This window comes from Klebsiella sp. SWET4, assembly GCF_024296565.1.
Classification (GTDB): domain Bacteria; phylum Pseudomonadota; class Gammaproteobacteria; order Enterobacterales; family Enterobacteriaceae; genus Klebsiella; species Klebsiella variicola.
Genome location: NZ_JANCOB010000001.1, coordinates 1,268,166 through 1,312,624 on the forward strand (window position 1 = coordinate 1,268,166; position 44,459 = coordinate 1,312,624).

At 59.0% G+C, this 44,459-nt stretch carries 41 protein-coding genes and 3 pseudogenes; 12 read left to right on the plus strand and 32 right to left on the minus strand.

Going from position 1 to position 44,459, the window contains the following annotated elements:
- Positions 1-159 precede the first annotated feature (159 nt).
- The 7 genes and pseudogenes from NKJ21_RS06530 to NKJ21_RS06560 form a co-directional block, all read right to left on the minus strand.
- Positions 160-948 carry an ABC transporter ATP-binding protein gene (locus NKJ21_RS06530; RefSeq protein ID WP_012541422.1) on the minus strand — a complete coding sequence of 263 codons (789 nt, stop codon included), beginning with the start codon at positions 946-948 and terminating at the stop codon, positions 160-162.
- Complete coding sequence (locus NKJ21_RS06535) at positions 942-1,937, minus strand: ABC transporter permease (RefSeq protein ID WP_012967948.1); 996 nt, start codon at positions 1,935-1,937, stop codon at positions 942-944. The genes NKJ21_RS06530 and NKJ21_RS06535 overlap by 7 nt, the downstream gene beginning before the upstream one ends.
- Positions 1,918-2,955, minus strand: a complete 1,038-nt coding sequence (locus tag NKJ21_RS06540; protein ID WP_131002187.1) for an ABC transporter substrate-binding protein — start codon at positions 2,953-2,955, stop codon at positions 1,918-1,920. The genes NKJ21_RS06535 and NKJ21_RS06540 overlap by 20 nt, the downstream gene beginning before the upstream one ends.
- Entirely contained in the window at positions 2,952-3,914 is a 963-nt protein-coding gene (locus NKJ21_RS06545) for an ABC transporter substrate-binding protein (protein ID WP_008804495.1), read from the minus strand. Before NKJ21_RS06545 ends, NKJ21_RS06540 begins: the two co-directional genes overlap by 4 nt.
- A gap of 5 nt (positions 3,915-3,919) precedes the next feature.
- A complete protein-coding gene (locus NKJ21_RS06550) occupies positions 3,920-5,071 on the minus strand; it encodes an acyl-CoA dehydrogenase family protein (protein WP_023322821.1) in 1,152 nt (383 codons plus the stop codon).
- A pseudogene (locus NKJ21_RS06555) lies at positions 5,058-6,153 on the minus strand (LLM class flavin-dependent oxidoreductase). The gene NKJ21_RS06550 and the pseudogene NKJ21_RS06555 overlap by 14 nt, the downstream one beginning before the upstream one ends.
- 144 nt (positions 6,154-6,297) lie before the next feature.
- On the minus strand, positions 6,298-7,191 hold the full coding sequence (locus NKJ21_RS06560) for a LysR family transcriptional regulator (RefSeq protein WP_221019453.1): 894 nt from the start codon (positions 7,189-7,191) through the stop codon (positions 6,298-6,300).
- A gap of 106 nt (positions 7,192-7,297) precedes the next feature.
- Here NKJ21_RS06560 and NKJ21_RS06565 point away from each other — a divergent pair, with 106 nt between their 5' ends.
- Both NKJ21_RS06565 and NKJ21_RS06570 read left to right on the plus strand, forming a co-directional pair.
- Entirely contained in the window at positions 7,298-7,900 is a 603-nt protein-coding gene (locus NKJ21_RS06565) for a cysteine dioxygenase (protein WP_044612670.1), read from the plus strand.
- Between the two features lie 5 nt (positions 7,901-7,905).
- A complete protein-coding gene (locus NKJ21_RS06570) occupies positions 7,906-9,486 on the plus strand; it encodes a rhodanese homology domain-containing protein (RefSeq protein ID WP_044612669.1) in 1,581 nt (526 codons plus the stop codon).
- A gap of 12 nt (positions 9,487-9,498) precedes the next feature.
- On the opposite strand, the gene NKJ21_RS06575 is transcribed toward NKJ21_RS06570, so the two are convergent.
- From NKJ21_RS06575 to NKJ21_RS06610, 8 genes are all read right to left on the minus strand, one after another.
- A complete protein-coding gene (locus NKJ21_RS06575; protein WP_254732810.1) occupies positions 9,499-10,224 on the minus strand; it encodes a polyphenol oxidase family protein in 726 nt (241 codons plus the stop codon).
- 102 nt (positions 10,225-10,326) lie between these two features.
- On the minus strand, positions 10,327-11,523 hold the full coding sequence (gene mhpT / locus NKJ21_RS06580) for a 3-(3-hydroxy-phenyl)propionate transporter MhpT (RefSeq protein WP_023340336.1): 1,197 nt from the start codon (positions 11,521-11,523) through the stop codon (positions 10,327-10,329).
- 75 nt (positions 11,524-11,598) lie between these two features.
- Complete coding sequence (mhpE, locus tag NKJ21_RS06585; RefSeq protein ID WP_012541412.1) at positions 11,599-12,615, minus strand: 4-hydroxy-2-oxovalerate aldolase; 1,017 nt, start codon at positions 12,613-12,615, stop codon at positions 11,599-11,601.
- Positions 12,612-13,562, minus strand: coding sequence for an acetaldehyde dehydrogenase (gene mhpF / locus NKJ21_RS06590; RefSeq protein WP_016161284.1), 951 nt, complete (start codon positions 13,560-13,562; stop codon positions 12,612-12,614). Before mhpF ends, mhpE begins: the two co-directional genes overlap by 4 nt.
- The gene (gene mhpD, locus NKJ21_RS06595; RefSeq protein ID WP_254732812.1) at positions 13,555-14,361 is read right to left on the minus strand and encodes a 2-keto-4-pentenoate hydratase; all 807 of its coding nucleotides are present in this window, start codon (positions 14,359-14,361) and stop codon (positions 13,555-13,557) included. The genes mhpF and mhpD overlap by 8 nt, the downstream gene beginning before the upstream one ends.
- 10 nt (positions 14,362-14,371) lie before the next feature.
- Positions 14,372-15,238 (minus strand): 2-hydroxy-6-oxonona-2,4-dienedioate hydrolase, encoded by an 867-nt coding sequence (mhpC, locus tag NKJ21_RS06600; RefSeq protein WP_061154261.1) that lies wholly within the window; start codon positions 15,236-15,238, stop codon positions 14,372-14,374.
- A gap of 17 nt (positions 15,239-15,255) precedes the next feature.
- Positions 15,256-16,200 carry a 2,3-dihydroxyphenylpropionate/2,3-dihydroxicinnamic acid 1,2-dioxygenase gene (mhpB, locus tag NKJ21_RS06605; RefSeq protein ID WP_016161286.1) on the minus strand — a complete coding sequence of 315 codons (945 nt, stop codon included), beginning with the start codon at positions 16,198-16,200 and terminating at the stop codon, positions 15,256-15,258.
- A 1-nt stretch (position 16,201) separates the two neighbouring features.
- On the minus strand, positions 16,202-17,866 hold the full coding sequence (locus NKJ21_RS06610) for a bifunctional 3-(3-hydroxy-phenyl)propionate/3-hydroxycinnamic acid hydroxylase (RefSeq protein WP_071582941.1): 1,665 nt from the start codon (positions 17,864-17,866) through the stop codon (positions 16,202-16,204).
- Between the two features lie 177 nt (positions 17,867-18,043).
- Here NKJ21_RS06610 and NKJ21_RS06615 point away from each other — a divergent pair, with 177 nt between their 5' ends.
- The 4 genes from NKJ21_RS06615 (at position 18,044) to NKJ21_RS06630 (ending at position 21,750) form a co-directional block, all read left to right on the plus strand.
- Positions 18,044-18,856 carry a DNA-binding transcriptional regulator gene (locus tag NKJ21_RS06615; protein WP_048965051.1) on the plus strand — a complete coding sequence of 271 codons (813 nt, stop codon included), beginning with the start codon at positions 18,044-18,046 and terminating at the stop codon, positions 18,854-18,856.
- Between the two features lie 92 nt (positions 18,857-18,948).
- Positions 18,949-20,007 carry an ABC transporter substrate-binding protein gene (locus NKJ21_RS06620; protein ID WP_131023626.1) on the plus strand — a complete coding sequence of 353 codons (1,059 nt, stop codon included), beginning with the start codon at positions 18,949-18,951 and terminating at the stop codon, positions 20,005-20,007.
- A complete protein-coding gene (locus tag NKJ21_RS06625) occupies positions 19,997-21,004 on the plus strand; it encodes an iron ABC transporter permease (RefSeq protein ID WP_110235688.1) in 1,008 nt (335 codons plus the stop codon). Before NKJ21_RS06620 ends, NKJ21_RS06625 begins: the two co-directional genes overlap by 11 nt.
- Complete coding sequence (locus tag NKJ21_RS06630; RefSeq protein WP_016161291.1) at positions 21,001-21,750, plus strand: ABC transporter ATP-binding protein; 750 nt, start codon at positions 21,001-21,003, stop codon at positions 21,748-21,750. Before NKJ21_RS06625 ends, NKJ21_RS06630 begins: the two co-directional genes overlap by 4 nt.
- Here the strand turns inward: NKJ21_RS06630 and NKJ21_RS06635 are convergent.
- The 4 genes from NKJ21_RS06635 to NKJ21_RS06650 all read right to left on the minus strand — a co-directional run bounded on the left by NKJ21_RS06635 (position 21,734) and on the right by NKJ21_RS06650 (position 26,633).
- Positions 21,734-22,477: a substrate-binding domain-containing protein gene (locus NKJ21_RS06635; RefSeq protein ID WP_131023625.1), complete on the minus strand. Its 744-nt coding sequence runs from the start codon at positions 22,475-22,477 to the stop codon at positions 21,734-21,736. The two genes, NKJ21_RS06630 and NKJ21_RS06635, sit on opposite strands and share 17 nt — an antisense overlap.
- Before the next feature lie 56 nt (positions 22,478-22,533).
- On the minus strand, positions 22,534-23,370 hold the full coding sequence (locus NKJ21_RS06640) for a shikimate dehydrogenase (RefSeq protein ID WP_008804475.1): 837 nt from the start codon (positions 23,368-23,370) through the stop codon (positions 22,534-22,536).
- A 15-nt stretch (positions 23,371-23,385) separates the two neighbouring features.
- The gene (locus NKJ21_RS06645) at positions 23,386-24,708 is read right to left on the minus strand and encodes an MFS transporter (protein WP_012541401.1); all 1,323 of its coding nucleotides are present in this window, start codon (positions 24,706-24,708) and stop codon (positions 23,386-23,388) included.
- A gap of 71 nt (positions 24,709-24,779) precedes the next feature.
- Complete coding sequence (locus tag NKJ21_RS06650) at positions 24,780-26,633, minus strand: bifunctional sugar phosphate isomerase/epimerase/4-hydroxyphenylpyruvate dioxygenase family protein (RefSeq protein ID WP_012541400.1); 1,854 nt, start codon at positions 26,631-26,633, stop codon at positions 24,780-24,782.
- Positions 26,634-26,759: 126 nt separating this feature from the next.
- Between NKJ21_RS06650 and NKJ21_RS06655 the strand changes: the two genes are divergently transcribed.
- A complete protein-coding gene (locus NKJ21_RS06655; protein ID WP_008804472.1) occupies positions 26,760-27,398 on the plus strand; it encodes a TetR/AcrR family transcriptional regulator in 639 nt (212 codons plus the stop codon).
- 17 nt (positions 27,399-27,415) lie between these two features.
- Here NKJ21_RS06655 and fumD read toward each other — a convergent pair whose 3' ends face one another.
- Together fumD and NKJ21_RS06665 are read right to left on the minus strand one after the other, a co-directional pair.
- The gene (gene fumD / locus NKJ21_RS06660) at positions 27,416-27,628 is read right to left on the minus strand and encodes a fumarate hydratase FumD (RefSeq protein WP_012541399.1); all 213 of its coding nucleotides are present in this window, start codon (positions 27,626-27,628) and stop codon (positions 27,416-27,418) included.
- 236 nt (positions 27,629-27,864) lie between these two features.
- On the minus strand, positions 27,865-27,996 hold the full coding sequence (locus tag NKJ21_RS06665) for a hypothetical protein (protein ID WP_004217210.1): 132 nt from the start codon (positions 27,994-27,996) through the stop codon (positions 27,865-27,867).
- A gap of 137 nt (positions 27,997-28,133) precedes the next feature.
- Here NKJ21_RS06665 and pykF point away from each other — a divergent pair, with 137 nt between their 5' ends.
- The gene (gene pykF, locus NKJ21_RS06670) at positions 28,134-29,546 is read left to right on the plus strand and encodes a pyruvate kinase PykF (protein WP_012541397.1); all 1,413 of its coding nucleotides are present in this window, start codon (positions 28,134-28,136) and stop codon (positions 29,544-29,546) included.
- A 312-nt stretch (positions 29,547-29,858) separates the two neighbouring features.
- Positions 29,859-30,095: a major outer membrane lipoprotein gene (locus NKJ21_RS06675; protein ID WP_007374746.1), complete on the plus strand. Its 237-nt coding sequence runs from the start codon at positions 29,859-29,861 to the stop codon at positions 30,093-30,095.
- A gap of 61 nt (positions 30,096-30,156) precedes the next feature.
- Here the strand turns inward: NKJ21_RS06675 and NKJ21_RS06680 are convergent, their stop codons facing one another.
- The 7 genes from NKJ21_RS06680 to sufA form a co-directional block, all read right to left on the minus strand.
- Complete coding sequence (locus NKJ21_RS06680) at positions 30,157-31,143, minus strand: L,D-transpeptidase family protein (RefSeq protein WP_012541396.1); 987 nt, start codon at positions 31,141-31,143, stop codon at positions 30,157-30,159.
- 100 nt (positions 31,144-31,243) lie between these two features.
- On the minus strand, positions 31,244-31,660 hold the full coding sequence (gene sufE, locus NKJ21_RS06685) for a cysteine desulfuration protein SufE (RefSeq protein WP_008804468.1): 417 nt from the start codon (positions 31,658-31,660) through the stop codon (positions 31,244-31,246).
- Positions 31,661-31,671: 11 nt separating this feature from the next.
- Positions 31,672-32,892, minus strand: coding sequence for a cysteine desulfurase SufS (gene sufS, locus NKJ21_RS06690; RefSeq protein WP_016161294.1), 1,221 nt, complete (start codon positions 32,890-32,892; stop codon positions 31,672-31,674).
- A complete protein-coding gene (gene sufD / locus NKJ21_RS06695) occupies positions 32,889-34,163 on the minus strand; it encodes a Fe-S cluster assembly protein SufD (protein WP_012541393.1) in 1,275 nt (424 codons plus the stop codon). The genes sufS and sufD overlap by 4 nt, the downstream gene beginning before the upstream one ends.
- Positions 34,138-34,884, minus strand: a complete 747-nt coding sequence (gene sufC, locus NKJ21_RS06700) for a Fe-S cluster assembly ATPase SufC (RefSeq protein ID WP_004184415.1) — start codon at positions 34,882-34,884, stop codon at positions 34,138-34,140. Before sufC ends, sufD begins: the two co-directional genes overlap by 26 nt.
- 16 nt (positions 34,885-34,900) lie before the next feature.
- Complete coding sequence (gene sufB, locus NKJ21_RS06705) at positions 34,901-36,388, minus strand: Fe-S cluster assembly protein SufB (protein WP_008804465.1); 1,488 nt, start codon at positions 36,386-36,388, stop codon at positions 34,901-34,903.
- A gap of 2 nt (positions 36,389-36,390) precedes the next feature.
- On the minus strand, positions 36,391-36,768 hold the full coding sequence (sufA, locus tag NKJ21_RS06710; RefSeq protein WP_008804464.1) for a Fe-S cluster assembly scaffold SufA: 378 nt from the start codon (positions 36,766-36,768) through the stop codon (positions 36,391-36,393).
- Positions 36,769-37,284: 516 nt separating this feature from the next.
- On the opposite strand from sufA, the pseudogene NKJ21_RS06715 reads away from it, so the two are divergent.
- The 3 genes and pseudogenes from NKJ21_RS06715 to NKJ21_RS06725 form a co-directional block, all read left to right on the plus strand.
- Positions 37,285-37,503 (plus strand): annotated as a pseudogene (locus tag NKJ21_RS06715) (hypothetical protein); the annotation flags it as partial.
- Positions 37,504-37,814: 311 nt separating this feature from the next.
- Positions 37,815-38,987: a diguanylate phosphodiesterase gene (locus tag NKJ21_RS06720; protein WP_022066376.1), complete on the plus strand. Its 1,173-nt coding sequence runs from the start codon at positions 37,815-37,817 to the stop codon at positions 38,985-38,987.
- A gap of 91 nt (positions 38,988-39,078) precedes the next feature.
- Positions 39,079-39,257: pseudogene (locus NKJ21_RS06725) on the plus strand (SOS response-associated peptidase); the annotation flags it as partial.
- A gap of 358 nt (positions 39,258-39,615) precedes the next feature.
- On the opposite strand, the gene NKJ21_RS06730 reads toward NKJ21_RS06725, so the two are convergent.
- The 4 genes from NKJ21_RS06730 to NKJ21_RS06745 all read right to left on the minus strand — a co-directional run bounded on the left by NKJ21_RS06730 (position 39,616) and on the right by NKJ21_RS06745 (position 44,361).
- The gene (locus NKJ21_RS06730) at positions 39,616-41,190 is read right to left on the minus strand and encodes a hypothetical protein (RefSeq protein WP_023307375.1); all 1,575 of its coding nucleotides are present in this window, start codon (positions 41,188-41,190) and stop codon (positions 39,616-39,618) included.
- A 351-nt stretch (positions 41,191-41,541) separates the two neighbouring features.
- On the minus strand, positions 41,542-42,807 hold the full coding sequence (locus NKJ21_RS06735; RefSeq protein WP_022066378.1) for a Y-family DNA polymerase: 1,266 nt from the start codon (positions 42,805-42,807) through the stop codon (positions 41,542-41,544).
- A 1-nt stretch (position 42,808) separates the two neighbouring features.
- A complete protein-coding gene (locus NKJ21_RS06740) occupies positions 42,809-43,228 on the minus strand; it encodes a translesion error-prone DNA polymerase V autoproteolytic subunit (RefSeq protein WP_254732793.1) in 420 nt (139 codons plus the stop codon).
- A 563-nt stretch (positions 43,229-43,791) separates the two neighbouring features.
- Positions 43,792-44,361: a recombinase family protein gene (locus tag NKJ21_RS06745; RefSeq protein ID WP_080841071.1), complete on the minus strand. Its 570-nt coding sequence runs from the start codon at positions 44,359-44,361 to the stop codon at positions 43,792-43,794.
- Positions 44,362-44,459: the final 98 nt, after the last annotated feature.

A 44,459-nucleotide genomic window follows, 5' to 3' on the forward strand; every position in this document is an offset into this window, starting at 1 on the left:
CCCCTTCCTGTCGAGTTCGTAGGCCCGGTAAGGCGCAGCCGCCACCGGGCAAAAACGTGGCGCCTGGCGCCGGATGTTCATTGCCGGGCGGCGCTGCGCTTGCACCGGCCTACCTTTCCGTGACCTTTGTCGCAGCCGCCACCGGGCAATGCGTTCAGCTTACCAGTCCTCCTCCTGGCCGAGGATGCGCAATATATCCTGACGATGCTGCAGCAGCTGCGGGTTATCGCGATGACGGGGAAAATCCAGCGGCAGCGCGAACTCGGCGATAATCCGCCCTGGACGCGGCGACATCACCAGTACCCGCTCGCACAGCAGCAGCGCCTCTTCGATATCGTGGGTCACCAGCAGGCTGGTATACCCCTGCTGCTGCCAGAGGGCGATCAGCTCCCGCTGCATGCTGATGCGAGTCAGGGAATCCAGCTTACCCAACGGCTCGTCGAGCAGCAGCAGGCGCGGTTCGTTCAATAAGGCGCGCGCCAGCGCCGCACGCTGCGCCATCCCCCCGGACAGCTGCCGCGGCCACGCCTCGCTGAAGGCCTGCAGCCCGATGCGGTCAATCAGCGCGTCGGCCTTCGCCTCCAGCCCCTTTTTGCCCTGTGCCTGCGGGCCCAGCAGCACGTTCTGCCGTACCGTCAGCCATGGGTAGAGCGTCGGATCCTGAAACACAAGGATCCGCTCCGGCCCCGGGGCGCCGGGCGCCGCGCCGTCGATCTGCATCTGTCCGCTCTGCGGCGCTTCCAGCCCCGCCAGCAGCCGCAGCAGGGTTGATTTACCGCAGCCGGAAGGACCCAGCAGCGCCACGCTTTCCCCCGGGCGCAGCTGCAGACTGATATTCTCCAGCACCGGTACCGTCTGTTTGCCAAGCGTAAACGCATGATGAAGATGGCTGATGGATACCGCCGCGCCGCGCGCTATCGCCGGCGAATCTGGCGTCGCTGTTACCATTGCATTCCTCCTCGCTGCCAGCTAAGCAGCCGGTCACGCAGCATAAATAATCCGCTTATCAGGCCGGAGCATAACAACGCCATTACCAGCAGCGCGGCGTACATATTCGGATAGGCCGCCCAGCCCTGGGCCCACTGGAGGTAAAAGCCGATCCCTGACTTCACCCCGACCATTTCGGCGACAATCAGCACCGAAAACGACGCGCCGAGCCCCATAAACAGGCCGACAAAGACGTTCGGCAGCGCGGCGGGGATCGCCACCCGCAGGATCAGGAAACGCTGGCTGGCGCCGAGGGTCCGCGCCACGTCGTACCACGCCTTATCAATGCCCATCACTCCGGACCAGGTCAGCACCGTGACCGGGAACCAGGTGCTCAGCGCGATCAAAAACACGCTGGCGCCGAAGCTCGAGGGAAAAATAAACAGGCACAGCGGCAGCAGCGCGGTGGACGGCACCGGGCCCAGCAGACGTAACACCGGATGCACCCAGTAGCCAATCCGTTGCGACCAGCCGATGGCCAGACCGGTGATGAACCCGCTGCTGGTGCCCAGCAGCACGCCGAGCCCCAGCAGCCCCAGCGAGTGCAGCAGGCTGTCGAGCAGGCGCGGCCAGTCGTCGTGCAGTACTTCGATCAGCGCCTGCGGCGGCGCGAAAAACGGCACCGGTAGCACGGCGCTCTTGGCGGTCAGCCCTTCCCAGACAGCAAACAGCACCGGCAACAGCGCCAGCCACTTGCCGGCATGCCGCACACGCGCGCCGCGCGCTCGCCAGTAGCGATAGCTCAGCGCCAGCAGCAGTAATCCACCGCCGAGGGTGAATTGCGCCAGCGCCCACCCTTCGCTAAACGGCCAGCGCCGCCCGGCATCGGGCCAGGCCAGGGTAAACAGACCGCCCAGCAGCCACAGCGCGGCGGCCAGCAGCCCTTCTCCCCACAGCGGCGCGCGGCCGGTGGGGCGCGCCAGAGCCTGCTCAGGCGAATACGTTGGCATAGATACTCTCCGCGAACTGATGGGGATCGGTACCCGGCTTGATCACCTGCACCCGCTGCAGGTCGACCGCGTACTGCGTCAGCTCTTTCACGAATGCTTCGCCCACCGCATGATGGCCGTGGCCCTGCCCGTGCAGGATGCCGCTCACCTCCGCTTCACTGGTGTTCAGGGCATGGGCGAGGAAGGATTGCGCCACGCTTTCCGGATGCGCTGCGGCATAGCTGTGCGCCTCAAGGATCGCCTGAGTGAGCGCGGCGGCCGCCGGTTTATGGTCCCGCGCCAGGCTTCCGCTCACCCCCAGCACGCAGCAGCTGAGGTTGGCATAATCCCCGGTCATATTGCTGGCGATCAGCTGATACTTGCCGGTCTCCAGCAGACGATAGCTGAATGGCTCGCTGCCGCTGATGGCGGCGATTTCGCGCTTGTCCAGCGCCACGCTGAGCAGATCCGCCGGGTAGACTTTCCACTGCACGTCGCTGATCGGGTCGATACCGTGGCGCTTAAGCAGAATGGCGAAGAAGTTTTTATCCGGCCCGGCCATGTCGGTGACGCCGATGGTTTGTCCCTTCAGGCTCTCGAGGCCGCCGAACGGCGAGTCTTTGGCCGTCAGCAGGTTCAGACAGCCGCCGTGGGTCCCGGCGGTGAGCTTGACGTCAAAGCCCTGCTCCAGCGCCTTCAGCCAGCGCAGCGCCATCCCCACCCCGGCGTCGGCCTTACCGGTGGCGATCGCCTCCAGCAGCACATCAGTGGAGTTGCCGAAGTTAACAAACTCAACGTCGAGGTTATATTTACTGAAAATCTTCTGCTGCTCGGCGACGGCGACCGGCGCGAGGCATACCGCGCTTTTATTGATCGCCAGCTTGATCTTGTAGGGCTTTGGCAGGCGCAGCGCCGGATGGGCATCGCCGCTGGCCATGTCCGCCATATCGTGAGCCCACAGCGGCAGAGAGACCCCGGCCAGCGCCAGGCCGCCGCTGAGCTGTAAAAAACGGCGGCGGGAAAAAGTGTTTCTGGTCATGGTGTCACCTCGGCGGCGGGCACGCTAAAGCTGGGGTCAAAGGTCGGCTTCACGTCCAGCCGGGTGCGGATCAGGCCGTTGGCGAGATAAAAGTCCGCCGTTGCCTGCTGCTGGGTCACCGTTTCCTCTGCCAGCGGCTGCCACTGCGACTGGCGGTTGGCAAACTGCGCGCGGGCGATCTCCGCCGGGAAGCGGATGATCTCCCCCAGCGTTTTGCCGTAGCTGTCGAGATTGGCGTAGGCCCAGCGCTCGGCGCCGGCCAGGCGCTGGAGATAATCCTGCAGCGCGGCGCGTTTTTGCGGATCGTTAAGCGCGGAATCCGTTGCCGCGAGGAAGGTATTCCCCGGCAGCAGCCCTTTGCCGCTCACCAGAATCTGCCCCTCGTTGGTCTTCACCATCTGGGTGGTGTAGGGCTCCCAGGTCGCCCAGGCGTCTACCGAACCGTTAAGCAGCGCCACTTTGGCGTCCACCGGGCCGAGGAACACCCACTGCACCTCCTTCGGTGAAATCCCCGCCTGCTCCAGCGCTTTCAGCGCCACGAAATGACCAATCGACCCTTTACCGGTGGCGATGCGTTTGCCTTTTAAATCGGCGCCGCTTTTTAACGTGCTGCCGGGGGAAACCAGCACCGCGGTCCCCGCCGGGTTGCTTTTATCCACGGCAATGGCCTTGACCGGCGCACCGTTGGCCAGAGCAAACAGCAACGGCGCATCGCCGATGATCCCCGCGTCCACGGCGCCCGCGTTGAGGGCTTCCGCCAGCGGCGCGGCGGCCGGGAACTCGGCCCACTTAATGTCGTAAGGGAGATTTTGCAGGGCGTTGGCCGCCTCCAGCTGCGAACGCATGCCGCCTTTTTGATCGGCGATACGCAGGGTGATCCGCTCCTGCGCTGTCGCGTAGCCGCCCAGCGCCAGCAGCATCAGCGCTGCCGCCACCCGGCCTGAAAATGATAGACGCATCGTGATTATCCTTGTGATTGAAAGACGAAGTTGCCGGCTGCCAGCCAGGCGCTGTCGCTCTGTGGGGTATGTACCCGTCCGCAGAGCACGTTGCGGTAGTGGCGTTCCAGCGGGTTCTGTCGGCTCAGGCCATGATTGCCGGTCAGCTCGAGCGCAATATTCACCGCCTGAATGGCGTTGTCGGTGATGGTGACTTTCGCCAGATTGGCCTCGATAGCGGAAAAGCGCAGCGCGGCGGCCTGCTCCAGCAGGCTGCGGTTGACCAGCAGCAGCCCGGCGATCTGCCCGACTTTCTCCTGCACCCGTGGCAGACGAGAGAGCGGATGACCGAGACCGGCGGGTACCCGTCCCGCCAGCCACCTCACCAGCCAGTCGTGAGCGGCGTGGGCAATGCTGTCATAGATCGCCGCCAGCAGCGCCGTCTGCCGGTTGGCGAACAGGCGAAACGGTTCGGCCTCCGCGGCGGGTGGCGCATCGGCCGGCCAGACATCCACCGCGTGCTCTGCCGCCACCCGCACGTGGTTAAAAATAACTTCATGGCTGCCGGTGGCCCGCATCCCGGCGTGATCCCAGCTTTTCACCACGCTGATACCCGGGCTGTCGCCAGCCACCAGCCAGGTGCCCACCAGCGGCGGGTTATCATCGCTTCTGGCCCACACCGCCAGCCAGCGCAGCCCTTCAATGCCGGTGGTATAAATTTTATGGCCGCTGATGTCCCAGCCCTCCGCGCGACGGGTCGCCACGGTGTCCGGCAGGCCGCCCCGCGCCGGGGATCCCAGCTCCGGCTCGACGCGCAGGCTGTTGATCAGGCCACCGTGTTCGACAGCATCGTGAAAAACCTGCTGGCGCAGCGGCGCGTGCCAGGCGTCATTTTCCGCCAGCCGCAAATGGTGCAGATACTGCATGCAGACAATCAGCGCTGTCGCCGGCTCTCCCCAGGCGATGGCGGCGATGACCTGCTGCAGCTGGGCCAGAGTGGCGCCCGCGCCGCCGCAGGATGACGGCACGGCGAGACTTAACCAGCCCCCCGCGCGCAGATGGTCGATATTACGCTGGGGAAAGTCGCCGCTGGCATCAAGGCTGGCCGCCTGCTCCGCCATCTGCTGGCGGAGCGCCGTCAGCTGCCGGGCCCAGTCGTCGCGCTCAGGATGGATCACGATGCGCGCTCCGCCACCGCACGCCGGGCAGCTTTTTCCCGGGCGATCGGCAGCAGCGCCCGGCCATAGTCGGCCGCGTCGTTCAGCGGATCGAAGCCGCGGATCAGGAAGTTACGCACGCCGAGGTCGTAGTAATCGAGCAGCGCATCCGCCACCTGCTCCGGGGTGCCCACCAGGGCGGTGGAGTTATGTCCGCCGCCCACCAGTTGGGCGATGCCGGTCCACAGACGTTTGTCCACCACCCTGCCCTGCGCCGCGGTGGCCCGCAGCCGCTGGGCGCCGATGCTGTCCGGTTTGGCTTTGAAACCCCCTCCGCGTTGCGCCGCCTGCTCGGTGGCGACGTGAAGGATATGCTCGGCTTTCTCCCAGGCTTCGGCTTCGCTGTCGGCGATAATCGGCCGGAACGAGACGCTGAAGCCGATATCACGCTGGTGTTTCGCCGCTTCGGCGCGCACGCGCTGGATGGTCTCTCCGGTTTGCGCCAGCGACTCGCCCCACAGGGCGAAGACGTCGGCATGTTTGCCGGCGACGGCGATGGCCGCTTCCGACGAGCCGCCGAAGTAGATGGGAAGATGCGGTTTTTGCAGCGGGCGAATGGCGGACCAGGCCTGCTCGGCCTGATAAAAATCGTTGTGAATATCCACCGGCTGCTCGCTGGTCCACACCTGGCGCACGGTGTCGAGGAAGGCGTCGGTGCGGGCGTAGCGCTGGTCGTGGTCGAGATAATCGCCATCCCGGCGCTGCTCGGCATCGTTGCCGCCGCTGATGATATGCACCGCCAGCCGGCCCCCCAACAGGTGCTCAAGGGTGGCGAATTTGCGCGCGGCGAGGGTTGGCGAAACAAAACCGGGGCGATGAGCCAGCAGGTAATGGATTTTCGGCGTCGACAGCCCCGCCAGGGCCGTCACCAGAAAGCCGTCGGGTTGATCGGACCAGTGGCCGACCAGCAGACGATCAAACCCGGCGGCTTCATGGGTTTGCGCAAAGCGAACGATATAGTCGCGGTCAAAGATCGGCCCCACCGGGGCAATCGTTTCGGAAGAGAGGCGGTGGCCAATCATGCCGAGAAACTGAATGCTCATGAACAACTCCTTGCGTCAGGGTAATGGAGTGGCCGCGACAGCGGCGCTGGTCATTACCCTATACAGAGTGTGTTAATGAGCAAAATGCATTTTTATCATATCTTAATATGCTGAATTAGCATTAAACAAAAATGCATAGTGCTTTCAGTCGGATACTGTCAGCTGCTGCACCACTTTGCTGGCGAAAAAGGTCAGCGGCGGCTGCAGGTTTGCCAGATACTGGGCGTGGATCAGCCACAGTGAGACCGCAGGCTGAAAATCGCTGAGATTGAGGACCGCGATCTCGTCCCGCCACGGGCTGCAGGCCAGCGCCGCCCGCGGCACCAGACCCAGCCCCTGTCCCTGCGCCACCAGCGCTATCTGCAGCTGCGCGCCCGCGCTTTCGACATTGAGCTTCAACCGCAATCCCTGACTCTGCAGCTCGCGAATGAGCCCGGCGCGCAGGCCACAACCGTCGGGGTTAAGGATCCAGCCCTGTTCGGCGCACTCCCGCAGGGATGACGCGCGCAAATTCAAACGCCGGCTGACGATCGGCACCACCTCCAGGGGACACAGCAGGCGCCCGCTATAGCCCTCGGCGAAGCTTTGCTGGGCCGGCCCCATCGCCAGCATGCCGTCCAGCTCGCCGTTTTCCAGCCGACGCTGCAGCTGTCCGCTCCAGCCGCAGGTGATCTGCGGCGACAGTCCGGGAAACTGCTGGCTCAGCGTCGACAGCGCCGCCGGCAGGGCAATCTCGCTGAGACTCTGCGGCACGCCGAGACGCAGCGCGCCGCGCGGCTCGCCTTGCGGATCCAACAGGCTGTAGAGTTTTTTCGTCTCACGCTTAATGCTCAGACACTGCTCGTACACCCGGTGTCCGGCGGCGGTCAGGGTCAGCGGGCGGGTCTGGCGCTCCAACAGCGTCACGTTCAGCTCCTGTTCCAGACGCTGAAGACGCCGGGTGATGGCCGACTGGGTGATCCCCAGATATTCCGCGGCCTGATTGAGGGAGGAAAACTGCACCGTGGCCAGCAAAGCGTCAATATCGTCAATGCGCATAGGATCCTTATGTGAAATTTGCATATTAATATATGCGTAAATTGCATTTAAATAATATTAACGCCTCTGTTAGCGTTTTGACCAGTCCCTCTGACAGGAACCGCACATGACTGCACCACGACTGGAAAAATTACGCCATTTCATTCATGAGGTAGACCGCCTGCACCGTGAGCACCACCAGACCGCCCCGCTGCTTGACGCCGTGGCGCAGCGGCTGGTGGCGCTGGTGCGTTACGACGACTGGCTGCCGGAAGAGTACACCCTGCCGCATCCGCACCATTACCAGCAGTATCTGCTGCATGCCGACTCCGGGGAGCGCTTCTCGATTGTCAGCTTCGTCTGGGGACCGGGGCAAGCGACGCCGATCCATGACCACCGGGTGTGGGGGGCCATTGGTATGCTGCGCGGCGCGGAGGAAAACCAGCGCTACCAGCTGGATGCCGATGGCATACCGCGCGCGCTGGGCGCCGCCACGCTTCTGGAAGCAGGCCAGGTGGAGAAAGTCTCCGCTGACGATGGCGATATTCATCGCGTCAGCAATGCGCTGGCGGATCGCGTCTCCATCAGCATTCACATCTACGGCGGCAATATCGGCGCGGTGAAGCGCGCCGTGTACACCCCGGAAGGGCAGCAGAAACCGTTTATCTCCGGCTACTCTAACCGCCATTTACCCAATATCTGGGATTCCTCCCGCGAACATCAAGGATAACCACTATGTCCACCTACGCTTATCGCCAGGCCGCCGGGATACGCCAGGCGCTGCTCGACCGTCGTGAACTGGCGCTGATCGACGTCCGTGAAGAGGCCGATTTCGCCACCGCTCATCCGCTGTTTGCCGTCAATCTGCCGCTCAGCAAACTGGAGCTGGAGGTCCGCCGGCGGATACCGCGCTTCACCACCCCGCTCACCGTCTACGACAACGGCGAAGGTCTGGCGGAGATCGCCGTCGAACGGCTACGGGCCTGGGGCTATCAGGATGTGGCCCTGCTGACAGAGGGGCTCGCCGGCTGGCGCCGCAGCGGCGGCGAGCTGTTTCAGGACGTCAACTCCGCCAGCAAAGCCTTTGGTGAACTGGTGGAAAGCGTGCGTCACACACCGTCGCTCAGCGCCCAGGAGGTTCAGGCGCTCATCGACAGCCGGCAGGAGGTGGTGATCGTCGACGCCCGGCGCTTCGATGAGTACCAGACCATGAGCATCCCCGGCAGCATCAGCGTGCCCGGCGGCGAGCTGGCCCTGCGGGTGGAGAGCCTGACGCCCTCCCCGCAGACGCCGGTTATCGTCAACTGCGCCGGACGCACCCGCAGCATCATCGGCACCCAGTCGCTGATCAACGCCGGCGTGCCAAACCCGGTCCATGCCCTGCGCAATGGCACTATCGGCTGGACGCTGGCCGGCCAGACGCTGGCGCACCAGCAGCAGCGGCAATACGATCCCTCCGCCCGCGCCTCCGGCGCCCGGGCCGCTGAGGTGGCGCATCTTGCCGAACGGGCCGGGGTGGCGGTCATCGATGAGGCCACGCTGCAACGTTGGCTGCAGCAGAACGACCGCACTACCTTCCTGTTTGATGTCCGCAGCCCCGAGGAGTACGCGGCGGGTCACTATCCCGGCAGCCTGAGCGCGCCAGGCGGCCAGCTGGTGCAGGAGACCGATCACTTCGCCAGCGTACGAGGGGCGCGCATTGTGCTGCTGGATGACGATGGCATCCGGGCGGCGATAACCGGCTCGTGGCTGGCGCAGATGGGCTGGGAGACGGCGCGGCTGAGTGCGCTGTCGGCCAGCCAGTTGAGCGAACGCGGGGTGCCGGCCGCCGAGGTGCCGCCCGGCCCGCAGGCGGAGGAGATAAGCCCGGCGCAGCTGGCGCAACAGCTGGACGAACCCGGTACGGTGGTGCTCGATTTCACCACCAGCGCCAACTTTGTCGCTCGCCATATCCCCGGCGCGTGGTGGCTAACGCGCTCGCAGCTGCGCCAGGCCCTGGATGTGATCCCTCCCGCCCAACGTTACGTGGTGACCTGCGGCAGTAGTCTGCTGGCCCGCTACGCGGTGCCGGAGGTGGCGGCCTTGACCGGTAAACCGGTGCAGCTGCTTACCGGCGGGACGCTGGCGTGGATCGCCGCCGGTCTGCCGCTGGCGCATGGCGACAGCGGCCTCGCCGTCGAGCGCCTTGACCGCTATCGTCGTCCGTACGAAGGAACCGATAATTCCGCCGAGGCCATGCAGGCTTATCTGGAGTGGGAGTATGGCCTGGTGGATCAGCTGGCCCGCGACGGCACCCACGGTTTTCGGGTGCTCTAGCGCGAGCGCGCCTCAGGCCTCGCGCAGGATCCACGAATACTGAAAGCTCTTCGGCGCCGGAAAATGGGTCCGGCGTCGGTAGGAGCCCAGCGACTGCGGGGTGCAGTAGGTGCAACTCCCCAGCCATTCAACGCTCGCCGGCGACACTCCCGCCTCTGCGAAGATCGCTTCGGCAAAGGCGCGCAGATCAAACCACAGATTATCGCTGCCGCGTGCGGCGACTTTGAGCGCATCGCTGACCGGGCCCGAACGGGAATGAAACAGCCGCTGGCGATGGCGGGCCACCCGATCACCGCCGGGCTGGTCCAGCAGTTGCTGATAAAATGCGGCGGAGACTTCGTAACAGCAAGGGTGAATATGCGGCCCCACGGCGATGACCAGATCGGCCAATGCCACCCCCTGCTGGCGAAAACAGGCCAGACTATTATCGACAATACCGCTGGCCAGCCCCTGCCAGCCGGCATGCACGCTGCAGACGAAGCGACCGTCGCGCGAGGCGATCAGCAGCGGCAGACAGTCGGCGGTCACCACCCCCACCTTTTGCCCGGCTACCGCGGTAAACACCGCGTCGGCGTGCGGGCGCGTCGGCAGCGGCTGCTGATAATGATGAACCTCATTACCATGCACCAGCTTCACCGGAGCCAGCTCGGCATAGGGAAAGGCGGCGGTTTCGTGGACATCGAGAAAAGCGTGGCGGATGCCAGGGATAGCATTGAGCAAACGGGAGGTGTAAGCCATAGGGACGATAAGCGTCAGGGAATGATGTCTTACCATAGGCCAGGTGACGCGGACAGGCAAGGCGGCGGCCCGGCATTTTTTTGCCAGACCGCCGGATGCGTCTCAGACAATCGCGGCGCGCTGCTGGCGATGCATCAGCCAGAACACCGCCACCCCAGCCAGCACAATACCCGGCGCCGAGGCCGCCATCACCCCGACGGTGCCGGTGCCGAGGGCCAGCATCTTGCCGGCCAGCAGCGGGCCGCTCATCGCCCCGAGACGGCCCACCGCCACGGCGGTGCCGACCCCGGTGGCGCGGATCGCTGCGGGGTAAAAAAGCGGCGCCAGGGCATAGAGTACGCTCTGGCCGCCGGTGGCGAACAGCCCGGCGACAAACCCCGCCAGCAGCATTCCGTTTAGCGACGACGCGCTGCCCAGCGCCAGCAGGGAAGCCAGAATCCCGCTGTAGATCAGGAGCGACATCCGCAGCGGGGTGAGCTTATCCATTAGCGCTCCCAGCAGCAGCGTGCCGCAGGCGGCGCCGATCTGCAGAGAGAACATCACCCCCGCCGCCTGGCTGGCGCGGAATCCCTGGCCCACCAGCAGCATCGGCAGCCAGTTGATCAGCATATAGACCACCAGCAGGGTGAAAAAATAACCCAGCCACAACAGCAGGGTGGCGGCGGCATGCCCCGGGGCAAACAGGGTGCGCAGCGGCACGCTGGCCTCCGCGCGCTGAAACGCCTGCGACTCCGGTAGCCAGCGCATCAGCAGCGGGATCAGCAGTAACGGGACCACGCCGCCAATCCAGAAAATAGTCTGCCAGGCCGCGGCGAGACCGGAAAAGCCCAGCGCTGCCGCCAGCGCGGCGCCAATGGGTACGCCGCAGTACATCAGGCTTACCGCCCGGCCGCGGAAGCGTGAGCCAGCGGCTTCCGAGGTTAAGGCAATCAGGTTAGGCAATGCCGCCCCGAGCCCGACGCCGGTGAGCAGGCGCGCCAGCAGCAGCGTCGGGAAGCTCCATGCCACCGCAGTGGCCAGCGAGAACAGGCCAAACAGCAGCACCGACCCCAGCAGAATGCGCTTGCGCCCGTGGCGGTCCGCCAGCATGCCGCCCACCAGCGCGCCGGGCAGCAGGCCGAGGATCCCGGCGCTGAAGATCCAGCCCATCTGCATTTTATCCAGCGCAAAGGCCTGCGCCATGCCGACGGCGGCGATCCCCGCCGCCTGCAGATCCAGCCCTTCCATCAGGGCCACCATAAAACAGAGCCCGATGGTAACCACCAGGCGCGAGGGGTTTGCAGTCGTTATCTTGGTCATAGGGTACCTTGGCGATAGCCGAACAAACGGAGCAGGTGACTGGCGGCTGATGCTTTGTCAGCCGCACGTTTTTCGTTATTTATTGCGGTTAAGCAGATCCAGTGCGACGTCGACGATCATATCCTCCTGACCGCCGACCATCCGCCGCTTGCCCAGCTCGACGAGAATATCCACCGCGCTGAGGCCATAGCGCTCGGCCGCCGCTTCGCTGTGGCGCAGGAAGCTGGAGTAGACCCCGGCGTAGCCCAGCGCCAGCGTTTCGCGGTCGACACGCACCGGGCGGTCCTGCAGCGGCCGCACCAGATCATCGGCCGCGTTCATCAGGGCGTAGAGATCGGTGCCATGCTGCCAGCCAAGCTTGTCGGCGGCGGCAATAAACACCTCCAGCGGCGCATTGCCCGCCCCCGCGCCCATCCCGGCCAGGCTGGCGTCAATGCGATCGCACCCCTCTTCCACCGCGGCGATAGAGTTCGCCACCCCGAGGCTCAGGTTATGGTGGGCATGCATCCCGGTGGCGGTCTCCGGCTTCAGCACCGCCTTCAGGGCACGGAAACGGTCGCGAATGTCGTTCATGTTCATCGCCCCGCCGGAATCCACCACATAGATACAGGTCGCGCCATAAGATTCCATCTTCAGCGCCTGCTGCGCCAGTGCCTGCGGGGAGATCATATGGCTCATCATCAGAAAACCGACGGTGTCCATTCCCAGCTCGCGGGCAAAGGCAATATGTTGCGCCGCGACGTCCGCTTCGCTGCAGTGGGTGGCGACCCGCACCACCCGCGCTCCGGCCTGATACGCCGCTTTCAGATCGTGCAGCGTGCCGATGCCCGGCAGCAGCAAGGTGGCGATTTTCGCCTGGCTGACCGCCTCCGCCGCCGCTTCAATCCACGCGATGTCGCTGTGAGCGCCAAAGCCGTAGTTGAAGCTGGATCCCTGCAGGCCATCGCCATGGGCCACTTCGATGGAGTCGACCCCAGCCTTATCCAGCGCGCCGGCGATCTGCTGCACCTGCGCCAGGGAATACTGGTGACGGATGGCGTGCATGCCATCGCGCAGCGTCACGTCCGAGATATAAAGTTTTTTACCGTTCATGCTGTCGCTCCCGCCGCGCTGTTCATTGCCCCAGCCATTTGCTCCGCCGTCGCCAGCGCCGCCGAGGTCATAATATCGAGGTTGCCCGCGTACGCTGGCAGATAGTGCGCCGCCCCTTCCACTTCGAGGTAAACCGCGGTTTTCAGGCCGGAAAAACAGCCGACGCCGGGCAGGTTGACCGGCTTATCCTCGGGGATAACCTCAAACTGCACCTGCTGCTTCAGCCGGTAGCCTGGGACGTAAGCCTGCACTGCCGCCGCCATTTCGGCGATCGAGGCGGCAATCGCCTCCTGCGACGCCAGCTCGCTCAGGACGTAGACGGTATCGCGCATCATCAGCGGCGGCTCCGCCGGGTTCAGCACGATAATCGCTTTGCCCTTGCCCGCGCCGCCGACTTTTTCAATCGCCTGCGAGGTGGTTTCGGTAAATTCGTCAATATTGGCCCGCGTGCCCGGTCCGGCGGATTGGCTGGCGATCGAGGCCACGATCTCCGCGTAATGCACCTTCGCCACTCGCGAGACCGCGGCGACCATTGGGATGGTCGCCTGCCCGCCGCAGGTCACCATATTGACGTTGCCCTGATGGAGATTGGCCGCGAGGTTGACCACCGGTACGCAGTACGGGCCAATCGCCGCCGGCGTCAGGTCGATGACGCGGATCCCCGGCTTCGCTTCGCGCAGCGCGGCATCGTTTTTGATGTGCGCCCCGGCGCTGGTGGCGTCAAAAACAAAATCGATGTCGGCAAATTCCGCCATCTGCATCAGGCCGCCCACCCCTTCGTGGGTGGTCGCGACGCCCATGCGCCGGGCGCGGGCCAGGCCATCCGACTGCGGGTCGATGCCGACCATCACCGCCATCTCCAGATGCTGGCCGTGGCGCAGGATTTTAATCATTAAATCGGTGCCGATATTCCCGGAGCCGATAATGGCGACTTTACGTTTACGCATCACGATGTCCTTCTCCGGCGGCGACGAAGCATGCCGCAACTGAGCCAATACCTTCGATATGGGCGACAAAGCTGTCCCCCTCGTTAATCGCCACCATCGGGCCTAACGCCCCGGTCAGCACGATATCCCCCGCCCGCAGCGGTTCGCCGAGACTCGCCAGCTTGCGCGCCAGCCAGACTGCGGCGTTCAGCGGATGCCCCAGACACTCGCTGCCGCGACCGCTGGAGACCAGCTCCTGGTTGCGGGTCATGTGCATGGCGCACTGCTTCAGATCCAGTCCTGCCGGGCGCTGCGCCGGGCCGCCAATGACGTACAGGCCACAGGAGGCGTTATCGGCGACGGTGTCGACAAAGCCGATTGACCAGTCGCGAATGCGGCTGCCCACCACCTCCAGCGCCGGCAGCACCCATTCGATGGCGTTATACAGCTCATCAAAGGTGGTATCGGCATGCGGCAGATCCTGCTTCAACACCAGGGCGATCTCGGCTTCCACTTTGGGCTGCAGCACGAGGCCAAACGGCACCTCGGCGTTGTCGCCGTAGCACATGTCGGCAAACAGGGTGCCGAAATCCGGCTGGTTGACCCCCAGCTGCTGCTGCACTTTGGGATGGGTCAGGCCCACCTTGCGGCCCACTACCCGCCGGCCATGGGCCACGTGGTGCTGGACGTTCAGACGCTGGATGGCATAGGCGGCGTCGGTATTGTCGACGCCGAGGATATCGCGCAGCGGGGCGATCGCCTGGCCGGTCTGTTCCGCGTCGCGCAGCTGCCGGGCCAGCGCGTCAAGAGAAAAAGTCATCATTTACTCCTTAAGCCCGTGCGAGGAAATTGAGCACCAGCTGATTAAAACTGTCGGCATGTTCCCACTGCGCCCAGTGGCCGCAGTCGCGGTAAATATGCAGTTCCGAACCGGCGATCCCGGCGAGCAGGCGCAACCCGGCATCCATCGGCACGAAGCGGTCATTGCGTCCCCAGACGATCAGGGTTGGCGCGCTGATTTCGCCCAGCCGCGGGCCAAAGTCAGGAAACTGCTTCGGGTTGGCTTCGAGGCTCTTGACGAAGTTGTCCAGATGATCGCGGCGCGACAGCATATTGTTGAGCCGCGCCTCGAACAGCGCCTCGGTGAGGTCGCGGGTGTCGAAGACGAAGATGCTCATCATCTTCTTCAGGTTTTCTATGGTCGGCTCGCGGTACAGGGCGTTCAGCAGCTTGATGCCCTCCGTCGGCATCGGCGTAAACAGGCTCATGCCGCCGGTCCCCCCGCCCATCAGCACCAGCTTAGCCACCCGCTCCGGCCAGCTCAGAGTGAAGGCCACCGCGCTATGGCCGCCCATCGAGTTGCCCAGCAGATGGACTTTATCGATCCCCAGCTGATCGACCACGCTTTTCAGAATCCGGGCGTTGAGGTCCGAACGTGAGCCGCTGTTAACGATCGAATCGCTTTTGCCCCACCCCGGACAGTCGAGGAGCAGCACGCGATAGCCCGCCTCGACCAGCGGGTCAATATTGCGGCTGAAGTTGGCCCAGCCGGTGGCCCCCGGCCCGGAGCCGTGCAGCATGACCACGGTCTCTTTCCCGTCGCCGCAGTCATTGATATGGATGCGCAGCGTGCGGCCCCCCTCGTCGACATTGAGGAATCGGCTGGTGGCGGCTTCGGTTTGCGGTTGATAGCTCATGTTAGTCTCCCGGTTAATCAAATCTCGGTGGTGGCGCTCAGCGAGCCGAACCCGGCGATCCACTCGGGGATCGGCCGGTAATAGCGGCCCTCACTGCGCCAGCGGCCAAAAGCGGATAGCGCGGCAAAAGCGGCCACCCAGGTCTTAATTTCGTGCGTCGATTTCCCGGCCATCGCCGACAGCTCGTCGTTGCCGATCGCATCCAGCTCCGCCAGCCGCCCCTGCTCCAGCAGGCTCATAAAGCGGTTGTCCCAGACCGGGTTGAGGGGATGGAGCGAGCGCTGGTCTTCGGTAAACCGTCTGGCGGCGTTGATCACCCGCTGCTGGCGCAGCTCGCGCTCGTCCGGCGGCAGCTGTTTGCCACTGCCAAGCAGACGGTCACGCAGATGGGCGTCGGCCTTCGCCAGCTCCGGCACCGGCGGCTGGTGCGAGAGTCCGCCCGAGCCGAGGATCAGCACCCGCTTATTGAGGGTATTGAGAAAGCGGCCCATCGCCTCGCCCAGCAGCCGGGTACGTTGAAAACCCGGCAGCGGCGCGGCGACGCCGTTAATAAACACCGGCAGCACCGGCACACGGTCCAGGCCACCCAGCAGAAACTCCAGCGGCTGGGCGAAGCCATGGTCCACCTGCATGTTGTACGACACCGCCAGGTCGATACCGCTGTTGATCACGGCGTGAGCGCAGGCTTCCGCCAGCTCGGTCGGCACCGGCAGGTCGCCGGCGGCGCTGGCGAAGTCGCCGATGGCGGTGGCGCCGACGCCGAGGCAGAACGGCGGCATCACGTCATAGAAAAAACCGTTGTAGTGATCGGGGGCGAAGAGCACCACCAGCTCGGGATCGAAGGCGGCGATCCGCCGCCGGGCGTCGGCAATCACCCCGTTCACTTCATCAAGAACCGCCTGCTCCGGGTCCACCAATCCCACCAGCGGAGTGTGGGAGAGACAGTGCAAATAGGCATCCATATCAGGCCACCTTCTCTTCAGTGCGGGCGGTATCCCCGGTTGCGAGGGTCATTTTTTCCGCCAGGGCGGTCAGCTGTGCGCCGAGGGTCTGCGGGATGGCGAGAGCGGCGACAAAGCGGTCCGGTCTGACCACGGCAATGGCGGTGTTATGCTGAGCAAACCAGCTCTTCAGGCGATTTTGCGTATCGCCTACCCGCAGCGTGCCGGGGGCGTTATCCTGCTCGCGATGGATCTGCACCGCCGGCACCACCTGGATAAAGCGCACGCCAATCGCGCGCCAGCGAGCGATCTGCCCGGCGTCGAGCCCCCACTGCGGGTTGCAGCCCCAGCCGATAATGGCGAAATTCGCGCCGATGACGTCGTCGAGCAGCACGCTCTCGCCGCTCTCCAGCGTCACCTGCGGTTGAATAAACATTTTGCCCACCGGCGAGGTCTTGCCGGCGGCGTCGATCAGCAGCGCCCCCTCGCGGTACTGCGGCATCGGCTTAAAGCGCATTTCAAGGAAGTAGCGCTTCACCGGCGGCAGGTAGTTCAGCAGCCAGGAGAGACCGTCGCGCACGGCCCCCTGCCAGCGCTTCGGCGGCGCCAGCACGTGGCCGGCGGTGACCGACAGATCAATCATCGCTTTCGCGTGGTCGCGGCGCTCCTGCTGATAGCTGTCGAGCAGCGCCTCTCCCGCTTTACCGTTGACCACCAGCGCCAGCTTCCACGCCAGGTTGAAGGCGTCGCGCATGCCGCTGTTGTATCCCTGCCCCTGCCAGACCGGCATGATGTGCGCCGCGTCGCCGGCCAGCAGCACCCGGTCAATGCGAAAACGCTCGGCAAGTCGGGCGTTATGGGTGTAGACCCGCTGGCGGATCAGCTCGACGCGGTCCGGGTCCGGCAGCACTTTGCTCAGCAGACGACGCATATTGTGCGGCTCGCTGAGCTGGGCTTCGGTTTCTCCGGGCATCACCATAAATTCAAAGCGGCGCACGCCATGGGGCAGCGCGGCGGAAACGTAGGGTCGCACCGGGTCGCAGCACAGGTAAACGTGCGGGGTGGCCAGCGGGTCGTTAGCGATATCGATGACGATCCACTGATTCGGCGCGGTCTTGCCTTCGAAGGGGACGTTCAGCGTACGACGAATAAAGCTGGCGCCGCCGTCGCAGGCCACCAGCCAGTCCGCGCGCACCGTCTCCCGCTCGCCGTCCGGTCCTTTAAGATTTAACGTGACACCGTCACCGTTCTGGCTAAAGGCTTCTACTTCGCGGGAGAAGAGGCAGCGGACCTGCGGGAAACGCTGCAGGCCGTGATACATCACCGCATCGACCTGCGGCTGAATGAAGGCGTTGCGCCGCGACCAGCCAAACTCATCGGTCATCGGCTGGATATCAGCAAAGCAGCGCCCCTTCGGGGTCAGAAAGCGCATGGCGTGCCACGGCGTGGTGTGCGGCAGCACGTCATTCACCAGCCCTACCGCCTGCATCGCCCGCAGGGATTCATCGTCAATGCCGATGGCCCGCGGGTAATCGATCAGTGTGTCGAGCTTTTCCACCAGCAGCACGCTGATGCCCATCTGGCCAAGGTAGTTGGCCATCATCAGGCCAACCGGACCGGCGCCGGCGATGGCGACCTGAGCGGTATGCTGCACGGCGGGTTGAATATCGGGTGTAGATGTTGTCATTTTCAGCGACCTCACGACTCGGAAACTGCCCGGCTGACAGGCAATTTGTTAATCATGTGTAAACGTATTTTTATAATGGGCTGAGTATAGGGCGGGGGTTTTCGGCTACAATCAAAACATCGCCGAATGTGCACCAGGTGCACGATGCTGTTTATAAAGCATTTTAAGGAAGGATTTATGCGTGACGATGGGTCCACTGAGTACAAAACGGTGCGTGGGTTAAGCCGGGGTTTATTGTTATTAAAATTGTTAAATAAATTCGACGGCGGCGCGACGCCGGGCCTGCTGGCGGAGTTTAGCGGCCTGCATCGCACCACCGTGCGCCGGCTGCTGGAGACGCTGCAGGAGGAGGGTTTTGTCCGCCGCAGCCGCTCCGATGACAGCTTCCGGTTGACCATTAACGTCCGCCAGCTGAGCGATGGATTTCGTGACGAACATTGGATTTCTGCCCTCGCCACGCCGCTGCTCGGCGAGCTGCTGCGCGAGGTGCAATGGCCGACAGACATCACCACCCTCGACGTCGACGCCATGGTGGTGCGCGAGACTACCCACCGCTTCAGCCGACTGTCGTTTCACCGCGCGATGGTCGGACGGCGGCTGCCGCTGTTGCTCACCGCCTCCGGGCTGACGTGGCTGGCCTTTGCCCCCGACGCGGAGCGCGACGCCATCGTCAGCATGCTGGCCGCCCGTCCGGAAGCTGAGTATCAGCTGGCCCGCGAACCGGAACGGCTGGCGGCGATCCTCGCCCGCACCCGCCAGAACGGCTATGGCGAAAACTTCCGCGGCTGGCGGCAGGAGGAGAAAATCGCCTCCATCGCCGTGCCGGTCAGCAGCCAGCAGCGGGTTATCGGCTGTCTGAACCTGGTCTATATCGCCAGCGCAATGACCATTGAGCAGGCGGCGCAGAAGCATCTCCCTGCGCTGCAGAGGGTGGCGAGGCAGATAGAGGCCCGCATGGAAGAGGAAGAAGTGTGGTACGAAATGCCCTGATCGTGATGAGGGTAAATGCGATCACCCATTGCGCCCGGCTTCGTTATATAATTTAATACATAACGAATTTTTCACGCCATTCGGGCCACACCATGTCAAAACACCCCTTACTGCTGGGCCTGACGCTGCTCAGCGCCAGCCTGTTCACCGGCCAGGCCTTTGCCGACCGCACCGTCACCGACCAGCTGGGTCGCCAGGTCACGCTCCCCGACCACATCACCCGCGTCGTGGTTCTGCAACATCAGACGCTCAACCTGCTGGTGCAACTGCATGCCGCAGAGGATATCGTCGGCGTCTTAAGCAGCTGGCAGAAACAGCTCGGGCCGCAGTTCGCCCGCTTTATGCCTGAGATCGGGCAACTGGCGACCCCGGGCGATCTCACCCAGGTCAATATTGAAAGCCTGCTGGCGCTGCATCCGCAGGTGGTTTTTGTCGCCAACTATGCCCCGCCGGCGATGATCGCGCAGATCCAACAGGCCGGGATCCCGGTGGTGGCCATCTCGCTGCGCCAGGACGCCGCGGGTGAAAAAAATAAAATGAACCCCACCATGGCTGACGAAGAGCAGGCCTATAACGCCGGGCTGGTGGAGGGGATCCGCCTTATCGGCGAGGTCGTCGAGCGCCAGCCCGAGGCCGAGGCGCTGATTCACTACACCTTTGCGGCGCGCAAAAAAGCCAATGCGCCGGTGGCCGATATTCCACCGAACCAGCGGGTGCGGGTGTATATGGCCAACCCCGATCTGAATACCTACGGCGCCGGTAAATACACCGGGCTGATGATGGCGCACGCCGGGGCGCTGAACGTGGCGGCCGCCAGCGTAAAAGGCGCCCGTCAGGTGTCGCTGGAGCAGGTGCTGGAGTGGAACCCGCAGGTGATCTTCGTCCAGGACCGTTATCCGCAGGTGGTCAAACAGATAGAGAACGACCCGCAGTGGCAGGCGATCGATGCGGTGAAACACCACCGCGTGTGGCTGATGCCGGAGTACGCCAAAGCCTGGGGTTACCCGATGCCGGAGGCCCTGGCGCTGGGCGAGCTATGGATGGCGAAAAAACTCTATCCTTCGCGCTACCAGAGCATCGATGTGGACAGTAAAGCCAGGGATTACTATCAGCGTTTTTACCGCGTGGCGTGGACGCCAGATGCGCGCTAACCTCCATCCCTGGCGGTTGCAGGGTAGCCTGGCGCTGGCGACGCTGGCGATCGCGGTCGCCTCGCTCTGTTTCGGCCAGTACCCGTTAAGCCTGCGCGCCGTTGGCCACACCCTGGTCCATTTGCCGCCAGGTGAAGGGGTGATCGGGCAGATCGTCTGGTCGGTTCGCCTGCCGCGCGTGGTCATGGCTCTGCTGGCCGGGGGCGCGCTGGGGCTGTGCGGCGCCACCTTGCAGGGCGTGTTCCAGAACCCGCTGGTGGACCCGCACATCATCGGGGTGACCGCCGGCTCCGCCTTCGGCGGCACGCTGGCGATCCTGTTGGGCGTCGGCGGTCTGCTGATGATGGCCTCGACCTTTTTCTTCGGCCTCATCGCGCTGGGGCTGATTTACGCCCTCGCCGCCCTGCAGGGGCGGGACAGCACGCTGGGGCTGATTCTGTCCGGGATCATTCTCAGCGGCTTCTTCGCCGCGCTGGTCAGCCTGATGCAGTACCTCGCCGATAGCGAAGAGACGTTACCGAACATTGTTTTCTGGCTGCTCGGCAGCTTCGCGACCGCCAGCTGGCATAAGGTTCTGCTTATGTCCCTGCCCATGGCGCTAGCCGTCGGGGTGCTGTGGAAGCTGCGCTGGCGTATCAACCTGCTGGCGCTGGAGGAACGCGATGCCCGCAGTCTTGGCGTTCCGGTGGCCGCGCTGCGTCGCGGCGTGCTGGTGTGCTGTGCAGTGCTGGTGGCAGCCCAGGTGGCGGTCAGCGGCAGCATCGCCTGGATGGGGCTGGTGGTCCCGCACCTCGCCCGTCTGCTGGTGGGCGCTGACCATCGTCGCCTGCTGCCCACCGCCTTCTGGCTTGGCGCCGCGCTGATGCTGGTGGTGGACGATCTGGCGCGCACGCTGACCCAGGCGGAAATCCCGATCGGGATCATCACTGCCCTGCTCGGGGCGCCGCTGTTTACCTTTTTACTGGTGCAATCCCGGCGCCGGAGTACCGCCCGATGAACAGCTCATTATCGCTGGAAGCGCTACGCTACGGCCACCGTCAGCCGCTCTTCGCCCCGCTCACGCTGACCTGCCGGCCCGGTGAGATCTGGGCGGTGCTGGGCGCCAATGGCCGGGGAAAAAGTACCCTGCTGGACACCCTAACCGGCGTGTTGCCGCCGCTGGGCGGCCAGGTGCAGTGCGAGGGGGGCATCGCCCTGGTCCCGCAGTCGTTTCGTCCCGCTTTTCGCTGGCGCGTGAGCGATGTGGTGCTGATGGGCCGCGCCCGTCATGTGGATCTCTTTGCCCAGCCTGGCGAGGAGGATGCCCGGCGGGTTGAGAACGCGCTGACGCAGCTGGGGATTGCCGCCCTGGCCGGGGATGACTTCGGCGCCCTCTCCGGCGGCCAGCAGCAGCTGGTGCTGATTGCCCGCGCGCTGGTCAGCGCCAGCCAGAATATCCTGCTGGATGAGCCCTGCTCGGCGCTGGACCTCGGTAACCAGCAGGTGGTATTGCAGCTGATCGGCGACCTCGCTCACCGCCAGGCACGCACCGTCCTGTTCACGACCCATGATCCAAACCATGCGCTGCAGGTGGCCAGCCATACGCTGCTGCTTCTGCCGGAGGGCCAGTGGCTGGCAGGCGAGACCGCCGACGTGCTGAGCGAAACGCACCTCCGGCAAGCGTACGGCCTGCCGGTACGTCTGATCCACTATGCCGCCTCCGCGTCCCCTCTGCTGGCGCCGGGGTTTACTCTGCGTCGCTAAACGGCATAAAACCCGCCTGCCGGAGATACCTCTGGCCAACGTCGCCGAGTATAAAGCGATACAGGGCCAGTGCGGCGGGATCCGCCCTGAGGCGCGCCAGCTGGTAATCGCAGCGAATATTCCACGGCGCCGGGATGGTCAGGGTACGCAGATCGTCGCAGGCGGCCAGCGCGGGGCCATAGTGCGCGTAGCCGATAAACAGATCCGCCAGATTCTGGCGAATAAGCCACGCGCCGGCTATCTCGCCCGGCGGCACGCTCAGTGAGTCTCTACCGCCGACCCGCGGCTGCGCCCGCCCGGCTATCGCGTTGCCCAACCCAGGATAGTGCGCCTCAATTCGGGCAAACAGTTGCCAGGTATAATCTCCCGACGGATCGCATCCCGGCGTGGAGGTCGCCAGCCGCAGGCGGGGCGTGCTGAGCAGCGCCAGCCAGTCCAGGCCATCGTTGTCCGGCGACCACCGGGCGGTCAGCATCAGCTGGTTGCCGGCAAATCCCTGGCATTCCTGCGCCAGACCGGCCTGCAGCAGCGCCTGCGGGTGCGCCGCGTTGGCGGACGCAAAAACCGCGCACGGCGCCCCGGCCTCGATCCGCTCGCGCAGCAGGCCGGCAGGGCCAAACTGCGCATCGACCGCCAGGCCAGTGTGCTGCTGAAAGTGCGCCACCAGCGGTAGGAAAGCGCTTCTCAGGCTTCCCGCCGCCAGCAGCGTGAGAGGAGTGGACATCATAGATAGTCGCTATAAACCGGATAATATAACGCTATATTACCCGGTTTGCCGTCGCGTCAGTAGCGAATTTCCGCCAGCGCGCGCAGCTGCTCGGGGGTGGCTACCGGCAGGTCGAAAAAGCGCAGATAGGCGGGGATCATTTCAAACAACATGTCGGTCCCGCGCTGGATATGGCACTGTCGCGCCTGAGCGGCCCTCAGCAGCGGGGTGTACTCCTGGGTCATGACGACCTCCCCCACCCAGGTGCCTGGCGCCAGACGGTCAACGTCCAGCGGCAGCGGATCGCTGGCCTTCATCCCCAGCGGGGTGGCATTGACCACCAGCTCGTGTCCGACAGGGTCGTGCTGCATCAGGGTGATATCGAGCTGCGGATAGTGCTGATGCAGCCGTCCGGCGAGGGCGTGCGCCACCTCGGGCCGGGTATCGTACAGGGTCAGGGCGCTGACTCCCGCCGCCGCGAGAGAGGCGGCGATAGCCGATCCTACCCCGCCGCTGCCGACCACCAGCGCCCGCGTCCCCTGCGGATTAAACCCTTTACGACGCAGGCCCAGCACAAAGCCGTCGCCATCGAACATATCCCCGGAGAGGCTGCCGTCGGCCTCGCGACGGATGGCATTGCAGGCGCCAGCGATGGCCGCCGTCGGGCTCAGGCGCTGGACCAGATCGCAGGTGGCGATTTTATGCGGCATCGTCACCAGCGCGCCGATGATGTTGGTCATCGTAAACAGCGGCGGAATAAACGCGGCGTAGTCCTCCGGCCTGACCCCCATCGGCACCACCTTTACGTCCACCTGCTGGTCGACGAACCACGGGTTATAGATCATCGGCGCCTTAAAACTGGCGGTCGGATAGCCAAGGTGCGCTATCAGCCGCGTATTTCCACTAATCACCATGCCTTGCTCCTTTGCTTACTGCGATAACTCGATACGTTTGACGTCGCCGAGGATAAACAGATAGGCCACCACGCCCAGCAGCGCGGCACCGCCGATGTAGATCAACGCGTAGAAGAAATTGCCGAACCCGGCAACGATAAAGCCGATCACCAGCGGGGTGAGGATCCCCGCGAGGTTGGCGCAGAAGTTAAACAGGCCGCCGGTCAGACCGCCCAGCCCCTTCGGGGCAATATCGGAGATCAGCGTCCAGCCGAGGCCCACCATCCCCTGGCCAAAAAAGGCAAACGACATCACCAGGATCACCGCCAGGTCGCTCTGCAGCCAGTTGGCGGTAATGATGCAGCTGGCCATCAGCAGACCGGCGACGATCGGCAGCTTACGGCCAAGGTTGGCCGACCCGGTGGCCTTGAGCAGTTTGTCGGAGATCCAGCCGCCAAACATCACCCCGCCCGCGGCGGCGACAAACGGCAGGATGGAGAAGAAGCCAACCTTCAGCCAGGGCATATGCCGCTCGGTGGCCAGCCAGGTCGGGAACCAGGTGAGAAAGAACACCAGCACGGTATTGCCGGCAAACTGGCCGATGCTGGCGCCGATGATCTGCCGCTTGCTCAGCAGCTGGCGGACCAGCGGCCAGCTGAACGCCACCTGCTGGTCCGTCGGGGCGCTCAGGCCGCCGCCGTTTTCGATATGCTCGCGCTCCTGCTGGCTGAGGCGCGGATCTTCATGCGGTTCGCGGTAGCAGCGCCACCACACCAGGGCAAACAGAATACCGACCGCGCCGACGCTGACGAACAGCACCCGCCAGCCAAAGCCGTCCATGATCCAGAACAGCAGCGGCGCAAAGCAGGCCAGCCCGAGGTATTCCCCTACCGTGTACACCGCTGTGGCTTTCGCCCGCTCATGCTGCGGGAACCAGGCGCTGACCACCCGGCTGTTGACCGGAAAGCACGGCGCTTCACTAATGCCGAGCCCGAAGCGGCACAGCAGCAGTGTTTTCAGCCCCACCGCCATGCCGTGGAACAGGGTAAACAGCGACCACAGGGTCAGCGACAGAAAATAGGTCACTTTGTTGCCAAAGCGGTCAAGAAACAGCCCGCCGGGGATCTGCGCCAGGGCATAGGTCCAGGCGAAGGCGGAAAAAAGGATACCCATGATCGCCGGGTCGATCCCCAGCTCACCGGTGAGCTTTGGGGCGGCGATCCCCAGCACGGTGCGATCGAGGTAGTTGATCATGGTACCAATGGCCAACAGCGCAAGGATGCCGATGCGCCGCCGGGAGCGGCGCACGGTGACGGCAGGCTGGGCGGCAGCCGTCGGGTTAGGGCTATATGAGCTCATAGTCAGTTCCTGTCTCGGGTACAGAGGATGTTGTTATTGTGTTTAAAGCATAATGAACCATTTGATTCGGGCTAACAATACTGCATCGCCGCCAGACGGACGGCGGCATTCGCCGCGCCATAGAGCGCGTAACCGGCCCGTCGTTCGGTTAACTCAAAGAAAAAGCGCCCGGCGGTAAAGGGGCGGGTATAAAGATGCAGGAAGGCCCCGCCCTGCGGATCGCGGTCGTAGAGGAGCTGCCGCCGCTGCAGTTGCCCAACGTCCAGCTCGCCGCCGAAGCGCGCCAGCAGATCGTCATAATAATTGGCCGGGATCGGCAGCGCATGGCGGGCAACGTCGGCAAGCTGGTCGCAGGTGGCCGGCAGATCGCGGCAGGCAAAGGCCGCATGCTGCAGCCCTGCCCCCTGGTAGCAGGCGACCGAGCGGGCAATCTGCGTCGCCCGGCTCTGCGAAATATTCAGCGCCAGACGGATATCGCCCTGCGGGCTGCGCACCGCCAGACTGCGCACCAGTCCATACGGGTCCGGCAGCGTCTGCTCATGCTCAAGGGTAAAACCAAACACCGTGCGGAAGAACATCACCCAGTTGTCGCGGCTGTCGGCCTCCATCCCCAGCGCCAGATGGTCGATACCGAGATAATCCTCGCGCACCGTCAGTCCGTCGCGCAGATGAAAATCGCGCTCATAGATCCCTTCCCCGGCCTCGATGAGATAGATCAGGCTACCGTCCGGGGCGCAGATCGCCGGGATCGGCGTTTCGTTCGGCCCGGCATCGCCCTGCCAGGTGGCATACCCCAGCGCCCGGGCGCGGGCCACAATCGGCGCACTGCGATCGACCCGCAGCGCCATGGCGCACAGCGATACGCCGTGGCGTTGATAGAAATGATCGGCCCAGCTGTGGGGCTGATGGTTGATGACGATCCGCGCCCCGCCGTTGCGCCACAGCGTCACCTGTTTGGAGCGGTGGCTTCCCTCGTGCTGAAAACCCAGCGCCTGCAGATGCTGCCCCAGGCGCTGCGCCTCGGCGGCGCTGGCGGCAAACTCGATAAACTCCAGCCCGTGATAGACCGGCAGCGGCGGCGGTGAAAACAGATCGGCATCGCACGTCGGGAGCCGACGGCGGGTTTGCTCCTCCAGCCACAGCAGCGAACGATAACCATCTTTGGCCGTCGCGCCGTTCGGCGAGGCGCGAAAACCGTCATTAAAGATCTCCAGCGACCAGGGGCCGCGATAGCCGCAGCGGGTGACCTGCTCGGCAAACGGTTCCAGCGGCAGCTCGCCCTGCCCGGGGAAGCAGCGGAAATGGCGACTCCATTCCAGGAGATCCATTTTCATGTACGGCGCATCGGCGAGCTGAACAAAGGTGATTTTCTCCACCGGCACCGACGGCAGCGCGTCCAGCGTGTCGCCGCGGGCCAGAATATGGAAGCTGTCGAGCACCAGGCCCAACGCCGGGCTGTCCACCCGCCGCACCCGCTCCCAGGCCTGCTGCCAGCGGTTCACATGGGTTCCCCAGGCCAGCGCCTCATAGCCGATGGTGATCCCCTCTTCTTCCGCCAGCGTGGCCAGCGCCCGCAGATCCGCGACCTGCAATTCGCTATCCGCCGAGCAGTCCGGCTGCACATTGCTGCACAGCAGCAGCGTGTCGCAGCCCAGCTCGTGCATCAGGGCAAACTTGCGCCGAGCGCGGGCCATATTCGCCGCAAACTGCGCCCGGCTGGCGCCTTCAAAATCGCGAAAGGGTTGAAAAAGCGTGATTTTTAACCCTAAATCGGCGGCAAGCTGGCGGATTTCCGCCGGCGTCCCCGTATAATAGAGCAGATCGTTCTCGAAAATTTCCACACCCTGATAGCCCGCCGCCGCAATAGCGTGCAGCTTCTCAGGCAGGGTGCCGGAAATCGAAACGGTGGCGATAGAGCGCAGCATAAGGTCCTCGGGTCAACAACTGACGTGAGCCTTGAATATGTATCATTTGGTTCATTTGCGCCATACTAGGTTGCTAAATTGTGATCATTATGTGTATTTTTTGTCACCCAAGAAAAAGGAGTTGCCATGACCGTCGTTGCTCATGATGAAGCACAATCCCTGAAGGCGCGGATTTTCAGCGCCGCTATCGCTGTTTTTGCTGAACACGGGCTGTCAGGCGCCCGCATGGAGCAGATCGCCACCGAAGCGCAGACCACCAAGCGCATGGTGGTTTACTACTTCAAAAGCAAAGAGCAGCTCTATCAGGAGGTGCTGCAGTATGTGTATGCGCGGATCCGCGAAACCGAGCAGCAGCTGGGGCTGGAGAATGTGCCGCCAGTGGAGGCGCTGGTGCGGCTGGTGCGCTGGAGCGTGCGTTATCACGCCACCCACGCGGACTATATGCGGGTGATTTGCATGGAGAATATGCAGCGCGGCAAGTGGTTACAAACCTCGGGTGAACTGAAACCGCTGAATCGTACCGCCCTGTCGATTCTGGAAGACATTTTACAGCGCGGCCAGCAGCAAGGCGTCTTTCAGGCGGGGCTCGAAGCACGCGATGTGCACCGGTTAATCAGCAGCTTCAGCTTTTATCAGGTGTCGAACTTCTACACCTTCAGCAGCCTGTACCTTGACGATCCGTTGCCCGCCATCGACGACGAAGCGATGGTGGCCCACCACTGTGACATTGCCGTCCGGGCGGTGATCCGCTTCGTGATTTCCTGACCCGCCGGCGAAAGACGTTAATGCCCTGAAAGGGCGTGAATGACTTTCTCCATGGCCTCCACGGTGAGCGCCGAACGCTGAATTTTGGCGTTCGCCAGCGAGGTGCGCAGTACGCCGGCAATGACAATGTGTTTCGGCTCCTGGCCCAGGTCTCGCATTTCCAGCACCACTTTACCCACCACGCGGCACATTTCCTGGTACAGCTCGTCGTCTTTGGCTTTATTTCCCATCTGGTTTTGCTCGCACTTTATTATTATCAATCAATTCATTATTGATAGATTTTTTCCGCAACGCAAATTATCCCCGGCGGAATGGGCCAATGGCGCATTTTACTGGTTCATCACGCGAGAAAAAGCGCCTTCCGCTGCCCCTTTGCCTGCCCGGTGATGAAAAAATGTGTTGCGTACTTTTATGCATAACGTGCCGGTTTTGTTACGCGTTTTGTCCATAATTTGAAACGAGGTTTTTATTTTCCTTTTTGATTTCGGCAGCGTATAATGCGCTTCGATTCTTTCTTGAATGGTTTCAGCGCATTGGACTGCATGATAAAACGCATAACACCTTGCCACATTTCATGGGCTGAACCGCCAGCACACATTCTTCTGCACGCTCCGGGGTTGTCACCTATCCTTAGGGCGTGGCTTAGCAACTTTCGTAATACAGGTTTGGCTCCCCGGCAGTGCGCCCGCGGAGCGAGAATTCCATATCCTTCACAACTTAAAGACTAAAACTGTCATGAAAAAGACCAAAATTGTTTGCACCATCGGTCCGAAAACCGAATCTGAAGAGATGCTGACCAAAATGCTGGAAGCCGGCATGAACGTGATGCGTCTGAACTTCTCCCACGGTGACTATGCGGAACACGGTCAGCGCATCCAGAACCTGCGCAATGTGATGAGCAAAACCGGTAAGAAAGCCGCTATTCTGCTGGACACCAAAGGCCCGGAAATTCGTACCATCAAGCTGGAAGGCGGCAACGACGTCTCATTGAAAGCAGGCCAGACCTTCACCTTCACCACCGATAAATCCGTCGTCGGCAACAACGAAATCGTTGCCGTGACCTACGAAGGCTTCACGTCTGACCTCACCGTCGGCAACACCGTTCTGGTGGACGATGGCCTGATCGGCATGGAAGTGACGGCTATCGAAGGTAACAAAGTTATCTGTAAAGTGCTGAACAACGGCGACCTTGGCGAGAACAAAGGCGTAAACCTGCCGGGCGTCTCCATCGCCCTGCCGGCGCTGGCTGAGAAAGACAAACAGGATCTGATCTTCGGTTGTGAACAGGGCGTGGACTTTGTCGCGGCCTCCTTCATCCGTAAACGTTCCGACGTCGTCGAGATCCGTGAGCACCTGAAAGCCCACGGCGGCGAAAACATCCAGATCATCTCCAAAATCGAAAACCAGGAAGGCCTGAACAACTTCGACGAAATCCTCGAAGCTTCTGACGGCATCATGGTTGCTCGTGGCGACATGGGCGTTGAGATCCCGGTTGAAGAAGTTATCTTCGCCCAGAAAATGATCATCGAAAAATGTATCCGCGCGCGCAAAGTGGTTATCACCGCGACTCAGATGCTGGACTCCATGATCAAGAACCCGCGTCCGACCCGCGCTGAAGCCGGCGACGTGGCCAACGCCATCCTCGACGGTACCGATGCAGTGATGCTGTCCGGCGAATCCGCGAAAGGTAAATACCCGCTGGAAGCCGTCACCATCATGGCCACCATCTGCGAACGTACTGACCGCGTGATGACCAGCCGTCTGGACTTCAATAACGACAACCGTAAACTGCGCATCACCGAAGCGGTGTGCCGCGGCGCGGTAGAAACCGCTGAGAAACTGGAAGCGCCGCTGATCGTTGTCGCCACCCAGGGCGGTAAATCCGCACGCGCTGTGCGTAAATACTTCCCGGACGCCACCATCCTGGCCCTGACCACCAACGAAACCACCGCTCGCCAGCTGGTGCTGAGCAAAGGCGTTGTGCCGCAGCTGGTGGAAGAGATCGCCTCTACCGATGACTTCTATCATCTGGGCAAAGATCTGGCGCTGAAAAGCGGCCTCGCGCGTAAAGGCGACGTGGTGGTGATGGTTTCCGGCGCATTAGTGCCGAGCGGTACCACTAATACGGCTTCCGTACACGTGCTGTAATAATTTACAGGTTAATTGGTTTTTTTTAATAAAGCGCCTCTCGGGGCGCTTTTTTTTATTCATTGATTAGCTCTTCCTATTAAAAATGCAAATCGGAATTTACTATTTAATAAGAGATTATCTAAGATGAATCCGATGGAAGCGCGCTGTTTTCACTCGCCTTTTTCAGCGATTTTGTCCAATTCGATGCTTCTTTGAGCGAACGATCAAAAATAAGTGCGTTCAGGTAAAAAAAATATTCTCATCCCAAAAAACTTTGTGTAATACTTGTAACGCTACATGGAGATTAACTCAATCTAGAGGGTATTAATAATGAATCGTACTAAACTGGTACTGGGCGCGGTAATCCTGGGTTCTACTCTGCTGGCTGGTTGCTCCAGCAATGCTAAAATCGATCAGCTGTCTTCTGACGTTCAGACTCTGAACGCTAAAGTTGACCAGCTGAGCAACGACGTGAACGCAATCCGTTCCGACGTTCAGGCTGCTAAAGACGACGCAGCTCGCGCTAACCAGCGTCTGGACAACCAGGCTCACTCTTACCGTAAGTAAGAGTTCTGGTAATAAAAATGGCGCACTCTGTGCGCCATTTTTTTTGCCCTCAGCATGAGGGCTACTGGGTAAGCAGGCTGTTGTCTGACGGCGTGTTCTGCGCCGACAGCGTAGCTGGCGCACTCCCCGTCCCCGTGGACACCACCACCGGATATCCCGCCCTTCTCGACATCGCTTTTTTCAGCTGTGCATCATCGACCGCTTTATCCTCTGCGAAGGCGTGAAACGCCGCAGGCAGCGTGTAGGCGATGGTCCGGGTGTTTTCCCCTTCCGTCTGCGAAAGCGGCCTGTGGACCTCGACATAGCGTTTACCATCCGGTTCGACGGCAAACTTCACCGGCTGATTGATAATCCGTACCGGCGTCCCGGTTTTCACCTGGTTGAACAGCGCTTTGATGTCATCGGCGTTCATTCGCATACAGCCTGAGCTGACGCGTAAACCGACGCTGTCCGGCGCGTTGGTGCCATGAATCAGATATTCGCCGTTGCCATAGGCCAGACGCAGCGCGTAGCGCCCCAGCGGGTTGTACGGCCCGGCCGGGACCACCGCCGGTAACGTCACCCCTTTCTCCAGCGAACGCGCCCGAATGCCCGCGGTGGGCGTCCAGGTCGGGTTGGGGATCTTCTGCCCGATGCGGGTGGTCATCTCAGGCGTTTCCAGCCCTAACTGGCCGATACCCAGCGGATAGACCTGCACCTGATTCTCTCCCGGCGGGAAGTAATACAGCCGCAGTTCCGCAAGGTTGACGACAATCCCCTCTCGCGGTACGTCGGGGAGCAGCATCTGGGAGGGGATCAGGACCTGAGTACCTGGCTTCGGCTGCACCGGCGCGATGGTATCGTTGGCTTCGAGGATCAGCATCGCCGCGGTATCGAAATGGCGGGCGATCGCCTGTAGGTTGCGGTCTCCCTCCTGTACGGTCCAGTACTGGTTCTGGCCAATCAGCCGGCTGTTGGCGGGAGGAAGCGGGTAGTCGACGGCCCAGGCGGCCGAGGAGGCGCCAAGCGCGCTGAGAAGGGCTAAGGTGATCATCGTTTTGCGTTTCATACTGAGATTCCTTCTTTCGCTGATAAAACGCCAGGAGACTGAACGGCGGCAGGAGCAGAACCCCTACCGGACGTAACAGAATGAAATCTACCTGTTTATTCTAGCTAATATTTGCGGCTTTCGCGCGGATCGCACGGATCATGGCTTCAAGCCCTTGCGAGCGGGAAGGCGTCAGGTGTTGGGTGAGCGCCATTTTTTCAAACCACGGGCGCACATCGAACTCGATGATATCCTGGGCGGTCATCCGATCATAAAGGATAAACACCACCGCAATCAGCCCTTTGACGATCGCCGCATCGCTGTCACCGCGCAGGGTGATAACGCCGGAGGGGTCCTGCGCCATCACAATCCACACCTGGCTTTGGCAGCCCTGAATAATGTTCTGCACGCTATGTTCTTCCGGGCTTAGCGGCGCCAGCCGCTGGCCCAGCTCAATGATATAGAGATACTTCTCTTCCCAGTTGGCGCAACGGCTAAAATTGCGCAACAGTTTGTCTTTGTCTGGTAGTGCCGCCATCGTCACGTCCTTTACCCTAATAATTTGTGGATCCGCTGCAGGCCGGCCACCAGGCGGTCCACCTCTTCCGTGGTATTGTACATCGCCAGCGAGGCCCGACACATAGCCGGTACCTGATACCGGGCCATCAGCGGCATGGCGCAGTGGTGCCCGGTTCGCACCGCGATACCGTAGTTGTCGAGGAAGCTGCCGACGTCATAGGCGTGATGCTGGCCGAGGTTAAAGGCGATCACCCCTTTGCGCTGCGCCGGCCCGTAGAGGATCAGATCCGGCACGGCGCGCAGAGCCTCCAGCGCATAGCGCATCAGGGTCTGCTCGTACTCCGCGATCTGCGTCAGCCCCAGTTGGCTGACGTAGGTCAGCGCCGCGCCGAGGCCAATGATCCCCCCGGTATTCGGCGTACCGGCCTCAAAGCGCCACGGCGCCCGGTTCCAGGTGGTGCCTTCCGTCAGGCTGACGGTGGCGATCATCGACCCGCCGCCTTCCCATGGCGCCATCGCCTGCAGTAGCTCGGAACGGCCATAGAGCACGCCGATCCCGGTCGGGCCATACAGCTTGTGTCCGGAGAAGACGTAGAAATCGCACCCCAGCGCCTGCACATCTACCGGGTGGTGCATCACCGCCTGGGCGCCATCCACCAGCACTTTCGCGCCATGCTGATGCGCAAGGGCAATCAGCGCCGCCAGCGGGTTTTCCGTCCCCAGCACGTTGGAGACCTCGGTTATCGCCAGCAGGCGGGTGCGCGTGTCAAACAGTCCCGGGACAACATCCAGTTGCAGGGTGCCGTCCGGGTTCAGGGGGATCACCCGCAGCTCAGCCCCGACGCGGGCGCACAGCATCTGCCACGGCACAATGTTGGCGTGGTGCTCCATTTCGCTGATGATGATGTTATCCCCGGCGCCGACGTTGGCGTTTCCCCAGCTGTTGGCCACCAGGTTGATACCCTCGGTGGTGCCGCGGACGAACACCACTTCCTCCGCCGACCCGGCGTTAAGGAAGGTGGCCGCCTGCTGACGCACGGCTTCCATCCGCGCGGTGGCTTCCGCGCTGAGGGTATGGATGCCGCGGTGCACCGCCGCGTAGCCGTGGCGATAGAATTCCGCTTCGGCGCCGATCACCGCCTCCGGCTTCTGGGCACTGGCGGCGCTGTCGAGATAGGCCAGTGGCTGACCGTTGACCTCCCGGTTCAGTACCGGAAAATCGGCGCGAACCCGTTCTACTGAAAATGTCATACAGTGCCTCCCGGCAAACGCTGTCCAATCCGCGCCAGCACCTGCTCTCTGAGCGCGTCGCTGCGGATAGCCTCGGTGAGCTCGGCGGCGAAGGCGTAGAGGATCATCTGCTGCGCCGCCTGCTGTTCGATACCGCGCGAGCGCAGATAGAACAGCTGTTCTTCATCAATGCGCCCGACGGTCGCCCCGTGGCTGCATTTCACGTCATCGGCGTAAATCTCCAGCTGCGGTTTGGTGTCGACCTCCGCCAGCCGCCCAAGCAGCAGATTGTTATTGGTCATCTGGCCGTCGGTTTTCAGCGCGTGCGGCGCGACGTTGATCAGCCCGTTAAACACCGCCCGACCCTTATCGCTGACGATGGTTTTGTGCAGCTGGCGGCTGTTGCAGTAGCCGACCTGATGGTCGAGCCAGGTGCGGCTGTCGCAGACCTCATTTTTCACCGGCATCGCCAGCGAATTGAGGCGCAGGTTGCTGTTTTCACCGCCCAGGCGGGTGCTTGTGTGATGACGCAGCACCTGGCCGCCGAGCAGGAAACTGCTGCTGAAGGCCGAGGCGTCGCGGCCCAGCAGCAGGTCGTTATGGGCGAAGTGGTAGCTGAGCGCGTTCTCAAACGCCAGCTTGATATGCTGGAGGTGCGCGTTATCGGCCACCGTCATGGTCAGTCGCCCGCCGGTGAAGTGCGGCTGCTCATTGAGGCTCAGGTAATGTTCGACCACAGTCGCCTCCGCCCCGCTTTCCAGCGCCAGGTGATGGCGATAATGGGCGGTATTCAGCGCATCGCCGGCCAGACCGCGGGTGATATGCATCAGCAGCAGCGGCTTATCCAGGCGGCGGTTGCGCGGTACGCGAAGGCGGGTCACCGTCTGCGCCAGGCTTTCGGTCAGATGGAGAAACACCTCCGGATGCAAAGCATCCGGCAGATGCTGGCGTTGGTTATCGACGCTGACCTCCACGCCGCTGGCGGCGAGATCGTCGCTCAGCTCAGGATGATAGCGGCCATCGATAAACACCAGCCGCCAGGCGTCCAGCGGCAGCGCCAGCGCATCACGCTGTTCAGCGCTGAGCGATGCCCCCTCGTCGGCGACAAAGTGACCGTTGAGTAGCGCATCCAGCGGGGTGTATTTCCAGTCCTCGTGCTTACGTGTCGGCAGCCCCAGGCGCAGCAGCTGCTGCAGATGCTGGGTGGCCTCCGCCGTACGCTGGCCGCCCTGCGCTTCAAACAGGTGGTGCCACTGCTGCAGCGCGTTACTGCTGTTCGGTAAGCCAGCCATAGCCCTGCTCCTCCAGCTGTTTGACGAGGGTGAAATCCCCCGACTTCACAATCCGCCCCTGATACAGAACATGGACGTAGTCCGGCTTGATATAGTCAAGAATGCGCTGATAGTGGGTGACAATGATGAAGGCGCGTTTGCCGTCGCGTAGCGAGTTGACACCTTCCGAGACAATCTTCAGTGCATCAATATCCAGCCCGGAATCTGACTCATCAAGAATGCACAGCTCCGGCTCCAGCACCGCCATTTGCAGAATATCGTTACGCTTTTTCTCACCGCCGGAGAAGCCAACGTTCACCGAGCGGGTCAGCAGATCTGCCGGCATCTGCAGCAGCCTGATTTTCTCTTCCATCAGATCCTGGAAGTCGAAGCGATCCAGCGGCTCCTGGCCGCGATAGTTGCGCACGGCATTCAGCGCGGTCTGCAGGAAGAACTGGTTGCTGACGCCGGGAATTTCCACCGGATACTGGAAGGCCATAAAGATACCTTCTCCGGCGCGATCTTCCGGGGCAAGTTCCAGCAAGTCTTTACCCTTAAATTCGACGCGGCCGCCGGTCACCTCGTAATCCTCACGCCCGGCCAGGGTGGCCGAAAGCGTACTTTTCCCCGAGCCGTTTGGCCCCATAATGGCGTGGACCTCCCCCGGGCGCACCTCAAGGTTCAGCCCGCGCAGGATCGCTTTATCTTCGACGGCGACGTGTAAATCTTGAATACTTAACATCTTTTTTCCTTAATTATCAGCCGACGCTATGTTCAAGGCTAATGGCCAGCAATTTTTGCGCTTCGACGGCGAACTCCAGCGGCAGTTCGGAGAAGACGTCTTTACAGAAACCGTTGACGATCATCGAGATGGCATCGTCTTCGCTGATCCCGCGCTGTAAACAGTAGAACAGCTGATCTTCGCCAATCCGCGAAGTGGTCGCTTCATGTTCCAGCTGGGCGCTGTTGTTGCGGCATTCCACATACGGGAAGGTATGCGCCCCGCAGTCCGGGCCGATCAGCATCGAATCGCACTGGGTGAAGTTGCGGGCGTTAGTCGCGGTCGGCATGATTTTGACCAGCCCGCGATAGCTGTTCTGGCTGTGTCCGGCGGAGATCCCTTTCGAGATGATGGTCGAGCGGGTGTTCTTGCCGATATGGATCATTTTGGTGCCGGTGTCCGCCTGCTGGTGACCACTGGTCAGCGCTACCGAGAAGAATTCGCCGATCGAGTTATCGCCGCGCAGAATGCAGCTGGGGTATTTCCAGGTGATGGCCGAGCCGGTTTCCGACTGGGTCCATGACATCTTGCTGTTCTCCCCTTCGCACAGCGCACGCTTGGTGACGAAGTTGAGAATGCCGCCGGTGTTGTTGTCGCCGGGGAACCAGTTCTGCACCGTGGAGTATTTCACTTCCGCATCTTTATGAATGATGACTTCAACGACCGCCGCATGCAGCTGATAGCTGTCGCGCACCGGCGCCGAGCAGCCCTCAATATAGCTGACGTAGCTGCCTTCATCGGCCACCAGAATGGTACGTTCAAACTGCCCGGTCTTTTCGGCGTTGATGCGGAAATAGGTCGACAGCTCCATCGGGCAGCGGACGCCCTTCGGCACATAAATAAAGGTGCCATCCGAGGCCACCGCGGCGTTCAGCGCGGCAAAGAAGTTGTCATTGCCTGGCACCACGGTGCCCAGATACTTTTTTACCAGTTCCGGGTGGTCGTGGATCGCCTCGCCGAAAGAACAGAAGATGATCCCCTGCTCCGCCAGCTTTTCGCGGTAGGTGGTCGCCACCGACACGGAGTCGAATATGGCGTCCACCGCCACCTCGCGCCCTTCACGTACCGGCACGCCCAGCTGGTTAAAGGCTTCTTCCACCTCGCTGGTCAGGAAGGTGTTGGCCCCGGTCTGCTGCACCGCGCCCGGCTCTGAAGCGCAGGTCTCATCGCAGTTGCCGCAGGAGGGGGCGGAATAGTAGCTGTAGTCCTGATAATTCAGCTTATCGTAATGCGCCTTCAGCCAGTGCGGCTCCTCCATCTCCAGCCATGCCCGGAAAGCATTGAGCCGAAACTCCAGCATCCACTGCGGCTCATTGCGACGGGCGGAAATGGCCCGGACCACCTCTTCATTAATCCCTTTGGCCAGCTCATCGGTCTGCAGCCGGGTGAAAAAGCCCTCTTTATAATTGAGCGGGCCGCCGGTCCAGGTTTTGACATCGTCAGTTGCTTCAGTATTACGCGACATAGTTACTCCGCCTGCACCCCAAAACTTTCGCCACAGCCGCACTCGTGCTGCGCTTTCGGGTTATGAAATTTAAAGATTTCATTTAAACCTTCCCGGACGTAATCGAGCTCCGTGCCGTCAATGAACGGCATCGCCTGCAGCGGCGCCCACAGTTTCGCCCCGTCATGTTCAAAGAGCAGATCGTCGGCTGCCGGCTCGGCAATCATTTCGAGCACATAGCCAAAACCGGCGCAGCCGCTGGTTTTTATCCCCAGCCGCAGCCCTTTTTTGTCCGGTTGCTTGCGCATCAGATCGCGAATATGCGCGGCAGCGGCCGGCGTCATGGTCAGTCCCTGCCAGCTAAAATCGGCGGGATTAAAGGTTCCTGCTTGTACTTCCATCGATAGACCTCCAGGTTGGCGCCATCAAGGCATACCGCCATGTTAGTGATAATGATTATCACTTCAACCCATCTGCAGCAGGGGTATTGCCCCATTTAGCGCTTTTTATAAGCATAGACCCTCGCCCGGGGATTATCAGGGTGTGCAGGGTGAACTTAATCTTTTGATTTATAATATGTTATTCTGAAATCGTTCTATATTCGCACGCAATGGTAAAGATGTATCGAAAATACCGATTTTTGAGATAGGAGATGAAAAAAGCCACCTTTCAGTGACTTATCGGATATTCAATGGGTTACACTATTACACACACGGACAATCAAGGCCGTGAAAGGACATTCTGATGTCCCCACAAGTGTCCCCATCAACTCTGCTGCCCCCGTTATGCCCCGAAAAACAGCCTGATTGACGCCCACTTTCTCTTCTACCGGGAATGGGATTCCGTCATTAACAGCTGCTGTACTGTCCGACTCTATTCCAACCTCTATACTTTCAGTCTGAAGACTGGAGGTAACCATGCGCGGACGATTTGCCCAATCACAGACATGCGAAGAATACCCGGCTTATCTTGCCGAAGAAGCTGAGTGGTATATCGCCTATAATCCAGAACCAATCGGCCGTACAACGTGGCGCCAGGAACTAAAGTTTTGCTCCTGAGCGTACGTAATGAAGAGCCATATCCAACGCCGTTCATGGCACTATGTGCAGTGGTTAAGGGAAAAACCGGTGCTCATATAAGCCCATGTTGAAACCTCCGCGACAAGTCGGATGTATAGACCCTTATGGCAACATGGCTTGCTGCACTGATGAATGGTGTAAGTGAGTAAAACTAAACGTTAGCCCCACCCCTTCCATTTTAAAATGTCAAGAAGTTATTTTCTTATCATGTAAAATAATTAGTTTGTGCTGATGACTTGCCACCAAGTCCTACGTGAAAACTGCAGACATCTTATCATTAGTAGCAGGCTAAATATTTTTGATAATTTCCTCGGATTTTAGATCATAAGTCTGCTAATCTCTGTTTAAACACCATCGCGAGAACTGAGATGCTTACAACTATCATTTACCGTAGTCATGCCCATAGTAGCATTTCAAGAACCTCAATCATGGAAATGATTGAGCTCGCAAATGCTCATAATATCAAAAGTGATGTCACTGGAATATTGATTTTTAATGGGATTCACTTTCTACAACTGCTGGAAGGCCCTGAAGCTCAGGTTAACGAAATTTACACCAGGATCTGTAGTGATACTCGTCACTTTAATATTGTTGAACTCTTAAATGACGTTGCACCTTTCCGGCGATTTGGTAATGCCGGGATGGAACTAATTGATATAGATTTACACAGTCATGAAGATTGCCTAAGAACAATTCTTAACCGTGGAACAGCAAAACATCAACTTCTTTATAATGATAGAGCATTGCGTTTTTTTAGGACATTCATAGAGTCCATACAACAAGAAAAATACTATGAATTACCGTCTGCTACTGAATGGTTTTTTTCCAGAGAACCTTTAATCACTGAAAGCCCTTATGTTGCTAACTCCTTCATTATAAATCCAGTGGTAGACCCTCTCGCGAGAAAGGTCCATTCGTTCCAGTTAAGTAATCCCGTGACGACTGGTTTGTATGGAATGGGCTTATTACAGCATGACCTGGAATCAAAACGTGTTGCTCTTCTTGAAGCTGGTAGTTTCCTTCACTCTGGACAAAGGGTTTCAATTAGTCTATTACCATTGACTATAATCAAGATTAGTAATGCACCTTGTACGCTGCTTAAGTATATTGAGCAAAGCGGTCTTATCCCTGAACAAATTATCATCGAATTTTTAGAAAAAGATCTGTTCGCCAATATTGATGAATTTTTACATGCGCTACGAACACTTAAAAGTGCTGGAATAAGCGTTGCTATTAATGACTTTGGGTCTGGACATGCAGGATTACTCCTCCTAACAAAATTCCAGCCTGAAAAAATCAAAATTCATAGTGAGCTCATAAGAAATATTCACAGAGATGGCGCGAAACAAGCCGTAGTTCAAAGCATAATCAATTGCTGTGATACTCTCGAGATAAGAATATGTGCTACAGGAATCGAAAAAGCTGAAGAATGGATGTGGCTGGAGTCAGCAGGTATCACTTACTTCCAGGGCCCCCTTTTTTCTGGCTACTCAGATGACGGCTTACCATTTGTAAGCTGGCCGGATCCTGTGGAGATCTAGTAACAGCAGAAAGCGGTGATGAATTTTAAGGCGTTTTACAGACGTTGAATTTGAGACCAATAGACGCATGATTGACTTTGACCACCTATGCCCGCTAGCCATGGAACCGTAGCCGCGCGCGAATGGATGAGGCGGGATATCGCAGGGAAGGAGGCAGAGGAGTTAATTGCAGATGGTACGGTACCAGCAGATCATTTCAAATGGCACCCGGTTTCCCGCGCAGTGGGTAACGTGAAGAATCAGGGGCCTGAATTGATTGAGGCTATCTAAAGACTATAGATTTGATAACGTCCGAAATGTGCCAGGAGCGGACTTTTTTCAATTGGGGGCAAAGTCAGATTCGCGGCTTTGGTGCAGTTGGAAAAATCTCTGAAAAGGGAGCGCTGGCATTTTATATATTGGATATTTACCGTTAAAAAATTAATCTGATAACCCGCTCACAATAAAAGTCCTTTTCCGTAGATAATGTAATGAATATCTTAGTTTATACCCATATAATAATGCAGTGATAAATTGACACCCGTCAGGTAAGACATCTTAACATTACAAAAGAGCAGAAAAGCAGGAAGTAAAGTGTTCCTGCTGTGGAGTAGTTGGATAGAATATACTTAAAGATACAGGCATTCAATTACATCACGGAATCTTGCTTGCTAACTATTTCTTTGAGTTCGTCAAACGTTAATACTATATGAGTATCACTTAATTTCGCTAAATGCTTTTTATCAAGGAGGACTATTTTTGTTATCTTATAGTCATTTCTAAATTCGACCGTGTTCATTAACCAATTGAATTTACATTCTTGCTTATAGAAAAACAATTCTTGATCATCATTATTAAGTTTGTTCGATAAATTGCGGATTTTATTTTCATCGACCCCGTCTGTAAGCACCTTACATTCAATTAACAATACACTTTTATTTTTGACTGCTAAGCAATCAATCTCACCAGGGATTTTTTCATTATTGATATTTATGAGCTTAGTTGGTGTTTCAACAAACCATGTGGCATTTTCACTAACTTTGCCAGCTCTAAAGCCATGTTCTTTTAAAAATGAAACCACATCTTCTTCAAATTTATTTGATACTGCATTTTGGAAAATTTCCTGAGGTAAATTTATACCTGCCGATTTTTCTGAGTAGTTTAAAATGGATGACTCCAAAAACCAATTAAATGAATCACAAATTAAAGTTACAGATGTAGCATATAGACCTTTCGAATTATTATCAATCCTAACTATAGGTCTTTCATTGATCATATTACTATTCCAGTTGCCAATTCTTTTTTTGAACCACGGCCTTTGCCAAAAGAATGTCATATTTAATCTTTGCAAGTCCTTTTCAATGAGTGGCATAGTTAGTTCATTTAATAGTATGGCGCAGTCATTTAAAATAACCACCCCCGTATAATCTGAGTCTGCAACTGACTTCCTTACTGAAGCTATAAAAACTAATAGTTTTAAGTATAAATAACTCTTTATCCAAAAATCTCTGGTTTCAACATTAAATGGAATGTATTCAAAAGGTGTATTCTTAAAAACATCAGGAATTAAATTATTTCTTTTATTAATAACATCAATTACACTTCGTAAAAAATCTGAGTTTTTATTCAAGAACAAATCAGCACCATACTTTCCAAGTCGTAAACCTTTATGATCTGACTTGTTAACACTCGATAGATCAATAGCTATCGATCTTAACCTATCAGATAATAGCATGCCATAACAAGTTAATTCTATTGTTTCTCCAGGGGAGATGATCATAATATTTTTTAAGCCGATCAGACTTTCTTTAAGCATGCAATATTCAATAAACTGAAACACCTTAACATTAGCGGAACCTGTCCCAGTACTTATATTGCCATATGAGTAACATAACGCAGATTTGACTCCCATTCCTAAGTATGGCAAATCCAAGTGGCTGTAAGTTGTAGAATAATAATATTTTGATATAATCTCGATAAGTTTAGGGATAGTACTATATGACTCAAGTTCAAGACTGATTCTCGTACATTTTCTGTCAATTTTTTCAATCATTTCATTCAAAACTTGAATGTTTTCAATAATTATCTTCTCTTCATTTTTCTTAAAAAGACACCTGTAAGGCTTTTCGACGGTAAGTAAAAGGTATTTTAAGAAAGACTCATGAGCTTCATATGCCTGAGGATAAAGTCTAGAGTTAGTGAATATAGATTTTTCTCTTTTCATGGTATGTAATCCATTTGCATTTTTTAATAATATGCGAGCTTGATAGAATTCGCACCTTGCAAAAATAATGATAATATTATTTCCTGTAATGCTAAGTTTTTAATGCATAAACTCAGAAATAAGCAACATTACGTGACAATAATACTGCTGAAAAATGTCCAGGTAAACTGATTTTACTAGGCAATAGTTGACACCTCGTTGAGGGAGTAGATAGTCGAAGAATTATACGTGTATAACTTGAGCATAATTCCTTTGGGTGAACACCTTGAGGTAGAGACTCATGTCCCGCCAACTTCCGCTTTTCGCTCTAAGCGGACTGTAGTAGCGTCACCATTACCATTAATGGCCGAATCATCTAACTTTGAGCAGGTCACAGAACCTCGTAGTATAGCGCGGGGATAGCATTTCTCTCTTCATCTGCCAGGCAGTCTGGATTCCCTGCCCCGCAAAATAGAGCGTCCCCCTGCCATCCTTTGCATTGAGATGGTCGAGGACTTCCATTAACTTTTCGCTGTTCTTCCGCGGTGCGTTGTCATCAAAAAGATTCAGCTGTGCCACGCCCTGGCTGTAGAAATCGCCCAGCATCACGCCGGCCTTCTGGTAACGGTGCCCGTCTCGCCAGATAGCATCGAGGCATTTCGTCGCCGCGGTAATTATGTCCCGGCTATCCTGGGTTGGCGTTAGCAGCTTTACAGATGCGCTGTTGCCGTAATATGGCTCGTTGAGCGCAAAGGGGCTGGTTTTGACAAAAGCGGAGATAAACCGGCAGTACTGATGCTCGCCGCGAAGTTTCTCGGCTGCGCGCGATGCATAGCTGCATATCGCCTGTCGCATTTCATGATATTCAGTGATGCGGCCACCGAAAGAACGGCTGCACACAATTTCCTGCTTTACCGGCGCGAATTCTTCAAGACCAAGGCATGGCTCGCCACGCAGCTCACGTACTGTTCTTTCCAGAACCACATTAAAATGCTTCCGGATAAACCTGATATCTGTATCCGCCAGTTGAAGCACTGTTTTAATGCCCATTGCCTCCAGTTTTTTACTGATGCGGCGCCCGACTCCCCAGACCTCATCCACCGGAAGCAAAGCCATCAACTTCCTCTGCCTTTCCTGATTAGACAGATCCACCACTCCTCCGGTCTGCCGCTGCCACTGTTTCGCCGCGTGATTGGCCAGCTTTGCCAGGGTTTTAGTCTGGGCTATGCCGACACCGACCGTGAGGTGCGTCCTGCGCAGAACCATCTCGCGAATTTCCCTGCCAAAGTCGGTAAGGTCGCGACAGTTACGAACACCAGTAAGATCGCAAAAAGCCTCATCAATACTGTAAATTTCGCAGCGTGGAGAGAGTTCCTCCAGCGTTGTCATCACTCGGTTGGACATATCGGCATAAAGCTCATAGTTGCTGCTAAACGCGATAATACCGTGCCGGCGAAACATGTCCTTTTGCTTGAAATAAGGCTCACCCATTTTGACGAAGGGCTTTGCCTCTGGCGAGCGGGCGATCACACAGCCGTCATTGTTTGACAGAACGACAACCGGACGCCCTTTCAGGTCAGGACGAAATACGGTCTCGCACGATGCATAAAATGAATTCACATCACAAAGCGCAAACATCTTAGCCAGCTGATTTGATGATGTACGTAACCACCCCGAACACGTCGAGAGTGTCCTCACTACCCACGACTATCGGCGAATATGCAGGGTTCATTGGGTTAAGCTGAACCCGCGGATGCAGCTGCAACTTCTTAACGGTAAATTCCCCATCCACAGCAGCAATAACGATATCGCCATGAACCGCTGTCCTTGAGCTATCCACAACCAGAAGATCCCCTTCCCCTATGCCGGCGTCTTTCATGCTGTCGCCGGCGGCTTTGACAAAATACGTCGCACTGGGATGGTTAACGAGCAACTCGTTAAGATCGATACGTTGCTTAACGTAATCCTGCGCAGGACTAGGAAAACCACATTGCACAAGGTCGCTGTACAACGGGAGCAGCATGATCTGACGTAACTCAACGGGCGTGTAGAACTGCATAATAAACTCGCTCACAAAATACTGTTTTTATATACAGTAGTTTTATTCGCTAATCTGATCAATAGAGGTTTTAACTATCAATCAGGAACACAGAGGGGGGGAAACCAGTCACCTTTGAGCCCCTTATATTGGTTTCACTTAGTGATTATGTTGTCTATGTGCCCGCTTTGAACTATCTTTTCTCAAAACCTGCTACTGCAAATGGATAATAAGATGTCACAGACGGACTTGCTGATTGTTGTTTTTACGCTGGGCATTTTAGCCTTTGGCTATTCCATATGGTTCATTTCGAACAGAATACTCTGCTCAATATTTCATAGAATTACAAAGAATGTATGAATTGGGATGGTATAGACTCAAATTCATGATCCTTGTTCCTCGACTTCGGAAGGTACTTACAAACCGTCTTCGCTCTTAACCTATCACATCGGCACCTCCTCCATGATGTAACAACTCAGACCAGAAATATCTGGAAGCTTTGGGCGCCTTCTTAGAAAATAGGCGTGTGCGAAGACGCACACAGCAATGATGTTATGTAGTATTTTCCCCTTGAGTGTGCCTGCTCAAGGGGATTTTTTATCGCTGTATTGTACTGGCAAATATTTGTAAATCGTCTTCACTCCCACCCCTATCACATCTGCGATCTGGTGCCGGGTAGCGCCGTTCTCCAGCATTCTGCGGCACCGCTCCACCACTACTTCAGTCATTACCCGGCGGCGGCCGCCGACTCTCCCCTGCTCCCTCGCAGCGGCTAAACCGGCTCGGGTACGTTCGACGATCAGCTCTCTTTCCATTTCCGCCAGGGCGCTCATAACGTGGAAAAAAAAGCGCCCTGCAGGCGTACTGGTATCGATGCTGTCGGTCAGGCTGCGGAAATTCACCCCGCGCGCCTGTAGCTCCGACACGAGCGTAATCAGATCGCGTACGCTTCTCCCGAGCCTGTCCAGTTTCCAGACCACCAGCACATCGCCCGGGCGGAGCCGCCGCAGCGCTCGCTTTAACCCCGGCCGTCTGGCATTTTTCCCGCTAGCCATATCCTCATATACCAGCTCACATTCTGCGCGGATCAGCGCGTTTTTCTGTAAATCGAGGTTTTGATCCCCGGTTGATACCCTAGCATAGCCAATCAGCACTATCTAACTCCTTGAAATAGCTGATTGTAAAAAGCCGCGGCCATTCGCTCAAACCCTCGTTTGGGCGAATACCGTTTTGGAGCAAAAAACATGGCCTT

Coding starts and splice junctions, on each gene's coding strand:
- NKJ21_RS06635 (WP_131023625.1), bottom strand. CDS start 22,477: ATGATGTCCACTCCTCTCACGCTGCTGGCGGCGGGAAGCCTGAGAAGC.
- NKJ21_RS06535 (WP_012967948.1), bottom strand. CDS start 1,937: ATGCCAACGTATTCGCCTGAGCAGGCTCTGGCGCGCCCCACCGGCCGC.
- sufE (WP_008804468.1), bottom strand. CDS start 31,660: ATGGCGGCACTACCAGACAAAGACAAACTGTTGCGCAATTTTAGCCGT.
- NKJ21_RS06675 (WP_007374746.1), top strand. CDS start 29,859: ATGAATCGTACTAAACTGGTACTGGGCGCGGTAATCCTGGGTTCTACT.
- mhpT (WP_023340336.1), bottom strand. CDS start 11,523: ATGACCAAGATAACGACTGCAAACCCCTCGCGCCTGGTGGTTACCATC.
- NKJ21_RS06645 (WP_012541401.1), bottom strand. CDS start 24,708: ATGAGCTCATATAGCCCTAACCCGACGGCTGCCGCCCAGCCTGCCGTC.
- NKJ21_RS06540 (WP_131002187.1), bottom strand. CDS start 2,955: ATGACCAGAAACACTTTTTCCCGCCGCCGTTTTTTACAGCTCAGCGGC.
- mhpE (WP_012541412.1), bottom strand. CDS start 12,615: ATGAACGGTAAAAAACTTTATATCTCGGACGTGACGCTGCGCGATGGC.
- NKJ21_RS06720 (WP_022066376.1), top strand. CDS start 37,815: ATGCTTACAACTATCATTTACCGTAGTCATGCCCATAGTAGCATTTCA.
- NKJ21_RS06680 (WP_012541396.1), bottom strand. CDS start 31,143: ATGAAACGCAAAACGATGATCACCTTAGCCCTTCTCAGCGCGCTTGGC.
- mhpF (WP_016161284.1), bottom strand. CDS start 13,562: ATGCGTAAACGTAAAGTCGCCATTATCGGCTCCGGGAATATCGGCACC.
- NKJ21_RS06560 (WP_221019453.1), bottom strand. CDS start 7,191: ATGCGCATTGACGATATTGACGCTTTGCTGGCCACGGTGCAGTTTTCC.
- NKJ21_RS06530 (WP_012541422.1), bottom strand. CDS start 948: ATGGTAACAGCGACGCCAGATTCGCCGGCGATAGCGCGCGGCGCGGCG.
- sufB (WP_008804465.1), bottom strand. CDS start 36,388: ATGTCGCGTAATACTGAAGCAACTGACGATGTCAAAACCTGGACCGGC.
- NKJ21_RS06575 (WP_254732810.1), bottom strand. CDS start 10,224: ATGGCTTACACCTCCCGTTTGCTCAATGCTATCCCTGGCATCCGCCAC.
- NKJ21_RS06610 (WP_071582941.1), bottom strand. CDS start 17,866: ATGACAACATCTACACCCGATATTCAACCCGCCGTGCAGCATACCGCT.
- mhpC (WP_061154261.1), bottom strand. CDS start 15,238: ATGAGCTATCAACCGCAAACCGAAGCCGCCACCAGCCGATTCCTCAAT.
- NKJ21_RS06615 (WP_048965051.1), top strand. CDS start 18,044: ATGCGTGACGATGGGTCCACTGAGTACAAAACGGTGCGTGGGTTAAGC.
- NKJ21_RS06740 (WP_254732793.1), bottom strand. CDS start 43,228: ATGCAGTTCTACACGCCCGTTGAGTTACGTCAGATCATGCTGCTCCCG.
- NKJ21_RS06620 (WP_131023626.1), top strand. CDS start 18,949: ATGTCAAAACACCCCTTACTGCTGGGCCTGACGCTGCTCAGCGCCAGC.
- NKJ21_RS06570 (WP_044612669.1), top strand. CDS start 7,906: ATGTCCACCTACGCTTATCGCCAGGCCGCCGGGATACGCCAGGCGCTG.
- mhpD (WP_254732812.1), bottom strand. CDS start 14,361: ATGACTTTTTCTCTTGACGCGCTGGCCCGGCAGCTGCGCGACGCGGAA.
- NKJ21_RS06565 (WP_044612670.1), top strand. CDS start 7,298: ATGACTGCACCACGACTGGAAAAATTACGCCATTTCATTCATGAGGTA.
- sufS (WP_016161294.1), bottom strand. CDS start 32,892: ATGACATTTTCAGTAGAACGGGTTCGCGCCGATTTTCCGGTACTGAAC.
- NKJ21_RS06625 (WP_110235688.1), top strand. CDS start 19,997: ATGCGCGCTAACCTCCATCCCTGGCGGTTGCAGGGTAGCCTGGCGCTG.
- NKJ21_RS06735 (WP_022066378.1), bottom strand. CDS start 42,807: ATGTTTGCGCTTTGTGATGTGAATTCATTTTATGCATCGTGCGAGACC.
- NKJ21_RS06640 (WP_008804475.1), bottom strand. CDS start 23,370: ATGGTGATTAGTGGAAATACGCGGCTGATAGCGCACCTTGGCTATCCG.
- sufD (WP_012541393.1), bottom strand. CDS start 34,163: ATGGCTGGCTTACCGAACAGCAGTAACGCGCTGCAGCAGTGGCACCAC.
- NKJ21_RS06650 (WP_012541400.1), bottom strand. CDS start 26,633: ATGCTGCGCTCTATCGCCACCGTTTCGATTTCCGGCACCCTGCCTGAG.
- mhpB (WP_016161286.1), bottom strand. CDS start 16,200: ATGGATGCCTATTTGCACTGTCTCTCCCACACTCCGCTGGTGGGATTG.
- NKJ21_RS06545 (WP_008804495.1), bottom strand. CDS start 3,914: ATGCGTCTATCATTTTCAGGCCGGGTGGCGGCAGCGCTGATGCTGCTG.
- NKJ21_RS06630 (WP_016161291.1), top strand. CDS start 21,001: ATGAACAGCTCATTATCGCTGGAAGCGCTACGCTACGGCCACCGTCAG.
- sufC (WP_004184415.1), bottom strand. CDS start 34,884: ATGTTAAGTATTCAAGATTTACACGTCGCCGTCGAAGATAAAGCGATC.
- NKJ21_RS06665 (WP_004217210.1), bottom strand. CDS start 27,996: ATGTGTGCTGGCGGTTCAGCCCATGAAATGTGGCAAGGTGTTATGCGT.
- fumD (WP_012541399.1), bottom strand. CDS start 27,628: ATGGGAAATAAAGCCAAAGACGACGAGCTGTACCAGGAAATGTGCCGC.
- sufA (WP_008804464.1), bottom strand. CDS start 36,768: ATGGAAGTACAAGCAGGAACCTTTAATCCCGCCGATTTTAGCTGGCAG.
- pykF (WP_012541397.1), top strand. CDS start 28,134: ATGAAAAAGACCAAAATTGTTTGCACCATCGGTCCGAAAACCGAATCT.
- NKJ21_RS06730 (WP_023307375.1), bottom strand. CDS start 41,190: ATGAAAAGAGAAAAATCTATATTCACTAACTCTAGACTTTATCCTCAG.
- NKJ21_RS06655 (WP_008804472.1), top strand. CDS start 26,760: ATGACCGTCGTTGCTCATGATGAAGCACAATCCCTGAAGGCGCGGATT.